This window comes from Streptomyces sp. NPDC005141, from assembly GCF_053599975.1.
In genome coordinates this window covers 57672-114490 of the sequence record NZ_JBSFYW010000024.1, presented here as the reverse complement: position 1 = coordinate 114490, position 56819 = coordinate 57672, and the positions used below count along the sequence as shown (strand labels likewise).

General features: G+C 71.2%; 51 protein-coding genes (2 of these 51 cut by a window edge). 22 read left to right on the top strand and 29 right to left on the bottom strand.

The genetic code is table 11. The features are described from left to right. A protein-coding gene (locus ACWD68_RS20700; protein ID WP_451807871.1) for a SpoIIE family protein phosphatase crosses the window boundary here: on the top strand, positions 1-2061 show its 3' portion. Its footprint begins 435 nt before the window's first position; only the last 2061 of its 2496 coding nucleotides appear in the window; its start codon lies beyond the left edge, outside the window; it ends in the stop codon at positions 2059-2061. Here ACWD68_RS20700 and ACWD68_RS20695 read toward each other — a convergent pair. The 3 genes from ACWD68_RS20695 to ACWD68_RS20685 all read right to left on the bottom strand — a co-directional run bounded on the left by ACWD68_RS20695 (position 1971) and on the right by ACWD68_RS20685 (position 4842). Then, the gene (locus tag ACWD68_RS20695) at positions 1971-3077 is read right to left on the bottom strand and encodes an AI-2E family transporter (RefSeq protein WP_451807870.1); all 1107 of its coding nucleotides are present in this window, start codon (positions 3075-3077) and stop codon (positions 1971-1973) included. The two genes, ACWD68_RS20700 and ACWD68_RS20695, sit on opposite strands and share 91 nt — an antisense overlap. A gap of 133 nt (positions 3078-3210) precedes the next feature. Next, positions 3211-4182, bottom strand: a complete 972-nt coding sequence (locus ACWD68_RS20690) for a pirin family protein (protein WP_451807869.1) — start codon at positions 4180-4182, stop codon at positions 3211-3213. A gap of 168 nt (positions 4183-4350) precedes the next feature. Beyond that, entirely contained in the window at positions 4351-4842 is a 492-nt protein-coding gene (locus ACWD68_RS20685; protein ID WP_266760725.1) for an SseB family protein, read from the bottom strand. Between the two features lie 143 nt (positions 4843-4985). Between ACWD68_RS20685 and ACWD68_RS20680 the strand changes: the two genes are divergently transcribed. The 4 genes from ACWD68_RS20680 (at position 4986) to ACWD68_RS20665 (ending at position 10377) form a co-directional block, all read left to right on the top strand. Then, positions 4986-6812 carry an acyl-CoA dehydrogenase gene (locus ACWD68_RS20680; RefSeq protein WP_451807868.1) on the top strand — a complete coding sequence of 609 codons (1827 nt, stop codon included), beginning with the start codon at positions 4986-4988 and terminating at the stop codon, positions 6810-6812. A gap of 150 nt (positions 6813-6962) precedes the next feature. Beyond that, entirely contained in the window at positions 6963-8258 is a 1296-nt protein-coding gene (locus ACWD68_RS20675; protein ID WP_451807867.1) for a M18 family aminopeptidase, read from the top strand. 133 nt (positions 8259-8391) lie between these two features. After that, complete coding sequence (locus tag ACWD68_RS20670) at positions 8392-10029, top strand: hypothetical protein (RefSeq protein WP_451807866.1); 1638 nt, start codon at positions 8392-8394, stop codon at positions 10027-10029. 102 nt (positions 10030-10131) lie between these two features. Further along, on the top strand, positions 10132-10377 hold the full coding sequence (locus tag ACWD68_RS20665) for a DUF6458 family protein (RefSeq protein ID WP_451807876.1): 246 nt from the start codon (positions 10132-10134) through the stop codon (positions 10375-10377). Between the two features lie 6 nt (positions 10378-10383). On the opposite strand, the gene ACWD68_RS20660 is transcribed toward ACWD68_RS20665, so the two are convergent. Further along, positions 10384-12189 carry an NHL domain-containing thioredoxin family protein gene (locus ACWD68_RS20660; RefSeq protein ID WP_451807865.1) on the bottom strand — a complete coding sequence of 602 codons (1806 nt, stop codon included), beginning with the start codon at positions 12187-12189 and terminating at the stop codon, positions 10384-10386. 279 nt (positions 12190-12468) lie between these two features. Beyond that, on the bottom strand, positions 12469-12879 hold the full coding sequence (locus ACWD68_RS20655) for a cupin domain-containing protein (protein WP_451807864.1): 411 nt from the start codon (positions 12877-12879) through the stop codon (positions 12469-12471). A gap of 249 nt (positions 12880-13128) precedes the next feature. Between ACWD68_RS20655 and ACWD68_RS20650 the strand changes: the two genes are divergently transcribed. Both ACWD68_RS20650 and ACWD68_RS20645 read left to right on the top strand, forming a co-directional pair. Continuing rightward, entirely contained in the window at positions 13129-14124 is a 996-nt protein-coding gene (locus tag ACWD68_RS20650; RefSeq protein ID WP_451807863.1) for a helix-turn-helix domain-containing protein, read from the top strand. After that, positions 14084-14578 (top strand): LURP-one-related/scramblase family protein, encoded by a 495-nt coding sequence (locus ACWD68_RS20645; RefSeq protein WP_451807862.1) that lies wholly within the window; start codon positions 14084-14086, stop codon positions 14576-14578. Before ACWD68_RS20650 ends, ACWD68_RS20645 begins: the two co-directional genes overlap by 41 nt. 119 nt (positions 14579-14697) lie before the next feature. Here ACWD68_RS20645 and ACWD68_RS20640 read toward each other — a convergent pair whose 3' ends face one another. Continuing rightward, positions 14698-15495 carry a carbon-nitrogen family hydrolase gene (locus tag ACWD68_RS20640; protein ID WP_451807861.1) on the bottom strand — a complete coding sequence of 266 codons (798 nt, stop codon included), beginning with the start codon at positions 15493-15495 and terminating at the stop codon, positions 14698-14700. Positions 15496-15649: 154 nt separating this feature from the next. Here ACWD68_RS20640 and ACWD68_RS20635 point away from each other — a divergent pair, with 154 nt between their 5' ends. Further along, entirely contained in the window at positions 15650-16474 is an 825-nt protein-coding gene (locus ACWD68_RS20635; protein WP_266760708.1) for a maleylpyruvate isomerase family mycothiol-dependent enzyme, read from the top strand. A gap of 155 nt (positions 16475-16629) precedes the next feature. Here ACWD68_RS20635 and ACWD68_RS20630 read toward each other — a convergent pair whose 3' ends face one another. Further along, positions 16630-17928: an MFS transporter gene (locus tag ACWD68_RS20630; protein WP_451807860.1), complete on the bottom strand. Its 1299-nt coding sequence runs from the start codon at positions 17926-17928 to the stop codon at positions 16630-16632. After that, on the bottom strand, positions 17925-18599 hold the full coding sequence (locus tag ACWD68_RS20625) for a GntR family transcriptional regulator (protein ID WP_451807859.1): 675 nt from the start codon (positions 18597-18599) through the stop codon (positions 17925-17927). The genes ACWD68_RS20630 and ACWD68_RS20625 overlap by 4 nt, the downstream gene beginning before the upstream one ends. A 202-nt stretch (positions 18600-18801) precedes the next feature. On the opposite strand from ACWD68_RS20625, the gene ACWD68_RS20620 reads away from it, so the two are divergent. Next, positions 18802-19698: a D-alanyl-D-alanine carboxypeptidase family protein gene (locus ACWD68_RS20620; RefSeq protein WP_451807858.1), complete on the top strand. Its 897-nt coding sequence runs from the start codon at positions 18802-18804 to the stop codon at positions 19696-19698. A gap of 92 nt (positions 19699-19790) precedes the next feature. Here ACWD68_RS20620 and ACWD68_RS20615 read toward each other — a convergent pair whose 3' ends face one another. Genes ACWD68_RS20615 through pdhA (ACWD68_RS20605) form a run of 3 tightly spaced genes read right to left on the bottom strand, consistent with a single transcriptional unit; the run spans position 19791 to position 23486 of the window. Beyond that, positions 19791-21266: a dihydrolipoamide acetyltransferase family protein gene (locus ACWD68_RS20615; protein ID WP_451807857.1), complete on the bottom strand. Its 1476-nt coding sequence runs from the start codon at positions 21264-21266 to the stop codon at positions 19791-19793. A gap of 10 nt (positions 21267-21276) precedes the next feature. Then, positions 21277-22257: an alpha-ketoacid dehydrogenase subunit beta gene (locus ACWD68_RS20610; protein WP_451807856.1), complete on the bottom strand. Its 981-nt coding sequence runs from the start codon at positions 22255-22257 to the stop codon at positions 21277-21279. 2 nt (positions 22258-22259) lie between these two features. Then, positions 22260-23486, bottom strand: coding sequence for a pyruvate dehydrogenase (acetyl-transferring) E1 component subunit alpha (pdhA, locus tag ACWD68_RS20605; RefSeq protein ID WP_451807855.1), 1227 nt, complete (start codon positions 23484-23486; stop codon positions 22260-22262). A gap of 413 nt (positions 23487-23899) precedes the next feature. On the opposite strand from pdhA (ACWD68_RS20605), the gene ACWD68_RS20600 reads away from it, so the two are divergent. Both ACWD68_RS20600 and ACWD68_RS20595 read left to right on the top strand, forming a co-directional pair. Continuing rightward, positions 23900-24565, top strand: a complete 666-nt coding sequence (locus ACWD68_RS20600; protein ID WP_451807854.1) for a response regulator — start codon at positions 23900-23902, stop codon at positions 24563-24565. 79 nt (positions 24566-24644) lie between these two features. Beyond that, entirely contained in the window at positions 24645-25097 is a 453-nt protein-coding gene (locus tag ACWD68_RS20595; RefSeq protein ID WP_451807853.1) for a pyridoxamine 5'-phosphate oxidase family protein, read from the top strand. A gap of 102 nt (positions 25098-25199) precedes the next feature. Here the strand turns inward: ACWD68_RS20595 and ACWD68_RS20590 are convergent, their stop codons facing one another. Beyond that, the gene (locus ACWD68_RS20590; protein WP_451807852.1) at positions 25200-26759 is read right to left on the bottom strand and encodes a protein kinase domain-containing protein; all 1560 of its coding nucleotides are present in this window, start codon (positions 26757-26759) and stop codon (positions 25200-25202) included. A gap of 304 nt (positions 26760-27063) precedes the next feature. Between ACWD68_RS20590 and ACWD68_RS20585 the strand changes: the two genes are divergently transcribed. Further along, the gene (locus ACWD68_RS20585) at positions 27064-28683 is read left to right on the top strand and encodes a protein kinase domain-containing protein (RefSeq protein ID WP_451807851.1); all 1620 of its coding nucleotides are present in this window, start codon (positions 27064-27066) and stop codon (positions 28681-28683) included. A 142-nt stretch (positions 28684-28825) separates the two neighbouring features. On the opposite strand, the gene ACWD68_RS20580 is transcribed toward ACWD68_RS20585, so the two are convergent. Beyond that, entirely contained in the window at positions 28826-29368 is a 543-nt protein-coding gene (locus ACWD68_RS20580) for a bacterial proteasome activator family protein (RefSeq protein ID WP_451807850.1), read from the bottom strand. Between the two features lie 228 nt (positions 29369-29596). On the opposite strand from ACWD68_RS20580, the gene ACWD68_RS20575 reads away from it, so the two are divergent. Further along, the gene (locus ACWD68_RS20575; protein WP_451807849.1) at positions 29597-30346 is read left to right on the top strand and encodes a hypothetical protein; all 750 of its coding nucleotides are present in this window, start codon (positions 29597-29599) and stop codon (positions 30344-30346) included. On the opposite strand, the gene ACWD68_RS20570 is transcribed toward ACWD68_RS20575, so the two are convergent. From ACWD68_RS20570 to pdhA (ACWD68_RS20540), 7 genes are all read right to left on the bottom strand, one after another. Next, complete coding sequence (locus tag ACWD68_RS20570; RefSeq protein WP_451807848.1) at positions 30343-31323, bottom strand: NAD(P)H-quinone oxidoreductase; 981 nt, start codon at positions 31321-31323, stop codon at positions 30343-30345. The two genes, ACWD68_RS20575 and ACWD68_RS20570, sit on opposite strands and share 4 nt — an antisense overlap. 30 nt (positions 31324-31353) lie before the next feature. Next, positions 31354-32460, bottom strand: a complete 1107-nt coding sequence (locus ACWD68_RS20565) for a potassium channel family protein (RefSeq protein WP_451807847.1) — start codon at positions 32458-32460, stop codon at positions 31354-31356. A 40-nt stretch (positions 32461-32500) separates the two neighbouring features. Further along, on the bottom strand, positions 32501-33949 hold the full coding sequence (locus ACWD68_RS20560) for a molybdopterin molybdotransferase MoeA (RefSeq protein WP_451807846.1): 1449 nt from the start codon (positions 33947-33949) through the stop codon (positions 32501-32503). Beyond that, the gene (locus ACWD68_RS20555; RefSeq protein WP_451807845.1) at positions 33946-35178 is read right to left on the bottom strand and encodes a DUF6457 domain-containing protein; all 1233 of its coding nucleotides are present in this window, start codon (positions 35176-35178) and stop codon (positions 33946-33948) included. Before ACWD68_RS20555 ends, ACWD68_RS20560 begins: the two co-directional genes overlap by 4 nt. Before the next feature lie 101 nt (positions 35179-35279). After that, positions 35280-36806, bottom strand: coding sequence for a dihydrolipoamide acetyltransferase family protein (locus tag ACWD68_RS20550; protein WP_451807844.1), 1527 nt, complete (start codon positions 36804-36806; stop codon positions 35280-35282). Beyond that, a complete protein-coding gene (locus ACWD68_RS20545) occupies positions 36806-37810 on the bottom strand; it encodes an alpha-ketoacid dehydrogenase subunit beta (protein ID WP_451807843.1) in 1005 nt (334 codons plus the stop codon). Before ACWD68_RS20545 ends, ACWD68_RS20550 begins: the two co-directional genes overlap by 1 nt. Further along, positions 37807-38976 carry a pyruvate dehydrogenase (acetyl-transferring) E1 component subunit alpha gene (gene pdhA / locus ACWD68_RS20540; protein ID WP_451807842.1) on the bottom strand — a complete coding sequence of 390 codons (1170 nt, stop codon included), beginning with the start codon at positions 38974-38976 and terminating at the stop codon, positions 37807-37809. Before pdhA (ACWD68_RS20540) ends, ACWD68_RS20545 begins: the two co-directional genes overlap by 4 nt. Before the next feature lie 189 nt (positions 38977-39165). Between pdhA (ACWD68_RS20540) and ACWD68_RS20535 the strand changes: the two genes are divergently transcribed. Then, positions 39166-39651, top strand: a complete 486-nt coding sequence (locus ACWD68_RS20535; protein ID WP_451807875.1) for an Lrp/AsnC family transcriptional regulator — start codon at positions 39166-39168, stop codon at positions 39649-39651. Between the two features lie 194 nt (positions 39652-39845). On the opposite strand, the gene ACWD68_RS20530 is transcribed toward ACWD68_RS20535, so the two are convergent. Together ACWD68_RS20530 and ACWD68_RS20525 are read right to left on the bottom strand one after the other, a co-directional pair. Beyond that, positions 39846-40436, bottom strand: a complete 591-nt coding sequence (locus tag ACWD68_RS20530) for a TetR/AcrR family transcriptional regulator (RefSeq protein WP_451807841.1) — start codon at positions 40434-40436, stop codon at positions 39846-39848. Then, positions 40433-41947, bottom strand: a complete 1515-nt coding sequence (locus ACWD68_RS20525; protein ID WP_451807840.1) for a 3-hydroxyacyl-CoA dehydrogenase — start codon at positions 41945-41947, stop codon at positions 40433-40435. The genes ACWD68_RS20530 and ACWD68_RS20525 overlap by 4 nt, the downstream gene beginning before the upstream one ends. Before the next feature lie 148 nt (positions 41948-42095). Between ACWD68_RS20525 and paaN the strand changes: the two genes are divergently transcribed. Beyond that, entirely contained in the window at positions 42096-43811 is a 1716-nt protein-coding gene (paaN, locus tag ACWD68_RS20520) for a phenylacetic acid degradation protein PaaN (protein WP_451807839.1), read from the top strand. Positions 43812-43832: 21 nt separating this feature from the next. Here paaN and ACWD68_RS20515 read toward each other — a convergent pair whose 3' ends face one another. From ACWD68_RS20515 to ACWD68_RS20505, 3 genes are read right to left on the bottom strand one after another with little or no spacing between them, the layout of a single operon-like run. Continuing rightward, on the bottom strand, positions 43833-44582 hold the full coding sequence (locus ACWD68_RS20515; RefSeq protein WP_451807838.1) for a TrmH family RNA methyltransferase: 750 nt from the start codon (positions 44580-44582) through the stop codon (positions 43833-43835). After that, positions 44579-45811 carry an HTTM domain-containing protein gene (locus tag ACWD68_RS20510; RefSeq protein WP_451807837.1) on the bottom strand — a complete coding sequence of 411 codons (1233 nt, stop codon included), beginning with the start codon at positions 45809-45811 and terminating at the stop codon, positions 44579-44581. The genes ACWD68_RS20515 and ACWD68_RS20510 overlap by 4 nt, the downstream gene beginning before the upstream one ends. After that, positions 45808-46761, bottom strand: a complete 954-nt coding sequence (locus ACWD68_RS20505) for a DUF5819 family protein (RefSeq protein WP_451807836.1) — start codon at positions 46759-46761, stop codon at positions 45808-45810. The genes ACWD68_RS20510 and ACWD68_RS20505 overlap by 4 nt, the downstream gene beginning before the upstream one ends. Before the next feature lie 262 nt (positions 46762-47023). Here ACWD68_RS20505 and paaA point away from each other — a divergent pair, with 262 nt between their 5' ends. From paaA to ACWD68_RS20475, 6 genes are all read left to right on the top strand, one after another. After that, positions 47024-48064: a 1,2-phenylacetyl-CoA epoxidase subunit PaaA gene (gene paaA / locus ACWD68_RS20500; RefSeq protein WP_451807835.1), complete on the top strand. Its 1041-nt coding sequence runs from the start codon at positions 47024-47026 to the stop codon at positions 48062-48064. After that, complete coding sequence (gene paaB / locus ACWD68_RS20495) at positions 48061-48348, top strand: 1,2-phenylacetyl-CoA epoxidase subunit PaaB (RefSeq protein WP_037735018.1); 288 nt, start codon at positions 48061-48063, stop codon at positions 48346-48348. Before paaA ends, paaB begins: the two co-directional genes overlap by 4 nt. Next, entirely contained in the window at positions 48345-49064 is a 720-nt protein-coding gene (gene paaC, locus ACWD68_RS20490) for a 1,2-phenylacetyl-CoA epoxidase subunit PaaC (protein WP_451807834.1), read from the top strand. The genes paaB and paaC overlap by 4 nt, the downstream gene beginning before the upstream one ends. Further along, positions 49058-49591, top strand: coding sequence for a 1,2-phenylacetyl-CoA epoxidase subunit PaaD (gene paaD, locus ACWD68_RS20485; protein ID WP_451807833.1), 534 nt, complete (start codon positions 49058-49060; stop codon positions 49589-49591). Before paaC ends, paaD begins: the two co-directional genes overlap by 7 nt. Next, entirely contained in the window at positions 49591-50655 is a 1065-nt protein-coding gene (paaE, locus tag ACWD68_RS20480; RefSeq protein ID WP_451807832.1) for a 1,2-phenylacetyl-CoA epoxidase subunit PaaE, read from the top strand. Before paaD ends, paaE begins: the two co-directional genes overlap by 1 nt. A gap of 359 nt (positions 50656-51014) precedes the next feature. After that, positions 51015-52148 carry an acyl-CoA dehydrogenase family protein gene (locus ACWD68_RS20475; RefSeq protein ID WP_451807831.1) on the top strand — a complete coding sequence of 378 codons (1134 nt, stop codon included), beginning with the start codon at positions 51015-51017 and terminating at the stop codon, positions 52146-52148. 60 nt (positions 52149-52208) lie between these two features. Here the strand turns inward: ACWD68_RS20475 and ACWD68_RS20470 are convergent, their stop codons facing one another. The 4 genes from ACWD68_RS20470 to ACWD68_RS20455 form a co-directional block, all read right to left on the bottom strand. Continuing rightward, on the bottom strand, positions 52209-52538 hold the full coding sequence (locus tag ACWD68_RS20470; protein WP_451807874.1) for a rhodanese-like domain-containing protein: 330 nt from the start codon (positions 52536-52538) through the stop codon (positions 52209-52211). A gap of 54 nt (positions 52539-52592) precedes the next feature. After that, positions 52593-53651, bottom strand: a complete 1059-nt coding sequence (locus ACWD68_RS20465) for a hypothetical protein (RefSeq protein ID WP_451807830.1) — start codon at positions 53649-53651, stop codon at positions 52593-52595. 231 nt (positions 53652-53882) lie between these two features. Further along, on the bottom strand, positions 53883-55466 hold the full coding sequence (locus ACWD68_RS20460) for a DUF2252 domain-containing protein (RefSeq protein ID WP_451807829.1): 1584 nt from the start codon (positions 55464-55466) through the stop codon (positions 53883-53885). Between the two features lie 217 nt (positions 55467-55683). Beyond that, on the bottom strand, positions 55684-56055 hold the full coding sequence (locus ACWD68_RS20455; RefSeq protein ID WP_451807828.1) for a winged helix-turn-helix transcriptional regulator: 372 nt from the start codon (positions 56053-56055) through the stop codon (positions 55684-55686). 265 nt (positions 56056-56320) lie between these two features. Between ACWD68_RS20455 and ACWD68_RS20450 the strand changes: the two genes are divergently transcribed. Further along, a protein-coding gene (locus ACWD68_RS20450; RefSeq protein WP_451807827.1) for an FMN-dependent NADH-azoreductase crosses the window boundary here: on the top strand, positions 56321-56819 show its 5' portion. It continues 155 nt past the right edge of the window; the window shows 499 of its 654 coding nt (coding positions 1-499); it begins with the start codon at positions 56321-56323; its stop codon lies off the right edge, out of view.

Below are 56819 nucleotides of genomic sequence, written 5' to 3'. Positions count from 1 at the left end.
TTCCTGCTGGACGCGGGGCGGGCGCTGGCCGAGGCACGGTCCACGGCGGAGGTACTGCGGGTGGCGGCGGGGCTGTCGATGCCCGGCTTCTCGCCGGACGGGCTGGCCGTCTTCGGCGCGGAGGGCGACCGGCTGACGATCATCGGCCATCACGGGCACCAGCCGGGCGACGAGGGGCCCTTCACGCACATGCCGCTGACCACGGACTATCCGGCCGCCGAGGTCGTCCGTACGGGCCGTGCGGTCTACCTCTCGTCCCCCGAGGACTACAGGGAGCGCTACCCGGCCTCCTGGCCGCTCGCGCGGCACTTCGGGCGGCAGTCCTGGGCGTTCCTGCCGCTCACCGTCGCCGGCAGCACCATGGGCGCGTGGATGGCGGCCTTCACGTATCCCGTCACCTTCACGCCCGACGAGCGCTCGGTCCTCACGACCGTCGCCCGCATGCTCGCGCAGGCCCTCTCGCGCGCCGGAGCGGCCGAGACCGCGCGAGAGCTGACCGACGGCCTCCAGCGCTCGATGATGCCGACGCTCGGCCCGCAGATGCCGGGCATGAGCGTCGCCGCACGCTACATCCCGACCGGCGGCGGCCTCCAGGTCGGCGGCGACTGGTACGACATGATCCCGCTGCCGGCCGGCCGCTTCGCGCTGGTCATCGGCGATGTACAGGGCCACGACGTCCGCGCCGCGGGCCTGATGGGCCAGCTCCGGATAGCCCTGCGCGCGTACGCCTCCGAGGGCCACCGCCCCGACGCGGTGCTGTCCCGGGCCTCGCGCTTCCTGTACGGGGTCACGGACTCGGTGACCTACGGATCGAGCGGCGGCGCCGACGAGGGCGAGGACCCGGCGGACCCCGGCGATGTGCGCTTCGCGACTTGTCTGTACGTCGAGGTCGACCCGGCGACCGGGACGCTCGACATCGCCCGCGCCGGGCATCCCGACCCCGCGATACGCATGGCGGACGGGACGGTGCTGATGCGGCCCACGGCGGGCGGGCTGCCGCTCGGCATCGACCCGGACGCCGACTACCCCACCACCCGGCTCGTCCTGGAGCCGGGCGAGACGATGCTGGTCTGCACGGACGGGCTCATCGAGACCGGCGGCCACGACCTCGACACCGGCTGGCGCCGCATCCGCCGCACGCTCGAGTCCCACGACGGCGACATGGAGGCCCTCGCCGACGCGCTCGTCCAGGCCGTGCACGGGCCCTCCTCCCACCACACCACCGGTCCGCTGGCCGACCGGCGCGAGGACGACATAGCGGTGCTGCTGCTGTCCCGGCTGGGCGGGACGGGCGGCTACGACGACACGGCCCCGACCGTTCGGCCGATGATGCGCCGCACGATGCTGACCGTGGCGCAGGCCGAGCCCGAGCGGATCGCGGAGGCCCGTCAGCAGCTGCGGGAGCTCCTGCACGACTGGGCCTCCGCCGACCAGCTCGACTCCGCGGTCCTGCTCGTCTCCGAGATGGTCACCAATGTCCTCGTGCACACCGACGCCGACGCGCTGCTCGTCGCCGAGGTGACGGGCGAGCCGGCCAAGCGGCGGATGCGGGTGGAGGTCACCGACGGCAGCGACGACCTGCCGCACCGGCGCCATCCCGGGGAGCTGGCGTCGTCCGGACGCGGACTGGTGCTCGTGGAACTGCTCGCGGACGCGTGGGGGGTGGACCCGCGGGGCGAGGGCAAGAGCATCTGGTTCGAGTTCTCCGAAACCTCGGACGCGGCTGCCGGGGAGCCCGGGACCGCGCAGGACTCCGCGGTGCTGGAGGCCTTCGCGGCGTTCGGGGAGGCGGCGGATCGCGGCGAACCGTCCGGCACGGGCCCCGCGGCGGGCTCCCCCCAGGCGGACGATCCCCTGCTCACCGGCGAATCCGGCATCGAGAACGGCTCCCGCGCCGCGCACGGCTCCGGTTCGGGCTCCGGCTCCGGCTCCGGCTCCGATGCCACGGACGGTTACGCGTCCTCGGAACGTCACGAGTCCTCGGAAGGCCCCGCCGCCCCCGGCACTCCGGGGAACCCCGGCGCCTCAGGACCTTCCGGGCCGTCCGGTCCCGGCGCGTAACGCGCACGGAGTTCGTGCAGCACGCCGAAGGCAGCCGCCGTCAGCGGTACGGCGAGCAGCATGCCGAGGACGCCCGCGACGGACGCGCCCGCCGTGATCGCCAGCAGCACCACCGCCGGATGCATCTGCACCTTCCGGCTCTGGATCATCGGCTGGAGGCCGTACCCCTCCAGGACCTGCACGGCCAGGACGACCCCGAGCACCCAGAGGGCGATGACGAACCCCCGGTCCGCGAGCGCGACCAGCACAGCGACCGCGCCGGAGATGAACGCGCCGAGATAGGGGATGTAGGCCCCCACGAAAACGAGAGCGCCGAGCCCCACCGCACCCGGGACGCGCAGGATCAGGAGCCCGACGGTGATGCACAGGGCGTCGATGAGCGCGATGATCGTCGTTCCGCGCATGAACCCCTCGACGGCCCCGAAGGCGCGCCGGGCCATGGCCTCGACGACGTCGGCGGTCCCCCGGGGCGCGAGCGACCGCAGGGTTCCGGCCACCCGGTGCGAGTCCCGCAGGAAGAAGAAGACGAGCAGCAGGGCGAGGAAGGCCATGGCGATGGTCTGGCCGACGACGCTGACGCCACTGACGACATTGGCCGCGGCCGTGCTGCCGAACTCGGTCAGCAGATCCTTGGAGTTGGCGGCGAGGTCGTCGAGCGATGTGCCGGCCGCGCCGAAGTGCTCGGCGACGGATTTCGCGGCCTGCCGGAGCGAGTCCACGATCTGCGCGCCGGTGTGGATGAGGGCGGCGACGACGATGTAGACGGCGCCGCCGACGACGACGGCCACCGCGACGCAGGTGAGGGCGGCGGCCAGCGACCGGTTGACCCGTACCCTCACCAACTGCCGGTACAGCGGCCCGAGCAGGGCGGTCCCGAGCAGCGCGAGCAGTACCGGTACCACCGCCGTGCGGAACTCCCCGCAGAGCAGGATGCCCACCCATCCCACTCCGGCGGCCAGCAGGATCACGACGCACCACGCCGCCAACCGCCGGGCACCCTCGGGGAGTAGCTGCACCCATCCAACTGACCATGCGTCAGCCGAACCGGCACCCCGCGAAGGCCGAACGGGGGAGAAGGCCTCGCGAAGGTGCCGGTCGTGCGGAGGGGGTGACCGAACTGCACCCCCTGGACCCCGGAAGGGGAAGGGCCTACAGCCCGCCCTCCGACATCCCGTGCACCGCCGGGATCGTCCCCAGGCGGCCCTTCTGGAAGTCCTCGAAGGCCTGCTGCAGCTCGTCGCGGGTGTTCATCACGAAGGGGCCGTAGTGGGCCATCGGCTCACGGATCGGCTGACCTCCGAGAAGGACGACCTCCAGGTCCGGGGTGTTGGAGTCCTGCTTCTCGTCCGCGCGGACGGTCAGCGAGGAGCCCGCGCCGAAGACGGCGGTCTGGCCGGTGTGGACCGGGCGGCGGTCCCCGCCCACGCTTCCGCGTCCGGCGAGGACGTACGCGAGTCCGTTGAAGTCCTCGCGCCACGGCAGGGTGATCTCGGCGCCGGGCCGCAGTGTGGCGTGGACCATGGTGATCGGTGTGTGCGTTATGCCGGGGCCCTGGTGGCCGTCGAGCTCACCGGCGATGACGCGCAGGAGCGCACCGCCGTCCGGGGTGCTGAGCAGCTGCACCGTGCCACCGCGGATGTCCTGGTATCGCGGGGCCATCATCTTGTCCTTGGCCGGCAGGTTCACCCACAGCTGGAGGCCGTGGAAGAGGCCGCCGGACATGACGAGCGACTCCGGCGGCGCCTCGATGTGCAGCAGGCCCGAGCCCGCCGTCATCCACTGCGTGTCACCGTTGGTGATCGTGCCGCCGCCACCGTTGGAGTCCTGGTGGTCGAAGACGCCGTCGATGATGTACGTCACGGTCTCGAAGCCGCGGTGGGGGTGCCAGGGGGTGCCCTTCGGCTCACCCGGCGCGTACTCCACCTCACCCATCTGGTCCATCATGATGAACGGGTCGAGGTGCTTGTAATTGATCCCGGCGAACGCGCGTCGGACCGGGAAACCCTCGCCCTCGAAGCCACTGGGCGCGGTCGTCACGGCCAGCACGGGACGCTCCACGGCGTCGGCCGGCGTAGCCACACGGGGCAGGGCCAGCGGGTTCTCGACAGTCACTGCGGGCATGTCGGTACCTCCTTGTGCTTCGAGTTTAGTTGAGGATTGAACTTTCTGCTACCCGTAACGACGGACGCCCGGAGGGCATTCCCTCCGGGCGTCACGCGTGGGTGAGGCGCCGCTGAGGCACCTCGGCCGCGCGGACGGCGGGGCATCGGCCGCGCCCGCGCCTGGCCGTCAGCCGTACATACGGCGCATCGCGAAGTCCACCATCTGCTCCACGGCCTTGGCGTCGAAGACCATCCGGTGCTCGCCCTCCATGTCGATCACGAAGCCGTAGCCGGTGGGCAGCAGGTCGATCACCTCGGCGCCGGTGATCACGAAGTACTTGGACTCCTTGCCGGCGTACCGGCGCAGTTCCTTGAGCGAGGTGAACATCGGGATGACAGGCTGCTGAGTGTTGTGCAGCGCCAGAAAACCGGGGTTGTCGCCGCGTGGGCAGTACACCTTCGACGTGGCGAAGACCTGCTGGAAGTCCTCGGCGGCCATGGACCCCGTGGTGAACGCGCGGACCGCGTCCGGAAGGGACGGCGGGGACGGCTCGGGGTACAGGGGCGGCTGCTGGCCGTATCCGCCGGGCATCTGCCCGCCCGGCATCTGCCCGGGCATCTGCTGCTGCGGCGGGACGTACCCCTGCTGGGCGCCTGCGTTCTGCTCGTAGCCGTACATGCGTCAAAGAGTAGTGGGCCACATATGGCCCACTCGGGGTTGCTTCTTATTACTGGCGGGTAGCATTATCGAAGCTACTTGTTGGTACGTGAACCAAGTGCGAGGAGTCATCGCCTCGCCGATCCCTTAACGGAGCCGTCGCCATGGGGCATTACAAGTCGAATCTCCGCGACATCGAGTTCAACCTCTTCGAGGTGCTCGGGCGCGACAAGCTGTACGGCACCGGCCCGTTCGCGGAGATGGACACGGACACCGCCAAGAGCATCCTCGAGGAACTGACCCGCCTCTCGGAGAACGAGCTGGCCGAGTCCTTCGTGGACGCCGACCGCAACCCGCCGGTCTTCGACCCGGAGACCAACACCGCGCCGGTCCCGGCTTCCTTCAAGAAGTCGTACAAGGCGTTCATGGACTCCGAGTACTGGCGTCTGGGCCTGCCCGAGGAGATCGGCGGCTCCACCTCGCCCCGCTCCCTGATCTGGGCGTACGCGGAGCTGATCCTCGGCGCGAACCCGGCGGTCTGGATGTACTCCTCCGGCCCCGCCTTCGCGGGCATCCTCTTCGAGGAGGGCACCGAGGTCCAGAAGCACATCGCGAAGATCGCCGTGGACAAGCAGTGGGGCTCCACCATGGTGCTCACCGAGCCGGACGCCGGCTCCGACGTGGGCGCGGGCCGCACCAAGGCGGTCCAGCAGGAGGACGGCTCCTGGCACATCGAGGGTGTGAAGCGCTTCATCACCTCGGGTGAGCACGACATGGAGGAGAACATCCTCCACTACGTCCTCGCCCGCCCCGAGGGCGCCGGCCCCGGCACCAAGGGCCTGTCCCTCTTCCTCGTCCCGAAGTACGAGTTCGACTTCGAGACCGGCGAGCTGGGCGAGCGCAACGGCGCGTACGCGACGAACGTCGAGCACAAGATGGGCCTCAAGGCCTCCAACACGTGCGAGATGACCTTCGGCGACCGCCACCCCGCCAAGGGCTGGCTGATCGGCGACAAGCACGACGGCATCCGCCAGATGTTCCGCATCATCGAGTTCGCCCGCATGATGGTCGGCACGAAGGCGATCTCCACGCTGTCGACGGGCTACCTGAACGCGCTGGAGTACGCCAAGGAGCGCGTCCAGGGCACCGACCTCGCGAACTTCATGGACAAGACCGCGCCCAAGGTCACCATCACGCACCACCCGGACGTGCGCCGCTCGCTGATGACGCAGAAGGCCTACGCCGAGGGCATGCGCGCCCTGGTGCTGCACACCGCCGCGATCCAGGACGAGATCCAGGTCAAGGAGGCCGCCGGCGAGGACGCCGCCGCCCTCGAGGCCCTGAACGACCTGCTCCTGCCGATCGTGAAGGGCTACGGCTCCGAGAGGGGCTACGAGCAGCTCGCCCAGTCGCTCCAGATCTTCGGCGGCTCCGGCTTCCTGCAGGAGTACCCGATCGAGCAGTACATCCGCGACGCCAAGATCGACACCCTGTACGAGGGCACCACCGCCATCCAGGGCCAGGACTTCTTCTTCCGGAAGATCGTCCGCAACCAGGGCGCCGCGCTGAACTCCCTCGCCGAGGACATCAAGAAGTTCCTGGCGATCGGCACCGGCGGCGAGGACCTGTCCGACGCCCGTGAGCAGCTCGCGAAGGCGGCCGTCGAGCTGGAGGCCATCGTCGGCCTGATGCTGACCGACCTCGCGGCCACCGAGCAGGACGTCAAGAACATCTACAAGGTGGGTCTCAACACCACCCGCCTCCTGATGGCCTCCGGTGACGTGGTCGTCGGCTACCTGCTGCTGCGCGGTGCCGCCGTCGCCGCCGAGAAGCTGGAGACGGCCGCCGCCCGGGACAAGGCGTTCTACACCGGCAAGATCGCGGCCGCGAAGTTCTTCGCCGCCAACGTGCTGCCGGGTGTCACGGGCGCCCGCAAGCTCGCCGAGGTCGTCGACCTGGACCTGATGGAGCTGGACGAGGCCGCCTTCTAGGTCCCCCGGGCCCAGCGAAGTCGGGCGGACACCCAACCGGAACCTGGCCATCCGGTCAGGTGCCCCAAGGTGTCCGCCCTTCACATCCCCCTTACGAAGGCCCGCTCCCAACCCCGGGAGCGGGCCCTCGTGCGTCGTTAAGGTGAACCCATGAGTGCACCCTCCCGCTTCGACCGCGGCCACACCGACGACCTCATGTCCTTCCTCGCGGCGAGCCCGACGCCGTACCACGCCGTGGCGACCGCCGCCGAGCGGCTGGAGAAGGCCGGATTCCGTCAGGTCGCCGAGACCGACGCATGGGAGGGGACCAGCGGCGGGAAGTACGTCCTGCGCGGTGGTGCGATCGTCGCCTGGTACGTACCGGAGGGCGCCGAGCCGCACACGCCGTTCCGGATCGTGGGCGCGCACACCGACTCCCCGAACCTGCGGGTCAAGCCGCTGCCGGACACCGGGGCGCACGGCTGGCGGCAGGTGGCCGTGGAGATCTACGGCGGTCCGCTGCTGAACTCCTGGCTCGACCGGGACCTGGGCCTGGCCGGACGCCTCTCGCTGCGGGACGGATCGACCCGCCTGGTCAACATCGACCGCGCCCTGCTGCGCGTGCCCCAGCTCGCCGTCCACCTGGACCGCTCCGTCAGCACCGACGGACTCAAGCTCGACAAGCAGCGTCACCTCCAGCCCATCTGGGGACTCGGTGATCCCCGCGAAGGCGATCTGATCACCTTCCTGGAGGAGGAGTCAGGGCTGCCCACGGGCGAGGTCACCGGCTGGGACCTGATGACCCACTCCATCGAGCGCCCCTCCTACCTGGGCCGCGACCAGGAGCTGCTCGCGGGGCCGCGGATGGACAACCTGCTGTCCGTGCACGCCGGCACGGCCGCGCTGGCCGCGGTCGCCGCGTCCGACGCCGGGCTCTCCTCCATCCCGGTCCTCGCCGCCTTCGACCACGAGGAGAACGGCTCGCAGAGCGACACCGGCGCCGACGGACCGCTGCTCGGCGGTGTGCTGGAACGATCCGTCTTCGCGCGCGGCGGCTCCTACGAGGACCGGGCGCGCGCCTTCGCCGGCACCATCTGTCTCTCCTCCGACACCGGCCACGCCGTGCACCCCAACTACGCCGAGCGGCACGACCCGACGCACCACCCGCGCGCCAACGGCGGCCCCATCCTCAAGGTGAACGTCAACAACCGCTATGCCACCGACGGTTCGGGCCGCGCGGTGTTCGCCGCCGCCTGCGAGAAGGCCGGCGTGCCCTTCCAGACCTTCGTCTCCAACAACTCCATGCCCTGCGGCACCACCATCGGCCCCATCACGGCGGCCCGGCACGGCATCAAGACGGTCGACATCGGCGTGGCCATCCTCTCGATGCACAGCGCCCGCGAACTCTGCGGCGCCGACGACCCGTTCCTGCTGACGAACGCGCTTGTCGGGTTTTTGGAGGGATAGCCCCCAGAAGTCCTCCCACCGCTACCCAACGGGACAGAAAACGCTTGTTTTGAACCTGTTCAAGACCGATCCGGTCGTCGTACGATACGGGCCGATCTTGAGTCTCGTGGGGGGACCATCTGTGAACAGGCATGTGAGAAGACAATCCCTGGTGCTCGGCTGCGCCTCGGTCGCGGCCGGGCTCCTGCTCGGGCCCGTCCCGGCGGCGCACGCCGCGGCGGCACCCGTGCTGTGGTCCGCCGGCAGCGGCGACCTCCCGTCGAGCGGACTCGTCGTGGTCAGCGCGGGGTCCGACAGCGCGATCACCTCGATCACCGCGCACCTGTACGCCCCCGGCGCCGCGGAAGGGGCCGCCGAGGCCGCCCGCGTCACCGACTTCACCCGGACCTCGGGAAGCGACCGCGACGGCATCTGGAAGACCGCCACACCCCTGCGCCTCGCCGACCTGGGCGGCTACCGCCTCGTGGTCGACCTGACCGACGCGGACGGGGACACGTCGACCACGCGGAGCGTCTACGACTACTCCTACAGCCTCACGGCGGCCCTGAGCGACTTCGAGGTCACGCCCGACCACCCCGACTACGCCCACCAGCGGGTGTCCGTCTCCGGCAAGTACACGATCACCGACCCCCGTACGGGTGACACGACGCCCGCCGACGGCCAGGTCGACGTCAGCACCGCCAACTCGGGCGAGACCAAGACCGCGGACACCGACGCCGAGGGGCGCTTCGCCACGACGTACACGCAGACGGAGGCCTACGGCAGCGTCAGCAGCTGGCTGCGGTTGTCGCCTTCGGTACCGATGTACCAGAACGGACCGAACGTCACGGTCTCACCCGTGCGGTCCGACACCCGTATCACCCTCGACAGCACCGACCTGAGCGTCAAGGAGGGCGTGCCGGTGAAGGTCTCCGGCCTCGCCGAAGTGCTCGTCGGCGGCGCCTGGAAGCCCCTCGCCGGTACGACGGTGACCGAGATGTGGTCGAGCGACATGGGCGCGGCCGCGAGCCGGCCGGTCACCGGCGCCGACGGCCGCTTCACCGGCGAGCTGAAGATGCCGCAGACGGGGAAGGTGGACGTCTCGGTCCAGAGCGGCACCTACCTCAACACGAGCCCGGAGCGGTATGTCACCGTCCACGTCGCCCGCAAGACGTCGATCAGCGACTTCACCGTCAGCCTGAACAAGTACGCCGAACTGACCGCCAGGGGGTACCTGCACACCGGGTCGAGCACCCCCGGCGACGCGGACAACCACGTACGGCTGCAGTACTCGGCCGACGGGAAGACCGGCTGGACGACGGTGAAGACGGTCACCCCGAGCCATGGCGACCCGGAGACGGGCAGCCTGTTCAAGGGCACGTTCGACGCACCCGCGAAGGGCTACTACCGGGCCTACTTCGCCGGAACCGCCAACTGGCAGGCGTCGTACGGCAAGGTGCTCCACGCCGAACGCACCAAGACCCGCATCACCGGCGCGAACGCGTCGCCCGAGCCCGTCACCAAGGGCCGGACCATCACCGTCAAGGGCACCCTGCAGCACTACACGTCGTCGGCGTGGAAGGCGTACTCCGGCCAGAAGGTGAAGATCCTCTTCCGCCCCAAGGGCTCCAGCACCTGGTACGACGAGGGCAACACCACCACCCGCACCAACGGCTCCTTCAGCAAGGGATTCACGGCGCAGAAGGACGGCACGTGGGTCGCCGTGCTGCTCTACCCGAACAGCACCCACCTGGTGAGCTCCGGACGCGAGGACTACGTCGACGTGAGGTGACGCAAGGCCGTGAGGGATCGCCTCCGCATGGCTCGCGGAGTCCCGGGTACCCGGAACGGGCCCGGAATGACTCCGAGTTGCTACTTCAAGGAGGCGACACCCATGGGCCTGGGCGGATGCATCATCCTGCTCGCCGCAGGGGCGATTCTCACGTTCGCGACCGACTGGGACATGCAGGGGGTCAACCTCCACGTCGTCGGCGTGATCCTCATGATCGCCGGACTGATCGGTGTGGCGACCTTCGGCAGCGTCGCCCGCCGCCGGCGGGTGGTCGTACCGCCGACGGCGACCGTCGTCGAGGAGGACCGGCACCAGCGGAACGGCTACTCCGACGGATACGGCGTCTGAGCCGGCTCAGTCGTCCATGCCCGCGAGGACCAGGGGCAGCCGGTCCGCACCGCCTTCGGTGAGGCGGACCGGCACCCCCCAGTCCTGCTGGTGGACATGGCAGGCCGGGTACCTGTTGGCGGGATCGTCGTCGCAGGACGCGGCCATCGCGGACACATGCAGCACCCCCTCCGTGACGGCCGGGTCCAGCTCGACGGTCCGCGCGAGATCCGTGCCCGCGCCCCCGCCGGCGAGAAGCAGCCCGGTCGGAGTCGCGGAGACGAGCAGCCGGGTCGATGGGCCGTACCGCGTGTCCAGCTTCTGCCCGGCCGGCGCCTGGAAGATGACGTCCAACCGGACGGCTCCCGGGGCGACTTCGGTGGCCTCGCGCCGAGTACGGTGGGCGACCGAATCCACGCGCACGGCCTCCTCGGGCAGCCGCAGCCGGGTCAGCCGGTGGCGGGCGGACTCCACCACCACGATGTCGTCCCCGACGAGCACGGCGTCGCTCGGCTCCCGCAGATCCGTGGCCAGCGTGGTCACTTCGCCCGTCGCCGGGTCGAACCGGCGCAGCGCGTGGTTGTACGTGTCGCTGACCGCGACCGACCCGTCCGGCAGCGCGGTGACACCCAACGGATGCTGGAGCAGCGCCTCTCCGGCGGGCCCGTCGCGGTGCCCGAAGTCGAACAGCCCGGTGCCGACGGCGGTGTGCACGCTCCCGTCCGGGTCGACCCAGCGCAGTGCGGAGGTCTCGGAGTCGGCCAGCCAGAGCCGGTCCTCGGTGGCGGCGAGCCCCGACGGCTGCGCGAACCAGGCCTCGGGTCCCGGCCCGTCGACCAGCCCCTCGTTCGTCGTGCCCGCGGCGACCGCGACCGTCTCCGTCGCCGGGTCGTACGCCCACAGCTGGTGCACACCGGCCATGGCGATCCACACCTTCCCGCCGAAGAGAGCCACGTCCCACGGCGAGGACAGATCGACCTCGCGCGCGGGTCCGGACGTCGGCGAACCCCGCCACCACTGGCGGCCGGTGCCCGCGAGGGTGCTCACCGCGCCGGTCGCGAGATCGACCCGGCGCAGGGCGTGGTTCACGGTGTCCGCGACGACGACCGTGTTCGCGTCGAGCAGGGCGAGCCCCTGGGGCTCACTGAACCCCGCCGCCTCGCCGGTGCCGTCCACCAGTCCCCGGACACCGGACCCGATGCGCCGTACGACCGTCTCGCCGTCCTCCGCCAGCTCCACCAGCTGATGCCGGGTCGTGTCGCTGACCAGCAGATCCCCGCTCGGCAGGGCGAGCGCCTTGCCCGGGAAGCGCAGCACGGTCGGCTCGGGCTCGGGCGCCACGTACGGGCCGTCGCCGCGCCGCAGGGTCCCCTTCGCCGCGTGCTCGGCCTCCAGCTCCTCCACCAGCCGCTCGATGGCGTGGGCATGCCCCTCACCAGCGTGCTGCGCGACGACGTACCCCTCGGGGTCGATCACCACGAGCGTCGGCCAGGCCCGTACGGCGTACTGCTTCCAGGTCGCGAGCTCCGCGTCGTCGAGCACCGGATGCTCCACCCCGTAGCGCTCCACCGCGTCGACGACCGCCTGGTGCTCCGCCTCATGCACGAACTTCGGCGAATGCACCCCGACGATCACCACGGTGTCCCGGTGCTTCTCCTCCAGCTCCCGCAGCTCGTCCAGGACGTGCAGGCAGTTGATGCAGCAGAAGGTCCAGAAATCCAGCACGACCAGGCGACCTCGGAGGTCCGCCAGGGTGAGGTTCTCCCCGCCGGTGTTGATCCAGCCGCCCTTGCCGACCAGCTCAGGGGCGCGGACACGCACACGTTTGCTCATCCGTCCAGGGTCGCACGGCCGCCGGAACCGGCTGCTGACCGTCGGTGCGGGTGAACGACGAACGCCCCCGGATGTCCCGAGGGCGTCGCCCGTGCCGTCCGCCGGTAATCGAGCACCGAGCCGAAGGCCAGGCCGGTCGTGGGGGCGGGACGTGCGAGCGTTCCCGCGGTGAAGCTGACCGCGGCGGTGCCGCCGGGAACACCGCCGGTGCCCTGGACCAGGTCGACCGCGGGGTGGCCGCCGTGCCCTGCGCGCTGCCGTAGCCGTCGCTGCCGGTCGTCAGCCCAGGGCGTGTCCGGTGGTCGCGTCCACGTGGGTCGGTACCTCGTCGTGGCGGTCGCCGACGGTGAGGGTGCCGGTGGGCTCGAAGAGGAGGATCGCGGCGCCGCCGGGGGCGTACGGCTTGTGCTCGGTTCCGCGCGGGACCGTGTAGACGGAGCCCTTGGGGAGGACGACGGTCCGCTCGCCGGCCGGTTCCCGGAGCGCGATGGTCAGCTCGCCCTCCAGGACCAGGAAGAACTCGTCCGTGTGATCGTGCACGTGCCAGACGTGCTCGCCCTCGACCTTCGCGACCCGCACGTCGTAGTCGTTGACGGCGGTGACGATCCGGGGGCTCCACAGGTCGGTGAAGGAGGCGAGGGCGGCGGAGAGGGAGACGGGTTCGCCGCGGCGGGCGGAGTCGCTGGTCATGCGCTCATCCTCGGCTCCGCGCGGAACGCCCGCGAGTGCTAGAAATCGCGTATGCCGCAAGGATCCTCGCACGCTCCGCCCGCTCGCGAACCTCGCACCGCCGTGCCCGCTCGGGAGCCCGGCGCCGTGCCCGCTCGCGAACCTCGCAGCGCCGTGCCCGCTCGGGAGCCCGGCACCGGGCCCGCTCGGGAGGCCCGCACCGCGCCCGGGCGGGGGGAACCGCCGCCGGTCCGGCCACATCGCGTCGCCGTGATCGTCGACGAGGGCACGAATCCCTTCGAAGTCGGTGTCGCGACGGAGCTGTTCGGGCTTCCGCGGCCCGAACTGGGACGAGCGGAGCCGCTGTACGAGCTGACCCTGTGCGCGCCCACGCCCGGCGTCCGGATGAACCACGGGTTCTTCACCCTGAGCGGAGTGCCCGGCCTCGACGCGGTGGACGACGCCGACACCGTCGTCGTCCCCGGCCGGCCCGACAACGTCGTACCGCGCCGGCCCGTCGTCCTGGACGCCATCCGGCGCGGCCACGCGCGAGGGGCCCGCGTGCTGAGCTTCTGCACCGGGACCTTCGCACTGGCCGAGGCGGGGCTGCTCGACGGGCGGCGGGCCACCACCCACTGGCGCTGGACGGACGCCTTCCGGGAGCTGCACCCGAAGGTGCTGCTGGATCCGGACGTGCTCTTCGTGGACGAGGGGGACGTGCTGACCGCGGCGGGCAGTGCCGCCGCCCTCGATCTCGGGCTGCACCTCGTACGGCGCGACCACGGCGCGGAGATCGCCAACGCGGTGTCCCGCCGGCTGGTCTTCGCCGCGCACCGCGACGGGGGCCAGCGCCAGTTCGTGGAACGGCCGCTGCCCGACGTGCCCGACGAGTCGCTGGCACCCCTGCTGGCCTGGGCGCAGGAGCGGCTCGGTGAGCCGCTGACGGTCGGCGGCCTGGCGGCGCGCGCCGCGGTCAGCCCGGCGACGCTGCACCGCCGCTTCCGCGCCCAGCTCGGCACCACGCCGCTGGCGTGGCTGACCGCGGAACGTGTCGCCCTGGCCTGCCGGCTCATCGAGCGCGGCGAGATCCGGCTCGACGTGGTGGCGGACCGCAGCGGACTCGGGACCGCCGCGAACCTGCGCGAGCGGGTGCGCCGGGCGACCGGACTCAGCCCGTCGGCCTACCGGCGGCGTTTCGGACCGCCCGCCGGGGAACCGGTGACGCATGAGATACCTCGTACGAGACCGGCTGCTCGGCTTCGGTGACGACTACTGGATCGAGGACGACCACGGCGACAAGGTCTTCCTCGTCGACGGCAAGGCCATGCGACTGCGGGACACCTTCGAGCTGAAGGACACCGGGGGGCGCGTCCTCATCGACATCCACCAGAAGATGCTCGCGTTGCGCGACACGATGATCATCGAGCGGGACGGCGACCCGCTCGCGACCATCAAGCGCAAGCGTCTGTCCCTGCTCCGCAACCACTACCGCGTCTCCCTGGTCGACGGCACCGAACTCGATGTCAGCGGCAAGGTCTTCGACCGCGAGTTCGCCGTCGACTACGACAACGAGCTCCTCGCCCGGATCTCCCGCCGCCGGCTCCACATCCGCGACACCTACGGAGTCGACGTCGTACGGGAGGACGCCGATCCGGCACTGCTGATCGCGGTGGCGGTGTGCGTGATCCATCTGGCGGAGAAGGAGCGGGGGGACGACTGAGAGAGGGACGGGACCGAAAGGGGACCGGCGGGTGCGGCCGGCGGCGGGAGCGCGTGCGGGTCCCCGCCCGGGAGGGTGCGAGGAGCGGGGACCGGGAGCGCGCGACGGGCGGGCGACGGTCAGCGGCGGGGAGTCTCCAGGCCCAGCAGCCGGTCCTTCAGGGCCGGGAACTGTTCCCTCGTCGCCGCGACCTTCGCCGGGTCGAAGTCCACCGTGAGGATCTCCTCGTCCGAGCCCGCCTCGGCGAGGACCTCCCCCCACGGGTCGACCACGATCGAGTGACCGGCCTGGGGAACTCCCGCGTGCGTACCGGCCGTTCCGCAGGCGAGGACGTACGCCTGGTTCTCCACGGCGCGTGCCTGCGCGAACAGGGTCCAGTGGGAGCGGCGCCGTTCGGGCCAGCCGGCCGGGACGACGAAGGTCTGCGCCCCCGCGTCGACGAGCCCGCGGAAGAGCTCGGGGAACCGCAGGTCGTAGCAGGTGGCCACGCCGAGGACGGTCTCCGGCAGCCGCACCGTCACCAGTTCCGTGCCCGCGCCCATCAGCACGGCCTCGCCCTTGTCGAAGCCGAAGCGGTGGATCTTCCGGTAGGCGGCGACGAGTTCACCGGCGGGGGAGTAGACGAGGGAGGTGTTGTAGAGGGGGGCCTCGGACGCGGCCCGCTCGGGAATCGAGCCCGCGTGCAGCCACACGCCCGCGTCGCTCGCCGCCTTGGCCATCGCCTCGTGGGTCGGGCCCTCGAGCGGTTCGGCCTGGGCTCCGAACTCCTCGTAGGCGAAAGCACCCGTGGTCCAGAGCTCGGGGAGCACCACGAGATCGACTCCGGCTTGATCCCGTACCAGATCCGCGACACGGCGTCTGCGGGCGGCGACCGATTCGTTGTCGTTTACGTCGATCTGGAGGAGCGAGGCGCGCACACTACCACCGTCCTGGCATTCGAGCCGTCGATACGGGCCTACGATCGTCACACGAAAGCACTGCCGGGGTGCCTCACAGCAGCGTAACTTAGCGTCCCAAGACACCCGCTGCCTGTGCACTGCCCGCGTCCAACCGCCCGAGGGGTCCCGTTCCGTGAGTCTGCATCCGAGTCTTCAGTCCTACGCCGACGCCTGGGCCCACTCGATCGAAGCGATATCCGAGCTGGTGCAGCCGCTTGTGGAGGGCGAGTGGAACCGGCGGACTCCGTGTCCCGGCTGGTCGGTCCGCGACATCGTCTCCCATGTCATCGGGCTGGACTGCGAGATGCTCGGCGACCCCCGGCCGATCCACACGCTCCCCCGCGACCTCTACCACGTGACGAACGAGCACCAGCGCTACATGGAGATGCAGGTCGACGTGCGCCGCCACCACACGGCGCCGGAGATGACCTCCGAGCTGGAGTACACGGTCATCCGTCGCAACAGGCAGCTGCGGAACGAGTCGCGGCAGCCCGACGCCAAGGTGCGCGGCCCCCTCGGCACCGAGGTGACCCTCGAGCAGGCGATGCGCAACCGTGCGTTCGACGTATGGGTGCACGAGCAGGACCTGCGGGTCACCCTGGGCCGGCCGGGGAACCTCGACTCCCCCGGTTCGCAGATCGTCCGGGACGACCTGCTGGCCGCCCTGCCGAAGGTCGTCGCCAAGGACGCCGGGGCGCCGGCGAACTCGGCGGTCGTCTTCGACGTGCACGGCCCCGTCGAGTTCCTTCGTACCGTGCGCATCGACGCGGACGGGCGCGGCTCGATAGACGGTGCGCCGTCCCTCGGTCCCGCCGCGAGCCTCTCCCTCGACTGGGAGACCTTCGTCCGGCTCGCCTGTGGCCGCGTCCACGCCGATGCCGTGTCCGACCGCATCAAGACCGAGGGCGACCCGGAGCTGACGGCGGCGATCCTGCGCAACTTCACCGTCACGCCGTAACGGGGCGGAGCGGAGCGGGACGGGCGGGGCGTTTCTCGCCCCGCCGTCCGCGCCCCCGCCGTCCGAGCTTCCTCCACCGTCCGCGCCTCTCCCGTCGCCCGCGTCGGCCCAGGTCGGGACGCGCAGGCGCGGAGGGCCGACATGGCCTGCGGCGGCTAAGCCGGCACGTGCACCGTCTCCACCCGGCTGGCCACCAGCCGCTCCCGCTCACGGCGGGCCGCCTGCTTCCGCAGCCGGAAGATCTGGCTCAGCCCGACCGCCTGGAGCACGAACACGGCGGAGAAGGCGACCCGGTAGTTGTCGTCGGTGGCGTCGAGCAGCACACCGATGGCCAGCAGCGTCGTCATCGAGGCGACGAAACCACCCATGTTGGTGATCCCGGACGCGGTTCCCTGACGCTCCGGCGGATTCGCCGGCCGTGCGAAGTCGAAGCCGAGCATCGAGGCCGGTCCGCAGGCCCCGAGCACGGTGCACAGCACGACCAGCACCCACATCGGCGCGTGCTCGCCGGGATACACCAGCACTCCGGCCCACACGACCGCCGTCGCCGCGACCGTGCCCAGCGCCAGCGGCAGCCGTGCCGTGTGGTGCCGGGCGACGATCTGCCCGTACACCAGTCCGACGACCATGTTGGACAGGACGACGAGCGTCAGCAGTTCACCGGCCGTGGCCCGCGAAAGCCCCTGCGCCTGGACGAGGAACGGCAGCCCCCACAGCAGCAGGAACACCATCGCCGGGAACTGCGTGGTGAAGTGCACCCACAGCCCGAGCCGGGTGCCGGGTTCCCGCCAGGACGCGGAGATCTGCCGCCGGACGTACGCGGCGCCCCGGTGCGGGAACGGCTCCGGTTCGTGTCCCTCGGGGTGGTCCTTCAGGAACAGCAGCAGGAGGACGAGGACGACCACACCGGCGGCCGCGCTTCCGGCGAACGCCATGGTCCAGCCCACTCCGTGCAGCAGCCGTGCGATCACGAGCGTCGAGACGAGGTTGCCCGCCATGCCGACCAGACCGGCGAGTTGCGCGACGAGCGGCCCGCGCCGGGCGGGGAACCAGCGTGTGCCGAGCCGCAGCACACTGATGAACGTCATCGCGTCACCGCAGCCCAGCAGGCCGCGCGAGGTGAGCGCCATGCCGTACGACGAGGAGAACGCGAAGCCCAGTTGCCCCGCCGTGAACAGCACCACGCCGATGGTCAGCACCCTCTTGGTGCCGAGCCGGTCGACCAGCAGCCCGACCGGTATCTGCATGCCCGCGTAGACGAGGAGTTGGAGGATGGAGAACGTGGACAGGGCGGAGGCGCCGACGTGGAAACGGTCCGCCGCGTCGAGCCCGGCCACCCCCAATGACGTACGGAAGATGACCGCGACGAAGTAGACGGAGACGCCGATGCCCCAGACGGCGATCGCGCGCCGGCCGCCGGGCGGGTCGCCGGGCAGTGTGACCGAGGAGCTCATCGGACCTCGCCCCGTGCCAGGTTGGAGAACCAGCTGACGTGTCCGTGGATGAGATCGACGACCGCGTCGGCGTCGCCGGAGCGCAGCGCCTGGAGGATCTGCTCGTGCTCGACGAGCGTCTTGGTGATCCGGTCGGGGTGCGCGTGCATCACGGCGACCCCCATCCTCAACTGCCGGTCGCGGAGCTGGTCGTAGAGCCGGGAGAGGATCTCGTTGCCGCCGCTGCGGACGATCTCGGCGTGGAAGCAGCGGTCGGTGACGGCGGCGGCGGCCAGATCTCCGGCGGCGGCCTGCTCCTTCTGCCGGGCCAGCAGTTCTTCGAGGCGGGCTATGAGCTGCGGCGAGGCCGGTACGGCCTTGCGCGCGGCGTGTTCCTCGACGAGCTGGCGGGTCTCGACCACGTCCGCGATCTCCTGTGCGGAGACCGGCAGGACGAGCGCGCCCTTCTTCGGGTAGAGCCTGATGAGTCCTTCGGCCTCGAGGCGGAGCAGCGCCTCACGGACCGGGGTGCGCGACACCCCCACCGCGTCGGCGAGTTCGCCCTCGGTGAGGAGGGTCCCGCCTTCGTAACGGCGTTCCAGGACACCCTGCTTGACGTGTGCGTAGACGCGGTCGGCGGCGGGCGGCTGCTTCACGGGAGGTCGCACCGGCGCGGGCGGGGCTGAGGGCATGCGCACATCATAGATACAACACGTACCCATGCCCTGAGTCATTTCAGCATGCGGACCCCACCCTCCCCTCGATGTAACCCACGTCACATAAATTCCACCCCTTCGCCGTACATCCCTTTGCGCGCCCCGCGAGTCCGTACGTGAGACGGCACTCCCATGTGTCGTTCTCCCAGGGGCATTTCGCGCATACGGAGCGTTCATTTTGATTACCGGCATTAAGGGCACGCGTTTCCGCAGGGCCGCCGCTGTGACCCTCACGACCGGCGCCGTGCTGGCCGCCGGAGGCTTCGGCGCCGCGCCCGCGGGCGCGGTTGCCACGCCCACCATCGCCGCCAAGGGCGGCTATGTGATGAACAACGGGACCGGCACGTCCCTCTACACCAAGAAGGCGGACACCCGGCTTTCCACCGGCTCCACCACGAAGATCATGACCGCCAAGGTCGTGCTCGCACAGCCGAACCTGAACCTGGACGCCAAGGTCACCATCCAGAAGGCGTACAGCGACTACATCGTCGCCAACACCGCTTCCTCGGCCCACCTGATCGTCGGCGACAAGGTGACCGTCCGTCAGCTTCTCTACGGGCTGATGCTGCCGTCCGGCTGCGACGCCGCGTACGCGCTCGCCGACAAGTTCGGCTCGGGCACGACGCGCGCCGCCCGCGTGAAGTCGTTCATCGGCAAGATGAATTCCGCCGCGACGAGCCTGCACCTGACGAACACGCACTTCGACTCGTTCGACGGCATCGGCAGTGGCTCGAACTACTCGACGCCGCGCGACCTGACGAAGATCGCCAGCAGCGCGATGAAGAGCTCCACGTTCAAGACGGTCGTCAAGACCAAGTCGTACACGGCGAAGACCGTGACGAAGGTGGGCACCACGCGCACCATGGCGGCCTGGACCAACACGAACGGGCTGCTCAGCAGCTACAGCGGCACCATCGGCGTGAAGACCGGCTCCGGCCCCGAGGCGAAGTACTGCCTCGTCTTCGCCGCCACCCGCAACGGCAAGACGATCATCGGGACGGTCCTCGCCTCGACGTCCATCCCGGCCCGTGAGTCGGACGCCAAGAAGCTGCTGAACTACGGCTTCGCCAGGTAAGGCGCACAGACGGGAAAAGGGGCCTGCCGCGCATCGCGCGGCAGGCCCCTTTCGCGTTCCGGGCCGGACTCAGATCTCTCCGGCCGACCGGCTCACGCCCAGGTGATCAGCCGCTTGGGCTGCTCCAGGACGGCGGCGGTGTCGGCGAGCACCTTCGAGCCGAGTTCGCCGTCGACCAGGCGGTGGTCGAAGGAGAGCGCCAGCGTGGTGACCTGACGGGGCTTGACCTTGCCCTTGTGGACCCAGGGCTGGAGCTTGATCGCACCGACCGCGAGGATCGCGGACTCGCCGGGGTTGAGGATCGGCGTGCCGGTGTCGACGCCGAAGACGCCGACGTTGGTGATCGTCACCGTGCCGCCCTGCATCGCGGCCGGCGAGGTCTTGCCCTCGCGGGCCGTGGCCACCAGTTCGCCCAGCGACTCGGCCAGCTGCGGCAGGGTCTTGGTGTGGGCGTCCTTGATGTTCGGCACGATCAGGCCGCGCGGGGTGGCGGCGGCGATGCCCAGGTTCACATAGTGCTTCTGGACGATCTCCTGGTTGGCCTCGTCCCAGGACGCGTTGACGGCGGGGTTGCGCTTGATCGCGACCAGCAGGGCCTTGGCGATGAGCAGCAGCGGATTGACCCGCAGCCCCTGCATGTCCTTGTCCTGCTTGAGCTCCTCGACCAGACGCATGGTGCGCGTCACGTCGAGGGTCACGAACTCGGTGACGTGCGGGGCGGTGAACGCCGAGCCGACCATGGCGGTGGCGATCGCCTTGCGGACGCCCTTGACCGGGATCCGGGTCTCGCGCGCGCCGTCGTACGACACTGCCGGGGCCGGAGCCTGCGGCTGCTGGACGAGAGCCGGGGCCTGCGGGGCCTCGGCCGGGGCCGCGAGGGGAGCGGGTGCCTGTGCCGGGGCCGCCGCCGCGTGCACGTCCTCCCGCGTGATGATGCCGTCCGGGCCCGACGGGGTGACCGTCGCCAGGTCGACCCCGAGGTCCTTGGCGAGCTTGCGGACCGGGGGCTTGGCGAGGGGCCGCTGCTGGACGGCGTGCCCGTGGCCGTTGAGCTCGCCCTGGATCGCGGTGGCCGCGTAGAGCGTCTCGCTCTGCTGGGCCGGGACCTCGGCGCCCTTGCGGGGGCGGCGCTTGGTGGAGGACTCCGCCACGCCGTACCCGACGAGGACCGGCTTGCGGCCCTCGGGCTTGGCCTCCTCCGCGGGGGCCGCCTCCGCCACGGGAGCGGCGGACGCGGCGGGAACCGCGGGGACGGCGGGTGCCTGCTCGGCGGCCGGGGCCGCCTGCGCGGGCGCCGCGCCACCCAGCACGTCCACCGCGATGATCACCTGGCCGACGTCCACCGTCGTGCCCTCGGGGAAGTGGAGCTCGGCCACCACACCGTCGAACGGGATCGGCAGTTCGACCGCGGCCTTGGCGGTCTCGACCTCGCAGACGACCTGGCCGTCGGTGACGGTGTCACCGGGCTGGACGTACCACTTGAGGATCTCCGCCTCGGTGAGTCCCTCGCCCACATCGGGCATCTTGAACTCGCGGAGTCCCGACGCGTTCTCAGTCATCGTCGTCACGACTCTCTCCTCAGTACGCCAGCGAGCGGTCGACGGCGTCGAGCACCCGGTCCAGGCCCGGAAGGTACTCCTCCTCCAGGCGGGCCGGCGGGTACGGGGCGTGATAGCCGCCGACCCGCAGGACAGGCGCTTCCAGGTGGTAGAAGCACCGCTCGGTGATACGGGCCGCGATCTCCGCGCCCGTCCCGAGGAACACCGGGGCCTCGTGCACCACGACCAGGCGGCGGGTCTTCTCGACCGAGACCTGGATGGAGTCGAAGTCGATGGGGGACATCGAGCGCAGGTCCAGGACCTCGATCGACTTGCCCTCCTCCTGGGCGGCCGCGGCGGCCTCCAGGCAGACCTTCACCATCGGGCCGTACGCGACCAGGGTGAGGTCGCTTCCCTCGCGCGCCACCCGTGCCTTGTGCAGCGGGCCGGGGATGGCGTCCGTGTTGACCTCGGCCTTGTCCCAGTAGCGGCGCTTGGGCTCGAAGAAGATCACCGGGTCGTCGCTCTGGATGGCCTGCTGCATCATCCAGTAGGCGTCGCCGGCGTTCGACGGGGAGACCACCTTCAGGCCCGCCACGTGCGCGAAGAGCGCCTCGGGTGACTCCGAGTGGTGCTCGACGGCACCGATGCCGCCGCCGTACGGGATGCGGATGACGACGGGGAGCTTGATCTTGCCCAGGGCCCGCGCGTGCATCTTCGCGAGCTGGGTGACGATCTGGTCGTACGCCGGGAAGACGAATCCGTCGAACTGGATCTCCACGACCGGGCGGTAGCCGCGCAGGGCCAGGCCGATCGCGGTGCCGACGATGCCGGACTCGGCGAGCGGGGTGTCGATGACCCGCTCCTCGCCGAAGTCCTTCTGGAGACCGTCGGTGACCCGGAAGACACCGCCGAGCTTGCCGACGTCCTCGCCCATGATGAGGACCTTGGGGTCGGCGTCGAGGGCCGTGCGCAGCGATTCGTTGATCGCCTTGGCCAGCGCCATCTTTTCCGTCGCCATGGCTACTTGCCCTCCCCTGCGTCCGCGAACGACGCCTGGTAGGCGGCGAACTGGGCGCGCTCCTCGTCGACGAGCGCGTGCCCGTCCGCGTACACGTTCTCGAAGATGGCCATGTGGTCCGGGTCCGGCATGGCCCGTACGGCTTCGCGTACTCGCTTGCCCAACGCTTCGCTCTCGGTCTCGAGTTCCGCGAAGAATGCCTCGTCCGCGTGGTTCGACGTCTCGAGGTACGCGCGCAGGCGCAGGATCGGGTCCTTCGCCTCCCATGCCTCGCGCTCCTCGTCGGCCCGGTACTTGGTCGGGTCGTCGGAGGTGGTGTGCGCGCCCATGCGGTAGGTGTACGCCTCGACGAGGGTGGGGCCTTCACCCGAACGGGCCCGCTCCAGCGCCCAGCGGGTCACCGCGAGGCTGGCGAGCACGTCGTTGCCGTCCACGCGCACGCCGGGGAAGCCGAAGCCCTGCGCGCGCTGGTACAGCGGCACGCGCATCTGGCGCTCGGTCGGCTCGGAGATCGCCCACTGGTTGTTCTGGCAGAAGAACACCACGGGAGCGTTGTAGACCGCCCCGAAGTTGAAGGCCTCCAGGACGTCGCCCTGGCTGGAGGCGCCGTCCCCGAAGTACGCGATCACGGCAGAGTCGGCACCGTCCTTGGCGATGCCCATGGCATAGCCGGTGGCGTGCAGGGTCTGCGAGCCGATGACGATCGTGTACAGGTGGAAGTTGTTGCTGTTCGGGTCCCAGCCGCCGTTGTTCACACCCCGGAACATGCCGAGCAGGTTGGTCGGGTCGACACCGCGGCACCACGCGACGCCGTGCTCGCGGTAGGTCGGGAAGACGTAGTCGTCGTCGCGGGTGGCGCGGCCGGAACCGATCTGCGCGGCCTCCTGGCCGAGCATCGAGGCCCACAGGCCCAGCTCGCCCTGGCGCTGCAGGGAGGTGGCCTCCGCGTCGAAGCGGCGGCTCAGGACCATGTCCCGGTACAGGCCGCGCAGCTCCTCGGGGGTGATGTCGGCGACGTACGGGTCGTACGTGGCGTCCTTGACCCGCTTGCCTTCCGGGGTCAGCAGCTGAATGAGCTCCGGCTCGGCGCCCGTCGCCCCGGGCGACTTCCTGGCGGGCGCGGTGCGCTTGCTCGCGGCGCTCTTGGTACCGGTCGTACTGGCGCTCGCCGCGCTCTTCGTACCGGCGCTGCGTCGCGGCTTGCGCGCGGCAGTGCTCTCCACGGTCACGTGTGCTCCTCCGTCGGTCCGGCCCCCGGGGTTGCCGGAAGGCTGGGGTCCCCCTCGCTCACTGTTTGAGCTCGGGGGAGCGGCTCGCCTGTTCCGGCACCCGTGCACGGGGTGGGTGCCACTCGGCCGGGAACAGGCGTGACAGGTGCCCCGGCGAGCGCCCTGCAACAGTCACGTTACCCAGTGCTTCACATTTCTGTGAAACCCCTCCTGACCTGCGATTTTGATAGGAGATCCAAGTACTTCGAAAGTTGGATTTCCTACTAGATCGAGCAGGTCGGGAACAGTCGCTGGTCACAGCACTGGTAACAGCCTTGCAGGGGGCCGGAACACCGGCACGTTATCCCGGGCACCCCGGGCACGGGAAGAGTTCACTTGGGGCAATGCCCATGATCGTGTGTGACACTGACAGCGTGCGTGAAAACGGGAAAATCACCGTATTCCTCCTCGATGACCACGAAGTCGTCCGCCGCGGAGTCCACGAACTTCTCTCGTTCGAGGACGACATCGAAGTGGTCGGCGAGGCGGGCACGGCGGCCGACGCACTGGTCCGGATCCCGGCCACCCGCCCGGACGTGGCCGTCCTGGACGTGCGCCTCCCGGACGGCAGCGGGGTGGAGGTCTGCCGCGAGATCCGCTCCGCGGACGACACCATCAAGTGCTTGATGCTGACCTCGTACGCCGACGACGAGGCCCTCTTCGACGCGATCATGGCGGGCGCGTCGGGCTATGTCCTCAAGGACATCCGCGGCACCGAGTTGCTCGCGGCCGTACGGGACGTGGCGGCCGGAAAGTCCCTGCTCGACCCGGTGGCCACCGCCCGCGTCCTGGAGCGGCTCCGGGACGGGGGCGGCGCCAAGAGCGACGACAGGCTCGCCCGCCTCACCGATCAGGAACGCAAGATCCTCGACCTGATCGGCGAGGGGCTCACCAATCGGGTCATCGGAGAGCGATTGCACCTCGCCGAGAAAACGATCAAGAATTACGTGTCGAGCCTGCTGTCCAAACTGGGAATGCAGCGCCGGTCGCAGGCGGCGGCCTATGTGGCCCGTATCCAGGCGGAACAGCAGCGCCACTGAACGAATCGGGACTTTTGACCCCTCTTCGAGGGGCGGGTGCCTCTTTTTCCTCTCCGGCCGGTGCCGGAGATTGGGCGGTATGCCCATCGACGAACGCTCGACGACCGAGCGGCCCGCCGAAGAAGAACTTGCCGTGGAACTCATCGGCCGCGCCGACTACGGCCGGGTGGCCACCAGCATGCGCGCGCTGCCCTTCCTCGGCCTCGCCCGCCACATCGTGGTGGAGGGCCGCATCCTGCTGCGCATGCCCCGCGGCTGCGGATACCACCGCGCGTGCGCCGGCAGCGTCGTCGCGTACGGCACCGACAACCTGGGTTCCGCGCGGCAGGGCGAGAGCCTGTGGACCGCGCAGGTCGTGGGCCAGTGCGAGCCCGTCGAGCCGACCGCCGCCGAACTGGAGCTCTTCGGTCCCGCGCCGCGGTTCGTGGACGGCAAGCCGTTCGAGCCGGTCTATCTCGGCATCGCCCCCCAGTTCTCCAGCGTTCACTCGACGGACGGCGGTCCGGGACTCGGGCTCCAGCCCACCCGGTGACACACGGGACACCCAACGCCACGCGCGCGTGAAGCCCGTGGTGGGCCGCACGCGCGCGTGGGGGGTGTGCCGGGCCGGATCCGTTCGGATGCCGGCGGAACGTCAGTCCTCGCCGCCGGCGTCCGGGGTGCCCGTGCCCACCGGGTCGCTCGGCGTCGGCTCCTCCGTCGGAGGGGGCGACTCGTCCGTCGGGTCCGCCGTGGTGGGCGCCGTCTTCGTCGGCTTGTCGCTCGGCTCGTACGACGGCGGCTGGCTGGTGGCGCTCCGGGACGGCTCGTACGACGGGGGGTAGTCCGAGTTGTCGCCGGTGTTGGTCGAGTCGTCCGAGGTGTCTTGCGTGGACTGGTCCGTCGAGTCGTCGCTGGGCGCCTTGCTGGAGTCGTCGCCCTTGTCGGAGTGCGTGCTGGCCGGCGACTGCGTGGTGCCGGTCCCCGTGCCCCCGTCGCCGCCGGTGTTGTTGAGCGCCAGCGCGACACCCGCCGCGATCGCGATCACGGCGAAGACCGCGAGGAGCCACAGCTTGCCGCGGCCGCCGCCCCTGTTGCCGTGCCCCTCGAAGCCGCCGTCGTCACCGCCGCCCCGATAGGGCGGGATGAGCGGCGCCGGGATCTGCGTCGTTCCGGAGTCACCGGGGTGAGGCAGCGCCGTCGTGCCGGCGAATCCGGACGCCGGGGTGTGCAGCCCCTCGTGCAGGGTGACCGGGCCGGTGTTCCAGGTGCCGGTGTGGCTGCCGTGGTCGTACAGCATCTGCAACGCGTACTGGACGAGGCCGCGCATCTCCTCCGCGGTCTGGAACCGGTCGTCCGGGTCCTTCGCGAGGGCGCGCATGACGAGCCCGTCGAGCTCCGGCGGCGCCCCGTCCGAGACCTCGGACGGGGGCACCGGGATGTCCTGGACGTGCTGGTAGACCACCGACAGCGGAGTCTCGCCGGTGAACGGGGGCCGCAGCGCGAGAAGTTCGTAGAGCAGACAGCCGGTCGCGTACAGGTCGGAGCGGTGGTCGACGGCCTTGCCGAGCGCCTGCTCCGGGGAGAGGTACTGCGGCGTGCCCATGACCATGCCGGTCTGGGTCATCGTCGACTGCGCGCCGTGCAGGGCGCGCGCGATGCCGAAGTCCATCACCTTGACGGCGCCGGTCTCCGTGATGATCACGTTCGCCGGCTTGATGTCGCGGTGCACGATGCCGTGCTGGTGCGAGTAGGCGAGCGCCTCCAGGACACCGGAGACGATGATCAGCGCCTGCTCGGGCCCGGGGGCCTCGGCGTTGATCAGCAGATCGCGGATCGTGTGACCCTCGACGATCTCCATCACGATGTACGGGACGACGCCGTGGCCGACCACGTCCTCGCCGGAGTCGTACACGGCGACGACCGCGTGGTGGTTGAGCCCCGCGACCGACTGTGCCTCGCGCGTGAAGCGGGCCTTGGACACGGGGTCCTCGGCCAGGTCGGAACGGAGCAGCTTGACCGCCACGGTCCGCCCCAGGCGCACGTCCTCGGCGGCGAACACCTCGGCCATGCCGCCCCGGCCGAGTCTGCGGGTCAGCCGATACCGGCCGTCGCCGACCAGTCCGCCGTTACCCCACATCTCCGGCGCATCTGACATACCGCCGCCAGTCGCCTCGGGGTCGGACGGGCCCTGAGCGCGCTGCTGCTGTGCCATCAGTCCTCGCCGTCGTTTCTGCCCGCGGTCTGCGCGGTGGTTGTTACGGTCTCCGTCGGGCCACGCTACAGGCTCCGCGCAGGGCGCCGGTCCGGGATGAACGTGAGATGGACCGGCCATCAAACCGTCACCGGTCCGTGCGTGCAAATTCCGTGTACCGGTCGTACGCCACCTGTAACGCTTCCGCGACGCTTCTTTCGCAGACGGTCACGGATCGGGCACCGAGCTTGACGTGTCAGTGCCCTCGGGCAGACTTGGCCCGGAATAAGCCAATCGATCACCAAGGCCGCGGGGGACGCAGAAGATGAGCCAGGACGGCGCACAGGGCCGGTACGCGGGGCGTGCGGTCGCCGGCGGCCGCTACCAGCTGCGCGATCTGCTCGGCGAGGGCGGCATGGCCTCGGTGCATCTCGCCTACGACTCGGTGCTCGACCGGCAGGTCGCGATCAAGACGCTGCACACCGAACTCGGCCGCGAGCAGGCCTTCCGCGAGCGCTTCCGCCGCGAGGCCCAGTCGGTCGCCAAGCTCACCCACACGAACATCGTCTCGGTGTTCGACACCGGCGAGGACGACCTCGACGGCATGACGACGCCGTACATCGTCATGGAGTACATCGAGGGCAAGCCGCTCGGCTCGGTCCTCGACGCGGACATCCAGCAGTACGGCGCGATGCCCGCCGACAAGGCCCTGAAGATCACCGCGGACGTGCTCGCGGCCCTGGAGATCAGCCACGAGATGGGTCTGGTCCACCGGGACATCAAGCCGGGCAACGTGATGATGACGAAGCGCAACGTCGTCAAGGTCATGGACTTCGGCATCGCCCGCGCCATGCAGTCCGGCGTCACCTCCATGACGCAGACCGGCATGGTCGTCGGCACCCCGCAGTACCTCTCCCCGGAGCAGGCTCTCGGCCGGGGCGTCGACGCCAGGTCCGACCTGTACTCGGTCGGCATCATGCTGTTCCAGCTGGTCACCGGGCGGCTGCCGTTCGAGGCGGACTCCCCGCTCGCCATCGCCTACGCGCATGTCCAGGAGGAGCCCGTCGCATCCTCCTCGGTCAACCGATCGCTGCCCCCGGCGGTGGACGCGCTCATCGCCCGCGCGCTGAAGAAGAACCCGAACGAGCGTTTCCCGAGCGCCGAGATCATGCGGGACGAGTGCCTGCGGGTCGCCCAGTCGTTCCAGGCGGCCGCGCCGAGCATCGTGCCGGGCGCCCAGACGCCGAGCGGCTCGGGCGTCGGCTCCGCCGTCTTCCCGCCGGTCGACCAGGGCACTCCGGCACCCGGCCCCGTGCAGACGCCGTACCAGCCGGGCCCGTACGGCGCGCCGACCCCCGCCCCCGCGTACGGCTATCCGCCGCAGAACGGCTACCAGACTCCGCCGCAGACCTCCGCGTACTCCCCGCAGCACGGCACGTCGACCCCGCCGCCCTACAACCTCACGCCCCAGTCCACCACGCCCGTGTCGGGCGGCTCCGGCGGCAAGAGCAACAAGGGGGTCGTCATCGGCGCGATCGTCGTCGCGCTCATCGCGATCGGCGGCCTGGTCACGGCGCTCAGCATGAGCGGCGGAGGCGACGACGACAACAAGGGCGGCGGCGACGCCAGCAAGTCGCCCACCGTCGTGGAGGGGCACAAGGGCCCGGACACGTCGAAGACGATCGACACCGACAAGTGCACGGACCCGACGGAGTCGTACGACGACCCGGACAAGATCCAGGTCCCGGACTTCCACTACAAGAACCTCACCTCGGTGAAGTCCTGCTTCCAGGCCGCCGGTTGGCAGATGAAGGTCACGCCCGTGGACGAGAACACGTACGGCGAGGACACGATCATGGACCAGTTCCCCTCGGCGGGAACGGACGTCGACCCGAAGAACATGCCCGAGATCGAGCTCAAGGTGTCCTCGGGCGACCCCTCCTGAAGCGTCCCTGAGCATCATCGGCACGGTCCGGGCACGCTCGGCAGCGGATTCGGGAACGGGCCCGGCACTTCGGTGCCGGGCCCGTTTCGGTCGGGGTGACCTTGAGTCGCTGGGTGACGGGGTGGCTCGGTGACCTGCGTGGTTACAGGTACGGTCCGCCGGAACGGCCTCCCGTACGGGGGTCCTCGTCGCCCTCCAGGCCGCCGACGCCCGGCGGAAGGGCGCGGCGCATCTGTTCCAGCTGTGCCCTGGCCGCCATCTGCTGGGCGAACAGAGTCGTCTGGATCCCGTGGAAGAGTCCCTCGAGCCAGCCCACCAGCTGTGCCTGCGCGATACGCAGTTCCGCGTCGCTGGGGGTCCCCTCGTCCGTGAAGGGCAAGGAGAGGCGCTCCAGCTCCTCCACGAGCTCGGGGGCCAGACCGTCCTCGAGCTCCTTCACGGAACTCGCGTGGATCTCCTTGAGCCGGACCCGGCTGGCCTCGTCCAGAGGTGCGGCGCGCACCTCCTCCAGCAGCTGCTTGATCATGCTGCCGATGCGCATCACCTTGGCGGGCTGTTCCACCATCTCCGTCACCGGGACCTCGCGGGAGTCCTCGTTCCCGGTGCCACCGAGAGCCATTCCGTCCTGGCCGACAACCAGGATCTGTGGGTTCTCCGGCGACCGTTCGTTCCTCGGCATCTCCATGCCGCCATTCTCTCGCACCCCTGCACTCCATCACGGTGGTGCCCCCCGTACACGGTGATCCACCAGGTACGACGGCACACTTCGCGATCCGAGGGTGATTCGACGGCCTCCGAGGTCCGCGGACGGAGTCACTTTCTGTCGAGATGCCGGGATCACGACGTCATGTGAGGCTTGTTCCGTCGATCACGGCACCCGTCTTGGCGAACGCACCGGGAGGGGGTCACCGGCGTGACTCCATGGCTCCGCACACTGCCCACGGCCGGGCTGCTGGCGGCCGCCCTGCTGGCCGGCGCCGGCCAGCTCGCGTACGCCGCCCCCGCGCGCTCCGGGGCCGCCTCGTACGCCGCCGCGCCGGCTCCGTCCGTCCGAAGCACCGCCGTCGCCCCAGCTCCCTCCGCCCGAAGCACCGCCGTCGCCCCAGCTCCCTCCGCCCGAAGCACCGCCGTCGCCCCAGCGCCCTCCGCCCGAAGCACCGCCGTCGCCCCAGCGCCCTCCGCCCGAAGCACCGCCGTCGCCCCGGCTCCCTCCGCCCGAAGCACCGCCGTCGCCCCAGCTCCGTCCGCCCGAAGCACCGCCGTCGCCCCAGCGCCCTCCGCCCGAGGCACCGCCGTCGCGGAGGGGGACGGACCCGCCGCCACCGATCCGACGAGGCCCACCGCGACGGCGGACCCCTCCCGTGCGGGCAGCTTCGCGGGCGAGGGGCGCTCGCGGCCCGGCCGCGCGGAGCCGGACCTCCAGGACATGCCGGACGCCGCGGACCCCCAGGACACGGATCCCGGCGCCGACGCCGGACTCACGGAGGCGAGCGTGGCCCCCGAGCCCTCGCAGGACGACGCGGTCCCCGTCCAGCAGAGCGTCGTGGGCCCCGGCTCCCCGCCCGAGCCCGTCCTGGAGATCCTGCCGTTGGGCAGTGGCCTGATCCTCATAGGCCTCGGCCTGGGGCTGGCCTTCGTGGCCCTGCGGGTACGGCGCGGCTAGTGAGCGACCAGCAGCACCTTTCCGATGTGGCCGCTCGCCTCCAGCACCCGGTGCGCCTCCGCCGCCTCGCTCATCGGCAGCTTGCGGTCGACGACCGGACGTACGCGACCGGAACCGATCAGCGGCCACACATGCTCGCGCACGGCCGCCACGATCGCCACCTTCTCGCTGAGCGGCCGGGCACGCAGCGAGGTCGCGCTGACGGCGGCGCGCTTGTTCAGGAGGGTGGCGATGTTCAGCTCCGCCTTGATGCCGCCCTGCATCCCGATGATGGCGAGCCGCCCGTTGACGGCGAGGGCGCGCACGTTCCGGTCGAGGTACTTGGCCCCCATGTTGTCGAGGATGACGTCGGCACCCGCCCCGCCGGTGGCCCGCTCGATCTCCTCGACGAAGTCCTGCTCGCGGTAGTTGATCAGAATGTCCGCGCCCAGCTCCGCGCAGAAGTCGAGCTTCTCCTTGGTGCCCGCCGTGACCGCGACCTTCGCGCCGACGGCCTTCGCCAGCTGGATCGCCATGGTGCCGATGCCGCTGGAGCCGCCGTGCACGAGCAGGGTCTCGCCGGGGCGCAGGTGGGCGACCATGAAGACGTTCGACCAGACGGTGCAGGTCACCTCGGGCAGCGCCGCCGCCTGCTCGACGTCCAAGCCGGCGGGCACGGGCAGCAGCTGCCCGGCCGGAACGGCGACCTTCTGGGCGTATCCGCCGCCCGAGAGCAGCGCGCACACCTCGTCGCCGACCGCCCAGTCGAGGACACCGGTGCCGACCTCGACGATGCGGCCCGAGCATTCGAGTCCGGGATAGGGGGACGCGCCGGGCGGTGGGTTGTACATGCCCTGGCGCTGCAGCAGATCGGCACGGTTGACTGCGCCGGCCACCACCTCGACCAGTACTTCGCCCTCGGCCGGCACGGGATCGGGGACCTCGTCCCACACCAGCGCCTCGGGCCCACCAGGTTCAGGAATCGTGATCGCGTACATGGGAGCGACGCTACTCCTGGGAGGCAGCCCCTAGTCCTGCGGCAGGGGCCGGATGCCCGGTGTCACCTGAGTGCTCCGAGTGACCCGCGCGATCGTGATCAGCCGGTCCATCAGCTGCAGGGTGCCGACCTCCGGATCGTCGTACCCGAGCACGCGATGACCCCGTACGACGCTGACCACCAGGTCGTCGGTCTCGCGGACGCCCTTGCCCACCTCGGCCTTTATGACCGGCCGTTCGACGATGTCGAGCCCGCTGCCCTGATGGATCAGGTCCTCCATCACCATGCCCGCGGCGGGGCTGAGCACGGAGAGCCCGAGCAGCCTGCCGGCCGCGCTGGCGCTGGTGATGACCGCGTCGGCACCGGACTGCTTGAGCAGCGGCGCGTTCTCCTCCTCGCGCACGGCGGCGACGATCTTCGCGCCGCGGTTGAGCTGCCGGGCCGTCAGGGCGACCAGGACCGCGGTGTCGTCCCGCTGGGTGGCGATGATGATCTGTCGCGCCTTGTGGACCTCGGCGCGCAGCAGCACATCGCTGCGCGTGGCGTCGCCGATCACGCCCGCGTACCCGTCGGCCGTCGCCGCGTCCACCACCCTGGGGCTCGGGTCGACGACGACGACCTGCTCCTTCTTCAGCCCGGTGGCGCAGACGGTCTCGACGGCCGACCGTCCCTTCGTTCCGAAGCCGACAACGACGGTGTGATCCCTCAAGGCCGCCCTCCAGCGGTTCAGGCGCCATTCCTCACGGGTGCGTTCCGTGAGGACCTCCAGCGTGGTGCCGACCAGGATGATCAGGAAGAGCACTCGCAGCGGCGTGATGATCAGGATGTTGATGAGCCGGGCGATATCGCTGGTCGGGGTGATGTCGCCGTATCCGGTGGTGGAGAGGGTGACCGTCGCGTAGTAGAAGGCGTCGAGCAGGTCGACGCTCCCGTCCGAGTTGTCGGTGTAGCCGTCTCGGTCGAACCAGACGATGAGCGCGGTGGCGACCAGCACCAGCAGCGCCATCACCAGCCGCTTGGCGACCTGCCGGAGCGGACGTTCCACGACCTTCCGCGGCAGTTTCACCTGGTGGGTCATCAGATGCTCGTCCGCTTGGCGGGCGATCGCATCTTGGCCCGGAAGTTTCACGTGAAACACACCCCGTTCGGATTCATGCCGCTCCCGCCCTCGGCCCGGCTCAGATGAAGCACGCGTCGATCCCCGCGGTGGCCCACGGCAGATCGATGAGTTCCAGCTCCTGGCCGGCTCGCGCACCACCCGGTGGTACGACCGCGAGCGCGTCGGCGGCGGCGATGCCCCGCAGCATCGCCGGACCGTTGTAGTGCAGCGGCGCGGCCCGGTCGCCGCGCAGCGAGACGGGGACGAGCCGGGTGTCGTACGGGTGCCCCTGCACGGCTTCCTTGAGAGGCAGCGTGTACGACTCCGGGGCCGCGCGTCCGGCCAGGGTGCGCAGCAGCGGCTCAGCGAGCGTGAGCAGCCCGGAGACGGCGGCCAGGGGGTTGCCGGGCAGGCCGACGAGATGCTGGTTCTCCTGGGTACGGGCCAGCAGCATCGGATGTCCCGGCCGCACCTTGACGCCGTCCACCAGCAGTTCGGCGCCGATACGGCGCAGCGTGGGGTGGACATGGTCGACGGGGCCCGCCGCGGTGCCGCCGGTGGTGACGATCAGGTCGGCCCGGGAGCCGGTGATCGCCTTGTGCAGCGCCTTGGCGTCGTCGCCGAGCCGACGCACCGCGACGACCTCGACGCCGAGGGCCCGCAGCCACGGCGGCAGCATGGGCCCGAGCGCGTCCCGGATCAGCCCCTCCTGGGGCAGCCCCGCGGTGAGCAACTCGTCGCCGAGCACGAGAACTTCGGCGCGCGGGCGGGGAACGACGGCGAGCGTGTCGTACCCGGCGGCCGCCGCGAGACCCAGCACGGCCGGGGTGACCAACGCTCCGAGCGGCAACAGCTGGTCGCCGCTGCGGCACTCCTGGCCGCGCGGGCGGATGTCCTGCCCGTGTGCGACCACGCGGGTCCCCCGTGACCGGGCGGAGCCGGGCGCCTGCGCGTCGCTCGCGTGCAGACGTCCCTTGGTGTCGAGGCGGCCGTGCTCGCTGCGCAGGACGGCGGTCGCGTCCCGCGGGACGAGTGCCCCGGTGGCGATCCGGACCGCCTCGCCGTCCATGAGCCGCTCCGGCGCCGCCTGCCCGGCGAGTACGCCTTGCTCCCGTACCTCCCAGGGCCCGGGTCCGGCGACCGCCCAGCCGTCCATCGCGGAGGTGTCGAAGGAGGGAAGGTCCGTGAGCGCTGTCAGGGGGGCGGCGAGGACGAGGCCGAGAGAGGCGTCGAGGGGGACCGGGACGGGGGTGCGGCGGGGCACGGAGCGGGCGGCCCGCTCCGCCACGGCCCGGGCCTCGGACCACGGGGTGGCCCGGTGATGGGCGTGCCCGCCCTTGCCGCTGTCCTGCGCGTTGGGCGCGGGGACCGCCGCCGCGTCGGTTCCCGGGGGACCCGGGGCGGCGCTGTCCGCTCGGCCGGGCTCGCCGGGTGCGCGGACACCGGCCTTCTTGACCAGGGCGAGCGCCTCCTCCACGTCGAAGTCGTCGGCGTCCTGGCTGTCCCGGGTGGAGCGGGCGGCGGTCATCCGGCGTCCGGTCCGGTGTCGGCGGCGGGCGCCGCGCCGTCGGCGGTGTCCGGTTTCGCATCCGGGGTGTCCTCGTCGGCCCAGCGGAGCGCGAGCGCCACGGCCTTGCGGGCGGCCTCGGCGACCGCTTCCGGTCCTCCACCGGCCCGCGCCGCCGCGTATCCGACGAGGAACGTCGTCAGCGGCGCGGCGGGCCTGGCCACCCCATGTGCGGCGTCACGGGCCAGGTCGAGCAGAACGCCGATGTCGACGTCCAGGTCGATGCCCAGCTCGTCCTTGACTGCGGAAATCCATTCATCCAACACGTGCCCATGCTCCCTGATGCGTGCTCGAGCGGCGGCGATGTCGTCCCAGGTGTCGCAGTCGAAGGACGCGACGGGGTCGGAGATACGAGTGAGGTCGAGGGCGGCCACGAGCCGTCGCAGCGGCAGCCCGCCGAGTCCGCCGTGCGCGGCGGCGAGCACGGTCAGCTCCCGGCGCAGCGCGTCCGCGCGGTAGACGGCCACGAGGGGCTGATCACGCCCGTCGGGGTCGGTGAGGAGCACGCAGTCGGGGCGGCCGCGATGTCCGCCCCTCGCGCCGGGAGCCCCGGCGGGTTCGGTCCGGACGCGCCCGCCGCTCTCCGGCACGGTCGCGGAGTCGGTCGGGGCACCGTCGTGGCCGGGCCCGGAGCCTGGGTGGTCGCCCGCGGGGACCGGGTGGTCGTTCCCGGAGGCGGGGTGGTCGTTCCCGGGGATGGGGTGGTCGTTCCCGGAGGCGGGGTGGTCGTTCCCGGGGATGGGGTGGTCGTTCCCGGAGGCGGGCGGGGTCCGGTGCGTGCCGTCGTCCCGAAGGGTGTCCAGCAGGCGCCGTACCGTCCCCTCCTCCAGGAACGGCAGGTCCGCCGAGAGCACGACGACGTACGGCGCCGTGGTGTGCCGCAGTCCGGCGTCCAGCGCGGCGAGCGGCCCCCCGCCCGGCGGGTCCTCGCGGGCCCACTCCACGGGGCGCGCGGTGGCCCTGGGTTCGGCCACGACCACCGTGCGGGTCGCACCGGTGCACGCGGCCAGCACCCGGTCCAGCAGCGCCCGGCCGCCCACCCGGACGCCGGGCTTGTCCGCACCGCCGAGCCGCCGGGCCACACCGCCCGCGAGCACGACGGCGTCGTACACGGCATCGGCACCGGGGGTGCCCGGCGGGCCGGAGGCGCCCGATCGCCCGGTCGCCCCCTCGGACTCGTACGCGGTCATCCCCCGAGTATGGGCGTCCGAAGGATCATTGCCACCCCCGGGCACAGCATGTGGACGGGGGTGATCGGACCGCCGGGGCTACGGTGATCGGACCGCCGGGGCTACAGGGTGCGCAGCAGCACCGCCGGCTGTTCCACGCAGTCCGCCACATAGCGCAGGAAACCGCCCGCCGTGCCGCCGTCGCACACCCGGTGGTCGAAGGTCAGCGAGAGCTGGACGACCTGACGCACCGCCAACTCGCCCTGGTGCACCCAGGGCTTGGGGATGATGCGGCCGACACCGAGCATGGCCGCCTCGGGGTGGTTGATGATCGGTGTGGAGCCGTCGACGCCGAACACGCCGTAGTTGTTCAGCGTGAAGGTGCCGCCCGTGAGGTCCGCGGGCGTGAGCTTCCCGGTCCGGGCCGTCTCGGTCAGCCGGCCGAACTCCGCGCTCAGCCCCTCGGCGTCCCGCGTGTGCGCGTCCCGCACGACGGGGACGACGAGCCCCCGTTCGGTCTGGGCCGCGAAACCCAGGTGCACCTGGTCGAGCCGGACGATCTCGCGGGCTTCCATGTCGACCGTCGAGTTGAGCTCGGGGAAGCGGGCCAGCGCGGCGGTACAGATCCGGGCCAGCAGGGCGAGCAGGGAGATCTTCGGGCCGCCGGCCGCGTTCATCGCCCTGCGCGCCTGCATGAGTTCCGTCGCGTCGGCGTCCACCCAGCAGGTCGCGTCGGGGATCTCGCGCCGGCTGCGCGAGAGCTTGTCGGCGACGGCACCGCGGACACCCCGGAGGGGGACACGGACACCCTGCGGGGTGGCGCCCCGGGAGACATCGGCCGCACCGGGCACGACCGAGGTGATGTCCACGTTCGAGGACACCGAAGCGGTCGCGCTGTCGTACGGGGGCGCCGCGAAGGCCGCGTCGGAGCCGAGCCCGAGCGCCGGGGCGTGGAGCCGGCCGCTCGCCGCCGCACGCAGCGCGTACTCGACGTCGGCCCGCAGGATGAGCCCCTCGGGGCCGGAGCCCTCCAACTCCCGCAGATCCACGCCGTTCTGGCGGGCGAGCCGTCGCACCAGGGGCGAGATGACCGGCACGGGGCCGTCACCCCGCGTCGCGCCGACGCCGTTCCGGGCGGCCTCCGCCGGGCCCGCCGCCTGCGACGGCGCGGCGGCGACGGGCTCGGGGCGGCCCGGCTCGCGCCGGCCGGCCGAGGTGCCCGTGCCCGCCGGGGACGCGGCCCCCGTCGGCGCACCGGCCGCGCGTCGGCCACCGGCGGCGGTGCCGTCGGAGGGCCGTACCCTCCGGCGCCGCGCCGGGGGCGCTCCCGTGCCGTAACCCACCAGCACGTTCCCGGAGCCCTCGTCCTCCTTGTCGTCCATGCCGTCGTCGCCGGTGTCCGGCGCGCCCACGGCGACGGTCAGCAGCGGTGCCCCCACGGGCAGTTCCGTGCCTTCCTCGCCGAAGCGGGCGGTGACCACGCCGCCGTAGGGGCAGGGGACCTCCACCATCGCCTTGGCCGTCTCGACCTCGACGACGAGCTGGTCGACGGCGACGACATCGCCGACCTCCACCAGCCAGCGGACGATCTCCGCCTCGGTGAGGCCCTCCCCGAGGTCGGGGAGCTTGAACTCCAGCACCTGTGCCATCAGCTGTCCGCCTCCCACTGCAGACGCCCCACGGCGTCCAGGATCCGGTCGACACCGGGCAGGTGGTGCCGCTCCAGCATCGGCGGCGGGTACGGGATGTCGAATCCCGCGACGCGCAGCACCGGCGCCTCCAGGTGGTGGAAGCAGCGCTCCATGACGCGGGCCGCGATCTCCCCGCCCGGGCCGCCGAACCCGCCCGACTCGTGCACGACGACCGCTCGTCCGGTCCGCCGCACCGACGCAGAGACCGTCTCGTCGTCGAACGGCACCAGAGAGCGCAGATCGACTACTTCGAGGTCCCAGCCCTCGGCCCGCGCCGCCTCGGCGGCTTCGAGGCAGACGGGTACGGACGGCCCGTAGGTGATGAGTGTGGCGCTCCGGCCCTGGCGCCGCACCACCGCGCGGCCTATCGGCTCAACGGCCGGCGGCTCGTCCGGGTTCCACGCATCCTTCGACCAGTAGAGCCTCTTGGGCTCCAGGAAGACGACCGGGTCGTCGGAGGCGATGGCCTCGCGCAGCAGTCCGTAGGCGTCGGAGACGGTCGCGGGCATGACGACATGGAGACCCGGGGTCGCCATGTAGTACGCCTCGGAGGAGTCGCTGTGGTGCTCGACTCCGCCGATGCCGCCGCCGTAGGGGACGCGGATCGTGATGGGCAGCGGCATGGCGCCCCGCGTGCGGTTCCGCATCTTCGCCACGTGCGAGATCAGCTGCTCGAACGCCGGGTAGGCGAACGCGTCGAACTGCATCTCCACGACCGGCCGCAGGCCGTACATGGCCATGCCGACCGCCGCGCCGAGGATGCCCGCCTCGGCGAGCGGGGTGTCCGTGCAGCGGTCCTCGCCGAACTCCTTGGCGAGCCCGTCGGTGACCCGGAAGACGCCGCCGAGGGTGCCGACGTCCTCGCCCATGACGTGGACGGCCGGGTCGGCGGCCATGGCGTCGCGCAGGGCGCGTCCGAGCGCCTGCGCCATGGTGGCCGGTTTGAGGGCAACGGTCGTCATCGCCCGGCTCCTTCCGGGCCGTGCGGGCCCGCTCCGTGCGAGCCGTCCGCCTCGGCGTCCAGCTCCGCTCTCAGCTGGCTCTCCTGCTCAAGCAGTTGAGTTGTGGGTTGGGCATACACATGGGCGAACAGATCCATGGGATCGAGCACCGGGTCCATGTTCATGCGCTCGCGCAGATCCGCGGCCATCGTCTCGGCGTCGTCGCGTACCGCCTGCAGGGCGGCCTCGTCGAGCAGCCCGCGCTCGGTCAGCTCGCGCTCCAGAAGCACGATGGGGTCGTGCCCGCGCCAGGTCTCGACCTCGGAGTCACCGCGGTAGCGGGTGGCGTCGTCGGCGTTGGTGTGGGCGTCGATGCGGTACGTCACGGCCTCGACGAGGGTGGGGCCGCCGCCCGCGCGCGCGTGGGCGATGGCCTCGCTCAGGACCTGGTGCACGGCCGCCGCGTCGTTGCCGTCGACCAGGCGGCCCGGCATCCCGTAGCCGACGGCCTTGTGGGCCAGCGACGGGGCGGCGGTCTGCTTGGCGAGCGGGACGGAGATGGCGAATCCGTTGTTCTGCACGAGGAAGACGACGGGCGCCTGCCACACGGCGGCGAAGTTCAGCGCTTCGTGGAAGTCGCCCTCGCTGGTGCCGCCGTCGCCGACCAGGGCGAGCGCGACCACGTCGTCGCCCTTGAGGCGGGCGGCGTGCGCGAGGCCCACGGCGTGCGGGAGCTGGGTCGCCAGCGGGGTGCACAGGGGCGCGATCCGGTGCTCGTGCGGGTCGTAGCCGGTGTGCCAGTCGCCGCGCAGGAGGGTGAGAGCCTGGACGGGGTCGAGGCCGCGGGCGACGGCGGCCAGGGTGTCGCGGTAGCTGGGGAAGAGCCAGTCGCGGTCCTCCAGCACGAGCGCGGCGGCGACCTCGCAGGCCTCCTGTCCGGTGCTGGACGGGTACACGGCGAGACGGCCCTGCTTGGTGAGCGCGGTGGCCTGGACGTTGTACCGGCGGCCACGGACCAGTTCCGTGTGCAGACGGCGCAGCAGGACCGGATCGACCGTGGCGGCCGCGTCGGTGCCGAGGACGCGGTGGGGCAGCGCGTCGGGCAGCAACGGCGCGGGGTCGGTGCGGGGCTGCCAGGCGGGCGGCGGCGTGGGCCGGTAGGCCCCTCGCTGCTCCATGACCGTCATGACGGCACCTCCTCGTGGGAGCGGCTTCAGGCGCGTCACGGGTGTGATGCGCCTCACCTACCGATTGTTCGGTCGTCGGCACATTTTGGCTACAGGCACCACCAGGCTGTGGACAAACGGTTCTGCAGAGCCTGAGATAGACGCAGTACGTCCATGGTAGGGAGGCGGGGGGACATGGCACCTGAACAAATGGCCGAGCCGCCGGAGGCCGGCCCCGTCGCGCCGCCCGCCCGTCCGCTCGACGCGATCGACCAGGACATCCTGCACATGCTCCAGGCGGACGGCCGGGCCTCCATCCGCTCCGTGGCCGAACGGGTCCATGTGTCGCGGGCCAACGCCTACGCACGGATCAACCGCCTCATCGAGGACGGCGTGATCCGCGGCTTCGGGGCGCGCGTCGACCACGAACGTGCCGGTCAGGGCACGTCGGCGTACATCACTCTCAAGATCGTGCAGAACTCCTGGCGCACGGTGCGGGAGCAGCTGAGGGTGCTCCCCGGGGCCTCGCACATCGCTCTGGTGGGCGGCGATTTCGACGTACTTCTCCTGGTGCACACGCCGGACAACCGGGCGCTGCGCGAGCTGGTGCTCACCCGTCTCCAGGCCATCCCGGAGGTGCTCAGCAGCCGGACGCTGCTGGTCTTCGAGGAGGAGGACCTGGAGCCGGAGGGCTGACCCCGCAGCCAGGGCCGAAGGGCTGACGCCGCCGGATCGCCTGGGACTCCAGGCTCCCTGAGCTCCCGCCGGAGCATGAACCCTGCTGGAGTCCCGGCACCTTCACGGCTGCCCCCGGAGCCTGAACCCTGCCGGACGCCTCCCGGGACCTCCCGAGTCCGCCGGAGCCCGAACCTGCCGGCCTCCTGACACCCTCACGACTCCTGGCGGAGCCCTCCGAAGACCAGCACCACCACGGCGTCGGCCACTTCCCGCGCGCCCATGCCCCGCGCGTCGGGCCGGTACCACTCCACGAGCGAGTTGATCATCCCGAAGACCAGCCGGGTCGCGAGCCGGACCTCCACGTCGCCGCGTACGTCCCCGTCGGCGGCCGCGGCCTTCAGGAGCTCGGCGACCCTGTGGTCGAAGTCGCGGCGCCGCTCCAGCGCCCACCGCTCGGTGCTCGTGTTGCCGCGCACCCGCAGCAGCAGCGTCACATAGGGCAGCTCGGAGGTGAGCACCTCGACCATGCGCCGTACGACGTACTCCAGGCGCTCCACGGCACGCCCCACGCACGCGTGCTCCTCGTCGAGGATCCCGAAGAGGCCGTCCAGCGCCCGGCTCACCGCGCGCCGCAGCAGCTCCTCCTTGCCCGCGACATGGTGGTAGATCGACGACTTGGAGATGCCGGCCGCCTTGGAGAGGTGCTCCATGGAGGTGCCGTCGTAGCCGCGTTCGTTGAAGACCTGGACCGCGACCGAGAGCAGTGTCTCGGGGGTGTACGTGTCCCGCTTGGCGGTGGTCACGCGGTGCCCTCCCGCTTCTGGTCGGCGTAGGCGTGGCGGTACAGCGCGAGCGACGGCGCGTAGCGCCCGGAGGGGTCGCGTACGTGCAGTTCGTCCAGGACGTCGTACGACCAGTTCGTGCCGAGCCTGCGGCTCCACTCGAAGGGACCCAGGGGGTAGTTGACGCCGAGGCGCATCGCGGTGTCGATGTCCTCCTCGGTGGCCACGCCCTTGGCGACGGCGTCGTGCGCGAGATCGACGATCCGGGCCACCGTGCGGGCGACGATCATGCCGGGGCAGTCGCCGATGACGCTGACGTCCTTGCCCAGTGCCTGGAAGAGGCCGATGGCCTCGGAGAGCGTCTCGGGAGCGGTGTCCTGGGACGCCGACAGAGCGATCCGGGTGGCCTTGCGGTAGTCGAGCGCGAGGTCGAAGTAGACGACGTCACGGAACTCGACCGAGGTCTGGCCGTCGGCGAGGACCAGCTGGCCGCCGCTGGGCAGGACCAGGCGGGTGCCGTGGTCCTCCTCGTCCTCGCGGACCCCTATGCCCGCCTCGCGGATCAGTTCGAGGACCTCGGCGGCGGGGCCGAGGTCGCCCTCCACGACGACGTACGCCGGTGCCTGCGCCTTCTCCGCTGTGTGCGGCTCGGCCCGCTCGGCGTCCTCCCCGTGGTCGTACCAGCCGTGTCCCGCCTTGCGGCCGAGCCGGCCCGACTCGACGAGCCGACGCTGGGCGAGCGAGGGCGTGAAGCGCACGTCCTGGAAGAAGGACTGCCACACGGAGTGCGTGACGGACTCGTTGACGTCCTGGCCGATCAGGTCGGTGAGCTCGAAGGCGCCCATCCGGAAGCCGCCGGACTCGCGCAGGACCGCGTCGATGGTGGCGGGGTCGGCGGCCTGGGACTCGTGGACCGCGAAGGCCTCGGCGTAGAAGGGCCGCGCGATGCGGTTGACGATGAAACCGGGGGTGTCCGCGCAGGCGACGGGAGTCTTGCCCCAGGCGCGGGCCGTCTCGTACGCGCGCGTGGCCGACGTGACGTCGGTCGCGAACCCGGAGACGACCTCCACGAGGGGCAGCAACGGTGCCGGGTTGAAGAAGTGCAGCCCGACGAGGCGCCCCGGGTTGCGCAGAGCGCCGCCGATGGCCGTGACGGACAGCGAGGAGGTGTTGGTGGCGAGCAGGCAGTCTTCCCCGACGATGTCTTCGAGGGCGCTGAAAAGCTGCTGTTTCGCGTCGAGTTGTTCGAGTACCGCCTCGACGACGAGTACGCAGTCGGCGAGGTCGGCCAGGCTCGCTGCCGGGTGGAGCCGGGCGCGTGCGGCGTCCCGGTCGGTGCCGCTGAGCCGGTCCTTCGCGACGAGCCGGTCGAGTCGGGCGCCGATCGCCTCGGCCGCCGCCTCGGCACGCCCGGGAGCCGCGTCGTAGAGCCGCACGGGGTGGCCCGCCACCAGCGCGACCTGGGCGATGCCCTGGCCCATGGTGCCGGTACCGACGACTGCCACGGGGCTGCTGAGGTCGAGTGCTGTCATGTGCGCGATCCTCCCGCACGGCGATTTCCACAGATGCGGCGGACCCCCTTGTCCCGACCGATCGTTCGGTTACTCTAACCCTGACTGTCCATTCCTGCCCAGCTCGCGAGCTCGACGAGGAGCTCTTGAGACGAGGAGTTGGTCCTTGATGGCCGCCGAACTCACCGCGCACCAGTTGATCGCCCAGCACCGGCCCACCCTCGATCAGGCGCTGGAAGCGATCCGCACACGCGCGTACTGGTCCCCGCATCCCGAGCATCCCAAGGCGTACGGCGAGCACGGAAGCCTGGGCATGGCCGAGGGCAAGGCCGCCTTCGACGCCCTCCTGGGCACCCGCCTCGACCTGGGCCAGCCCGGCACGGACGACTGGGCCGGCGGCGAGGTGTCGCCGTACGGCATCGAGCTGGGCGTCACGTACCCGCACGCGGACATCGACACCCTGCTGCCCGCCATGCGCGCGGGGCAGCGCGCCTGGCGCGACGCGGGAGCGGAGATCCGCGCCATGGTGTGCCTGGAGATCCTCAAGCGGATCAGCGACCGCACCCACGAATTCGCGCACGCGGTCATGCACACCAGCGGCCAGGCCTTCATGATGGCGTTCCAGGCGGGCGGCCCGCACGCACAGGACCGCGGCCTGGAAGCGGTGGCGTACGCGTACGTGGAGCAGGTCCGCACTCCCGACACCGCGGAGTGGACCAAGCCCCAGGGCAAGCGCGACCCGCTCGCGCTCACCAAGCAGTTCACGCCCGTCCCGCGCGGCATCGCGCTGATGATCGGCTGCAACACCTTCCCGACGTGGAACGGCTATCCGGGCCTGTTCGCCTCCCTGGCCACCGGCAACGCGGTCCTGGTGAAGCCCCACCCGCGCGCGGTGCTGCCGCTCGCGCTCACCGTGCAGGTCGCGCGCGAGGTGCTCACCGAAGCGGGCTTCGATCCGAACCTGGTGGCGCTGGCCGCCGAGCGACCGGGTGAGGGCATCGCCAAGACGCTGGCCACCCGCCCCGAGATCCGGATCATCGACTACACCGGCTCCACGGCCTTCGGCGACTGGCTGGAGACCAACGCCCGCCAGGCACAGGTCTACACGGAGAAGGCCGGCGTCAACACGGTGATCGTGGAGTCGACCGGCGACTACAAGGGGATGCTGTCCAACCTGGCGTTCTCCCTGTCGCTCTACAGCGGCCAGATGTGCACCACCCCGCAGAACCTGCTGATCCCCCGCGACGGCATCCGTACGGACGAGGGCCACAAGTCGTACGACGAGGTCGTCGCCGACCTCTCGAAGTCGGTCGGCGGACTCCTCGGCGACGACGCCCGCGCGAACGCGCTGCTCGGCGCCATCGTGAACCCGGACGTGAAGGCCCGCCTGGAGGCCGCCGCCGGACTCGGCGAAGTGGCGCTGCCCTCACGGCAGATCGACAACCCCGAGTTCCCGGGCGCCGTCGTGCGCTCGCCGGTGATCGTGAAGCTCGACGGCGCCCGCAAGTACTGGGAGAACGCCGAGGGCGCCGCCGACGAGGCCGCGTACATGAGCGAGTGCTTCGGACCGGTCTCCTTCGCCGTCGCGGTCGACTCGGCCGAGGACGCCGTGGAGCTGCTGCGGCGCACGATCAGGGACAAGGGCGCGATGACCGTCGGCGCGTACACCACCGACGAGACGGTCGAGCGCGAGATCCAGGAAGCCTGTCTGGAGGAGTGCGCCCAGCTCTCCCTGAACCTCACGGGCGGGGTCTACGTCAACCAGACGGCCGCGTTCTCGGACTTCCACGGCTCGGGCGGCAACGGAGCCGCCAACGCGGCGCTGTGCGACGGAGCCTTCGTGGCGAACCGCTTCCGGGTGATCGAGGTGCGCCGCGAGGCGTGAGCCCTGACGCCCCTCGGGCGTCTACGCCGGTGCGCCCCCGCCGGCGCTCCAGTGGAACAGCGTCATGGCCACACTGGTCGCGAGGTTGTAGCTGGAGACCTGGGGGCGCATCGACAGTGACACCAAGTGGTCGGCCCGGGCCCGCAGTTCGGCGGACAGTCCGCTGCGTTCCGAGCCGAAGGCGAGCAGGGCGTCGTCGGGGATCTTCGACCCGCGGATGTCCTCACCCTCCGGGTCGAGCGCGAACACCGGGCCCGTCGGCAGTTCGTCCACCGTCAGACGCTCCACGGCGGTCGCGAAGTGCAGGCCGGCCCCACCGCGTACGACCGTGGGGTGCCAGGGGTCGAGGGTGCCCGTCGTGACCACCCCGGTCGCGCCGAAGCCCGCCGCGAGCCGGATCACGGCGCCGGCGTTGCCCAGGTTGCGCGGATTGTCGAGGACCACGACAGGCGTGGTGCGGGGCGTGCGGGCCAGCGCCTCCAGGTGGGCGGCGCGCGAGGGCCGTACGGCGAGAGCGGCGACCGAGGTGGGGTGCGGACGCGGCACGAGGGCCGTGTACGTCGCCTCCGGGACCTCGGTCAGAAGCTCGTCGAGAACGGCGCGTACGTCGGGGGCGAGCTCGTCGGCCAGTGCCAGGGCCGCCTGCCGGTCGGTGGTGACGGCGACCGGGACGCGCGCTCCGAAGCGCACCGCGTGCTTGAGGGCGTGGAAGCCGTCGAGCAGGACGGAGCCGTCGGCGAGCTGACGCCATGCGCGTACCGGGTCGTTCATGCGGGGAAGCCTACGTGCGTCTGCTCGGGCTCCTCCGGAACGCCCGGCTCGGGGGCCCGGGGCCCCGGCACCGTACGGCCGCCGCCGGAGAAGAGCCGGGCACGCACGCGTGCCACCTGTCCGCCGAGGAGCCGCAGGAAGGACGTCGGCAGGAACACGGCGTCCGCGGCGATCATCGCGAGCGAGAAGAACGGCAGCCCGAGGACCACGGCGATCACGGCGTGCTCGGTGATCATGGCCGCGAGCAGGACGTTCTTGACCCGCCGGTTGAGCAGGGTGAAGGGGAAGGCGACCTGCACGGCGACCGTCCCGTACGTCACCAGCATCACGATCGTGCCGTGCGCGGACAGCAGCTCGGACAGGGCCGGCCAGGGCGAGAAGGAGTCCAGGTGGAGCGGGTAGTAGACGGCGGTGCCGTCCTGCCAGCGCGAGCCCTGGATCTTGTACCAGCCGGCGGTCGCGTAGATCAGGCACGCCTCGGCCATGACGATCATCAGGGCCGCGTTGTGCACAAGGTTGGCGACGACATCCAGGAAGACGCGCGGCTGCGCCGTGCGCGCGACCCGGCCGACGGTCCACCACAGGGCGTGCACCGCCCACAGCCCCCAGAAGAAGGTGAACCAGCCGCCCAGGAAACCCCCTTCGATCCGGCCCGCACCCGTCGCCGCCGCCAGCAGGACGCCGAACACTCCCCACAGGGCGGGACCCCCTCGGCCGGGCCCGGTCCACTCGCCCCGCGCGTACGCCTCGTGTTCGAGGCGCTCCCGGCGCGCGTCGAGGGACCACACCCGGCCGCAGCGGGTGAACACCAGATAGATCGACATCAGGTGGAGGACGTTGTCCCCGCCGTCGCCTATGAAGACACTGCGGTTCTGCAGGGACAGCACGCCGATCATGAAGAGCACGGACATCGCGCGGGTCCGCCAGCCCACCAGCAGCAGGACGCTGGAGAGGACGGCGAGCGCGTAGACGATCTCGAACCACACCTGGCTGTCCGACCACATCAGGGCTGTGAAGGCGTGGTTGCTCGCGACGAGCTGCTGGGCGAGGTCCCAGCTCCACGGTCCGTCGGGCCCGTACATCTCCTGGCGGTGCGCGTACTCGCGCAACAGGAACAGCAGCCAGGTGGCGGCGAAGCCGATACGGATCACGGCGCTCTGGTACGGGCCGAGCGCGGACTCCGTGACACGGGCGATGCCGCGCGAGACCGTCGAGGCGATTCGGTTCATCGGGCGCTCGCCTCCGTCAGACCGTCCGCGCGATCGCTCTCGGGAACGGCCCACCAGGGCAGCTCACGGAGGACGGGCTGGTCGGACACCTTCTCCTGGCTCCACTGGGGAGGCGGAACGTTGGTGGTCTGCGAGCGGAGCTGGACGCGCTCGACGACGGCGCCCTCGCCGCCCGCGTGCTCGCGGTCGAGCCGCAGCACGGCGATGCGGCGCAGATAGCGCTCCGAGAGGTCGCCGCGCAGGCCCGTGGGGCGGTTCTCGCCGTCGTGCGTACCGATGTAGAAGTCCCAGGCGCGACGCAGTTCGTTCTGCTGGGTGTGGCTCGGCACCGGATTCCCGTCGATGGCGAGGCCGTCGAGCGCGGACAGGTCGTACCAGCCGGTCTCGCGACTGGTCCCGTCCTCGGCCCGGACCAGGGCGCGGACCTGGACCGTGATGTCCAGCTGCAACGGGTTGGGGGCGAAGAGCTTCCAGTTCTGCTCGAACTCGGGGTAGATCCACTCGTCGATCGCGTGGCCGTGCTGCTTGGTCACCGTGTTCGAGGGCGCGACATGCAGGAACACCATGCCGAGGTGCACACAGGAGACGACGGCCACGACGGCGAGGGCGAGGGCGGCGGCGATCTGATAGCCGAGGGAGAGGGCCGCCAGGCCCGCGGGCGCCACGGCCTCCGGACAAGCGACCACTTCGGGCTCGGTCCCATCGGTCTCCGCAGGAGCGAGCGCCTCGGACGCGGCCCCCTCGAACTCCGGGGGAGCCACCGACCCGGCCACCGACCCGGCCACCGGCTCGCCGGTCGTCGGCCTGTCGGTCACGGGCTCGTCGGTCGGCTGCCTGTCGGGAAGCGACGTGCCGCCGGTGGTCCCGCCGGGAGCGACTCCCTCGGCAGCGGCCCCCTCGGGCGCGACCGGACCAGGCGTCGACTTCGAGCCTTCGTCGTTCGCGTCCATCCCGCCCCGATTCACGATCCCGAATCCGACTGCCGGCCGCCGGGTTGCGGGCACCGTACCGCCACGTCGCACCGCACCACGACGTTCGCAAGCGAACCGTACTCAGACCCGCCCGCCCGGCACAGCCACATACGTCACAACGGCCACGCCAGAGGGCGCGAGGTTATCCACAGCGGTTGACACCATACGGCGCTCGACCGACCATTGATGCGAGCGGACCGAACGATCGGTCGGTCGGGAGTGAGAGGTCGAGGGGGACCGCATGGCGACAGCATCAGCGCACCACACGGCCCGCACACAGGCGGACGAAGCCGCCGACGAAGCGGCGCGCGCAGCGGCATACGAAGCCGTCTTCGACGCCGCGGTGGCGGCCGACGAACGCATCGAGCCCCGTGACTGGATGCCCGACGCCTACCGCTCGACCCTGGTCCGCCAGATCGCGCAGCACGCCCACTCCGAGATCATCGGCATGCAGCCGGAGGCCAACTGGATCACGCGCGCGCCCTCGCTGCGCCGCAAGGCGATCCTGATGGCGAAGGTCCAGGACGAGGCCGGCCACGGGCTGTATCTGTACAGCGCGGCCGAGACGCTCGGCACCAGCCGCGAGGAGCTGCTGGACAAGCTGCACTCCGGCCGCCAGAAGTACTCGTCGATCTTCAACTACCCGACGCTGACCTGGGCGGACGTCGGTGCCATCGGCTGGCTCGTGGACGGTGCCGCGATCACCAACCAGGTCCCCCTGTGCCGATGCTCGTACGGCCCGTACGCGCGCGCGATGGTCCGCGTGTGCAAGGAGGAGTCCTTCCACCAGCGCCAGGGGTATGAACTGCTGCTGGCCCTGAGCCAGGGCACCCCCGAGCAGCACGCGATGGCGCAGGACGCGGTCGACCGCTGGTGGTGGCCCTCCCTGATGATGTTCGGCCCGCCCGACGACGAGTCCTCGCACTCCGCCCAGTCGATGGCGTGGAAGATCAAGCGCCATTCGAACGACGAGCTGCGCCAGCGCTTCGTCGACATCGCTGTCCCCCAGGCCGAGTCCCTCGGCCTGACCCTGCCCGACCCCGACCTGGTGTGGAACGAGGAGCGGGGACACCACGACTTCGGCTCCATCGACTGGACGGAGTTCTGGGAGGTCCTCAAGGGCAACGGCCCGTGCAACGACCAGCGGATCACCCAGCGCCGGCGCGCCCACGAGGAGGGCGCGTGGGTACGGGAGGCGGCCGGGGCCTACGCCGACAAGCACACGAGCGGGACCGGCGGCTCCGCGAGCACGACCGGCGAGACAGGAGCGACCCGAGCATGACGAACACCGACTGGCCGCTGTGGGAGGTCTTCGTGCGCTCGCGCCGCGGACTCTCGCACACCCACGCCGGCAGCCTGCACGCGCCGGACGCCGAGCTGGCACTGCGCAACGCGCGCGATCTGTACACGCGCCGCGGCGAGGGCGTCTCGATCTGGGTCGTCCCCTCCACCGCCGTCACGGCCTCCTCGCCCGACGAGAAGGACCCGTTCTTCGAGCCGTCCGCCGACAAGCCGTACCGCCACCCGACGTTCTACGAGATCCCGGAAGGGGTGAAGCACCTGTGACCGTCACCGTGAACACCGCGGCGGCCCTGGCCCTCGGGGACGACGCCCTGGTGCTCTCGCACCGTCTGGGGGAGTGGGCGGGCCACGCGCCCGTCCTCGAAGAGGAAGTCGCCCTGGCCAACATCGCTTTGGACCTGCTCGGCCAGACCCGGGTCCTGCTGTCGATGGCCGGCGACGAGGACGAGTTGGCGTATCTGCGCGAGGAGCGCGCCTTCCGCAACCTCCAGCTCGTCGAGCAGCCGAACGGCGACTTCGCGCACACGATCGCGCGCCAGCTGTACTTCTCCACCTACCAGCGGCTTCTCTACACGCAACTGGCCGCCGGGGAGAGCGAGTTCGCTCCCCTCGCCGCGAAGGCCGTCAAAGAGGTCGCCTACCACCAGGACCACGCCGAGCAGTGGACGCTGCGCCTCGGCGACGGCACGGACGTCAGCCACGAGCGCATGAGCCGGGCGTGCGAGGCCCTGTGGCGCTTCACCGGTGAGATGTTCCAGCCGATCGAGGGCGTCGACATCGACTGGGAAGGGATGCGGGCCGCCTGGCTCGTGTCCGTGGGAGACATACTGCGCCGCGCCACGCTGTCGGTCCCCGAGGGGCCGCAGTCCGGGGCGTGGACGGCCGGCGCCGGACGCCAGGGGCTGCACACCGAGTCCTTCGGCCGGATGCTCGCCGAGATGCAGCATCTGCACCGCAGTCACCCGGGGGCGTCATGGTGACGGTGACCGCCCTCGAGGAAGAGCTGCGCAGACTGGCCGGCTCCGTTCTCGACCCCGAGCTGCCCGTTCTCACTCTGGACGAGCTCGGCGTGCTGCGCGCCGTGCATGTCCTCGGCACGGACTCCGTCGAGGTCGAGCTGACCCCCACCTACACCGGCTGCCCCGCCGTCGAGGCCATGTCCATGGACATCGAGCGGGTACTCCACGAGCACGGCATGCGCGAGGTGTCCGTGCGTACGGTGCTCAGTCCCGCCTGGTCGACGGACGACATCTCGGACGAAGGCCGCCGCAAGCTGCGGGAGTTCGGGATAGCACCGCCCCGCGGCGGGCGTCCCATGGGCCCCGTTCCGCTCGACCTGGGACCGACCAGGACGGCCACCGCCGAACCGGAACTGGAGCCTGTCCGCTGCCCGTCCTGCGGTTCGGCCGACACCGAGCTGCTCAGCCGCTTCTCGTCCACCGCGTGCAAGGCGCTGCGCCGCTGTCTGTCCTGCCGCGAACCGTTCGACCACTTCAAGGAGTTGTGATGGCCCGCTTCCACCCGCTCCCGGTGGCCGCGGTCGACCGGATCACCGACGACTCCGTGGCCCTGACCTTCGCGGTGCCCGCGGAGCTGCGCGAGGACTACCGGCACGCCGCCGGCCAGCATCTGGCACTGCGCCGCACGGTCGACGGCACCGAGATACGCCGTACGTACTCCATCTGCTCCCTGGCACCCGCGCCCGACGGCGAGGGACCGCGCACGCTGCGGGTCGGTGTACGCCTGGTCGACGGCGGCGCGTTCTCGACGTACGCGCTCAAGGAGATCGCCGTCGGGGACGAGGTGGAGGTGATGACTCCGGCGGGACGTTTCACGCTGGAGCCGTCGGCCGGCCTGTACGCGGCGGTGGTGGGCGGCAGCGGCATCACCCCGGTGCTGTCGATCGTCTCGACGCTGCTGGCGCGGGAGCCGGAGGCGAGGTTCTGCCTGATCCGCAGCGACCGTACGTCGGCCTCGACGATGTTCCTGGAGGAGGTCGCCGACCTCAAGGACCGCTATCCGCAACGGTTCCAGCTGGTGACGGTCCTGTCCCGGGAGGAGCAGCAGGCCGGGCTGCCGTCCGGGCGGCTCGACCAGGAGCGCCTTTCCGGGCTGCTTCCGGCGCTGCTGCCCGTGGACCGGGTGGCGGGATGGTTCCTGTGCGGGCCGATGGGGCTCGTACAGGGAGCCGAGAGGGCGCTGCGCGGGCTCGGGGTGTCCCGGACGCGGATCCACGAGGAGATCTTCCACGTGGACGCCGGCACCACGGCCGCTTCCGCCGTTCCGGCCCCCGCGCACAGCACGGTGACCGCACGGCTCGACGGACGCGGCGGCACCTGGCCCGTCCAGGACGGCGAGTCGCTGCTGGACGCGGTGCTGCGCAACCGTCCGGACGCGCCGTACGCCTGCAAGGGCGGCGTGTGCGGCACCTGCCGGGCGTTCCTGGTCTCGGGCGAGGTGCGGATGGACCGCAACTTCGCGCTGGAGCCGGAGGAGACGGAGGCCGGGTACGTACTGGCCTGCCAGTCGCATCCGGCCACGGAGAAGGTGGAGCTGGACTTCGACCGCTGAGCCCGATGAGCGGGACTCAGGCCCACTTGCTCCGGGCGGCAGGACTTCGGCTCACTTGGTCCGGAGGGCGGGACTCTGCCCACTTGGTCCAGGGGGCGGGGCTTCTGCCCACTTGGCGTGGCGGGGAGGCTCTCGACCGCCGGGCCCGGTGGCGGTGGTGCGGGTTCCCATCAGCTCACCGCTGCCGGCAGGTGGCCGGCAGCCCGCCCCGGCACGCGGGTGATCGACAGCCCGGCCCCGCCTGCGGTGACCGATCGCTGGGCGTTCCCTTCTCGTAGAACCTGTTCTATCTTGACGCACCGTCAGATCAGGCGTCCTGTCTGGTCGGTGGTCCGGCGCGTGTGCGGGAGGACGGGATCGTGGACTTCACCTTCACCGAGGAGCAGCAGGCGGCGGTCGAGGCGGCGAAGGCGGTGTTCGCCGGGGTCTCCCCGGACGCGGTGCCCAGTCCCGCGCTCACCGCGGGCGCCGTCGCCGAGGACTTCGACCGGGCCCTGTGGGCGAGGCTCGCCGACACGGACCTGCTGAGCCTGCTGCTCGACGAGGAGGCCGGCGGGGCGGGCCTCGACGCGGTCGCGCTGTGCCTGGTACTGCGGGAGTCGGCGAAGGTGCTGGCGCGGGTGCCGTTGCTGGAGAGCAGCGCGGCGGCGGCCGCCGTGCGGCGATTCGGCGGCGAAGAGCTGAGGGCGCAGCTGCCGGCGCGGGCCGGCCGGGGCGAGCTCGTGCTGACCGTCGCCGCCAACGGCAGGACCGGTCACGACCCCGCCGAACTCGCTGTGACCGCGCGGCAGGACGGTGCCGCGTGGGTGCTCGACGGTGTGCAGACGGCGGTCCCCTGGGCCCACAACGCCGACTTCATCGTCGTACCGGCGCACACGGACGCCCACAGGACCGTCCTCGCCCTGGTTCCCCGCGACCACGAAGGGGCCGTGCTCGCCGAGCAGATCTCCACGACCGGTGAGCGGCTCGGTGAGCTGCGGCTGGAGTCCGCACGGATCGCCCCCCGCCATGTCATCGACGCGGAGGGGGCGTGGGAGTGGCTCCGCGAGCTGCTGGCCACCGGCACGTGTGCGTTGGCGCTCGGGCTCGGGGAGGCGGTGCTCCGGATGACGAGCGAGTACACGAGCAAGCGGGAGCAGTTCGGGTTCCCGGTCGCCACGTTCCAGGCGGTCGCCGTGCAGGCCGCCGACCGCTACATCGACCTGCGCGCGATGGAGGCGACGCTCTGGCAGGCCGCCTGGCGGATCGGCACGGGAGCCGGGGGTGCGCTTCCCGCCTGCGGTGACGTGGCCGTCGCCAAGATCTGGGCCTCCGAAGGGGTGCGCCGGGTCGTGCAGACCGCGCAGCATCTGCACGGAGGATTCGGCGCCGACACCGAGTACGCACTGCACCGGTACCACGCCTGGGCCAAGCACCTGGAACTGTCCCTCGGCCCGGCGGCGGCACACGAGGAGGCTCTGGGCGATCTGCTGGCGGCGCACTCACTGGGGTGAAGGAGCCCGATCGACCGCACGTGACGGGGCTCCGGCGGCCGGACCGCACCCGGGGGCCCGCTACAGGACGAAGCCGGCCTCACCCTTGTCGTTCACGACGGGGCGGCCCATGGCCTCCCAGGTGTGCATGCCGCCTTCGACGTTCACGGCGTCGATGCCCTGCTGGACCAGGTATTGCGTGACCTGGGCCGAGCGGCCACCGGAGCGGCAGATGACGTTGACCCGGCCGTCCTGCGGGGCCGCCTCGGTCAGCTCGCCGTAGCGGGCGACGAATTCGCTCATGGGGATGTGCAGCGCCCCCTGGGCATGACCTGCCTCCCACTCGTCGTCCTCCCGGACGTCCAGCACGAAGTCGTCGACCGCGAGATTGCCGACCTCGACCGTGGGCACACCAGCTCCGAAACTCATGCCTCCGACGCTACCCGACCGCGTAGGCGAGGAAGCTCAGGGAGCCTGGGCGTTCAGCTCCGCCAGCTCGGTCTCGCGCTCGCCGACCTGCGTCAGCAGCTGTTCGGCGATCTCCTCCAGGAGGCGGTCCGGGTCCTCCGGAGCCAGATTGAGCATGGCACCGATGGCGCTCTGCTCCAGTTCGCGGGCGGCGAGGGTGAGCATCTCCTTGCGCTGGGCGAGCCATTCGAGGCGGGCGTAGAGCTCCTCGCTGCGGCTCGGCTTCCACTCCTCGGGCGCGGGGCCGGCGGCCCACTCCTCGGCCAGCTCCCGCAGCAACGGTTCGTCGCCCCGGGCGTACGCGGCGTTCACGCGGGCGATGAACTCGTCGCGCCGCTTACGCTCGCCCTCGTCCTGCGCCAGGTCGGGGTGGGCTTTGCGGACCAGCTCGCGGAACAGCTTGCGGGCCTCCTCGCTGGGGCGCACCCGCTGCGGGGGCCGCACGGGCTGGTCCGTGAGCATCGCCACCGCCTCGGGGAACAGGCCCTCCGAGTCCATCCAGCCGTGGAACAGCTCTTCGACACCGGGCATGGGCATGACCCGAGCTCGCGCCTCGTGCGCCTTGCGTATGTCCTCCGCGTCGCCGGAGCGCGCGGCACGTGCCTCGGCGATCTCGGCGTCCAGCTCGTCGAGACGGGAGTACATGGGACCGAGCTTCTGGTGGTGAAGCCGGGAGAAGTTCTCGACCTCGACCCGGAAGGTCTCGACGGCGATCTCGAACTCGATCAACGCCTGCTCGGCAGCCCGCACGGCCCGCTCGAGCCGCGCCTCGGGCCGGGCAGCCTCGGCCTGAGCCTCGCCCTGCCCCTCGGACCGGGCCTCGCTCTGTCCCTCGGCCTGAGCCTCGCCGTCGGCCTCGGTGTGGACCTCGGTGTGGACCTCGCTCGCAGCGAGATTTTCGGCACCGGAGGTGACCTCCGCGCCCTCCGTGTCCGTGATGCCGCCGTCGTCGCCGAGGGAGGCTTGGGGCGTCTCGCCCTCCGGGGCACCGGAGGGTTCCCGGCCCCCCTCGGTGGTGGGCTCGGACTGACTCTGATCGGCTTCCGGGGTCGTCACCCGACCAGCGTAGGCCACACTCCCCCGCGGCTCACTGCCTTCCCCACCTCTACAGCCACCTGACCGGCCACAACGACCTCATTGACCCCAACCGCCCCGACCACCCGGAACAGCCCGGGAGGAGACGACCGGAACGAGCGGCCGGAGAGACCACCGGGACGAGGAGCCGGAGGAGGCCACCGGGCCCGATGGACCGCCCCTGCCGGAGGGGCGGCCCGGGTACTCCCCCTGTCACACCCCCGCTTCAGAAGCGATCCGCCCGCTGCGGACCGCCGCCACCAGGGCCGCGTGGTCCGCTTCCGTGCGGTCCGCGTAGGCGACGGCGAAGGTGGCGATGGCCTCGTCCAGCTCCTCCCTCTTGCCGCAGTAGCCGGAGATGAGGCGCGGGTCGGCGCTGTGGCTGTGGGCACGGGCCAGAAGCGCGCCGGTCATACGGCCGTAGTCGTCGATGTGGTCGGCCGCCAGGGCGGCGGGGTCGACGCTGCCCTTGCGGTTGCGGAACTGGCGCACCTGGTACGGGAGACCGTCGACCGAGGTCCAGCCGAGGAGGATGTCGCTGACGACCTGCATGCGCTTCTGTCCGAGCACGACACGGCGGCCCTCGTGAGCCACCTCGGGCATCTGGTGGCCGGCGGTCGCGAGGTGCGGGAGCAGCGCCGAGGCGCGGGCCTCCTTGACCTGGAGGACGAGGGCTTCGCCGCGATGGTCCAGGAGCAGCACGACGTACGAGCGGGTGCCGACGCTGCCGGTGCCGACGACCCGGAAGGCGACGTCGTGCACCGCGTAGCGGGCGAGCAGGGGGAGACGGTCCTCGGAGAGCGTCGTCAGATAGTGCTCCAGGGACGCCGCCACCGCGGCCGCCTCCTCGTCGGGAACCCGGCGCAGCACGGGCGGCGCGTCCACGAACCGCCTGCCACCGCCCTCCACCGCCTCGGTCGACTTGGCGGCGAACCGCCCGCTGGTGTTGCCCCGCGCCTTCTCGGAGACGCGCTCCAGCGTGCCGAGCAGATCGTGGGCGTCGGTGTGCGAGACCAACTCCTCGTCGGCGATGGCGTTCCACGCGTCCACCACCGGCAGCTTGGCCAGCAGGCGCATGGTGCGGCGGTACGCGCCCACGGTGTCGTGCGCGGCGGCCCGACAGGTGTCCTCGTCCGCTCCGGCCTCCCGGCCCGCGAGCACGAGCGAGGTGACGAGGCGCTTGAGGTCCCACTCCCAGGGGCCGTACACCGTCTCGTCGAAGTCGTTCAGATCGATGACCAGGCCGCCGCGGGCGTCTCCGTACAGACCGAAGTTCGCCGCGTGCGCGTCACCGCAGATCTGGGCGCTGATGCCGGTCATGGGGGTGCGGGCGAGGTCGTACGCCATCAGGCCCGCGGAACCGCGCAGGAACGCGAAGGGCGTGGCCGCCATCCTGCCGACCCTTATCGGGGTGAGCTCGGCGAGCCTGCCCCGGTTGGACTCCTCGACCGCGGTCACGGCGTCCGGCCGGTCGGCGTCCACCATCAGCTCGGCGTGCGCTTCGCGCGGCACGCGCCCGCGCAGGGCCTTCCCCTGCTCCTTGGGAGAGCCCTTCACCGGCCAGGCGGCGAACCCCGGAACAGTGAACCCCCGGGCCCCGAACGCCTCAGCGGCCGACCCGCTCTCGGACGAAGACCGCGCCTCGGACTCCGCCCCGGACTCGGCCCCGCGCCGCCGACCGCCGATGTCCCGCAGTGCCTTCTCGGCCTGCTCCAGGGGACTGGCCTGCCCGGCCTGCCCGTTCGACGCCGCCCGGTGCTCCGCGCCCGCCGTACCCGCTGTACCGATCTCGGCCATCACGACCGCCTCCCCCGCACACGAACATCAACTCGTGCTGACCGTACAGCCGGTCGGGAAAACGCGTCAGACCCTGTGGACAACTGCACCGGCACTCGGAGAGAAAGCCGCACGCGCGGCCGCGGACGAGGCGCGAAGAGGCTCCACCGGCGACACCGTGGCACGGCCCGCGGTGCCGTGCCACGAACGCCTGAGCGGAGTTCGCGCACGCCCCGTGCTACTTCCGCAGCTGTCCCGGGCACGGTCCGCTCTCCGGCAGATACGTCTCCGCCCAGGAACCCAGCTCCTTGAGCGCGGGTTCCAGCGCCGCGCCCGCCTCTGTCAGGCGGTACGAAACCCGCAGCGGGGGACCCTCGTTGACCTCGCGCACGACCAGCCCGGCCACGCCGAGTTCGGTGAGTCGGTCCGAAAGCATCCGCTCGCTGATGCCGGGGATCGCTCTGCGCAGATCGGCGAAGTGGACGGGGTGCTGCATCAGAACCGCGACGACGAGACCCGTCCAGCGCTTTCCGAGCAGCGTGAAGACACGGGTCATGCCGTCGTCGACCTTCTGACACGGCCCCGCGTCGTGGATTCCCCGTTCTGACATGAGCCCAGGGTACTGCGTCCCCACAAGGGGATGAAAAAAAGTAAGCAACTGTGTTATCTCTAGTTAGGAACGAAAGAGAAGCCCTCGGCAGGGTGACTCCCCCTTCGACAGCCCTGCCCTGGATCCGTTTCAGCAGCCCCACCCGGGCTCACCCTCGCGAGCCCCGCGAGGACGGACTCCGCCCAAGAGCCCGTACGAGCTCCGCCCACGGCCCTCCCCGGGCCCGGCACCCCACCCGATACATCCTGTTCGTCTGGAGATCCCCATGGCCACCCTCCTTCACATCGACTCGTCCGTCTTCTCCGGCGGTGCCTCCACTTCCCGAACCGTGGCGGACGCCTTCCGCACGGCCTGGGAGGAGCAGCACCCCGACGGCACCGTCGTCTACCGCGACCTCGCCGAGCACCCTGTGCCGCACATCACCGCCGACGCCCACACCGCCGGTTTCGCCGCCCCGGACACGCACAGCCCCGAGCAGGCGGAGGCCTTCGCCGCGCGCGTGAAGCTCATCGAGGAACTGGAGAGTGCGGACGCGGTCCTGATCGGCGCCCCCATGTACAACTTCGCCATCCCCTCGACCCTCAAGGCGTGGCTGGACAACGTCGTCCTCATCGGACGCACCGCCATGACCGAGGACTCGAAGGTCAAGGGCACCCCGGTCACCGTCGTCGCGAGCCGCGGCGGCTCGTACGCGCCGGGCACGCCCCGCGCGGGGCAGGAGTACGTGCAGAACTACCTGGAGGCCGTACTGCGCGACATGCTCG

Coding starts and splice junctions, on each gene's coding strand:
- paaA (WP_451807835.1), top strand. CDS start 47,024: ATGGCGACAGCATCAGCGCACCACACGGCCCGCACACAGGCGGACGAA.
- ACWD68_RS20560 (WP_451807846.1), bottom strand. CDS start 33,949: ATGACCGCCGCCCGCTCCACCCGGGACAGCCAGGACGCCGACGACTTC.
- ACWD68_RS20590 (WP_451807852.1), bottom strand. CDS start 26,759: ATGGCACAGCAGCAGCGCGCTCAGGGCCCGTCCGACCCCGAGGCGACT.
- paaE (WP_451807832.1), top strand. CDS start 49,591: ATGGCCCGCTTCCACCCGCTCCCGGTGGCCGCGGTCGACCGGATCACC.
- paaN (WP_451807839.1), top strand. CDS start 42,096: ATGGCCGCCGAACTCACCGCGCACCAGTTGATCGCCCAGCACCGGCCC.
- ACWD68_RS20455 (WP_451807828.1), bottom strand. CDS start 56,055: ATGTCAGAACGGGGAATCCACGACGCGGGGCCGTGTCAGAAGGTCGAC.
- ACWD68_RS20570 (WP_451807848.1), bottom strand. CDS start 31,323: ATGTACGCGATCACGATTCCTGAACCTGGTGGGCCCGAGGCGCTGGTG.
- ACWD68_RS20580 (WP_451807850.1), bottom strand. CDS start 29,368: ATGGAGATGCCGAGGAACGAACGGTCGCCGGAGAACCCACAGATCCTG.
- ACWD68_RS20660 (WP_451807865.1), bottom strand. CDS start 12,189: ATGAGCAAACGTGTGCGTGTCCGCGCCCCTGAGCTGGTCGGCAAGGGC.
- ACWD68_RS20690 (WP_451807869.1), bottom strand. CDS start 4,182: ATGCCCGCAGTGACTGTCGAGAACCCGCTGGCCCTGCCCCGTGTGGCT.
- ACWD68_RS20555 (WP_451807845.1), bottom strand. CDS start 35,178: ATGACCGCGTACGAGTCCGAGGGGGCGACCGGGCGATCGGGCGCCTCC.
- ACWD68_RS20505 (WP_451807836.1), bottom strand. CDS start 46,761: ATGGACGCGAACGACGAAGGCTCGAAGTCGACGCCTGGTCCGGTCGCG.
- ACWD68_RS20545 (WP_451807843.1), bottom strand. CDS start 37,810: ATGACGACCGTTGCCCTCAAACCGGCCACCATGGCGCAGGCGCTCGGA.
- ACWD68_RS20680 (WP_451807868.1), top strand. CDS start 4,986: ATGGGGCATTACAAGTCGAATCTCCGCGACATCGAGTTCAACCTCTTC.
- ACWD68_RS20585 (WP_451807851.1), top strand. CDS start 27,064: ATGAGCCAGGACGGCGCACAGGGCCGGTACGCGGGGCGTGCGGTCGCC.
- ACWD68_RS20685 (WP_266760725.1), bottom strand. CDS start 4,842: ATGTACGGCTACGAGCAGAACGCAGGCGCCCAGCAGGGGTACGTCCCG.
- ACWD68_RS20655 (WP_451807864.1), bottom strand. CDS start 12,879: ATGACCAGCGACTCCGCCCGCCGCGGCGAACCCGTCTCCCTCTCCGCC.
- paaB (WP_037735018.1), top strand. CDS start 48,061: ATGACGAACACCGACTGGCCGCTGTGGGAGGTCTTCGTGCGCTCGCGC.
- ACWD68_RS20595 (WP_451807853.1), top strand. CDS start 24,645: ATGCCCATCGACGAACGCTCGACGACCGAGCGGCCCGCCGAAGAAGAA.
- ACWD68_RS20625 (WP_451807859.1), bottom strand. CDS start 18,599: ATGCCCTCAGCCCCGCCCGCGCCGGTGCGACCTCCCGTGAAGCAGCCG.
- ACWD68_RS20460 (WP_451807829.1), bottom strand. CDS start 55,466: ATGGCCGAGATCGGTACAGCGGGTACGGCGGGCGCGGAGCACCGGGCG.
- ACWD68_RS20645 (WP_451807862.1), top strand. CDS start 14,084: ATGAGATACCTCGTACGAGACCGGCTGCTCGGCTTCGGTGACGACTAC.
- ACWD68_RS20665 (WP_451807876.1), top strand. CDS start 10,132: ATGGGCCTGGGCGGATGCATCATCCTGCTCGCCGCAGGGGCGATTCTC.
- ACWD68_RS20510 (WP_451807837.1), bottom strand. CDS start 45,811: ATGAACCGAATCGCCTCGACGGTCTCGCGCGGCATCGCCCGTGTCACG.
- ACWD68_RS20515 (WP_451807838.1), bottom strand. CDS start 44,582: ATGAACGACCCGGTACGCGCATGGCGTCAGCTCGCCGACGGCTCCGTC.
- ACWD68_RS20535 (WP_451807875.1), top strand. CDS start 39,166: ATGGCCGAGCCGCCGGAGGCCGGCCCCGTCGCGCCGCCCGCCCGTCCG.
- ACWD68_RS20550 (WP_451807844.1), bottom strand. CDS start 36,806: ATGGCACAGGTGCTGGAGTTCAAGCTCCCCGACCTCGGGGAGGGCCTC.
- ACWD68_RS20630 (WP_451807860.1), bottom strand. CDS start 17,928: ATGAGCTCCTCGGTCACACTGCCCGGCGACCCGCCCGGCGGCCGGCGC.
- ACWD68_RS20525 (WP_451807840.1), bottom strand. CDS start 41,947: ATGACAGCACTCGACCTCAGCAGCCCCGTGGCAGTCGTCGGTACCGGC.
- ACWD68_RS20610 (WP_451807856.1), bottom strand. CDS start 22,257: ATGGCGACGGAAAAGATGGCGCTGGCCAAGGCGATCAACGAATCGCTG.
- paaD (WP_451807833.1), top strand. CDS start 49,058: ATGGTGACGGTGACCGCCCTCGAGGAAGAGCTGCGCAGACTGGCCGGC.
- pdhA (WP_451807842.1), bottom strand. CDS start 38,976: ATGACGGTCATGGAGCAGCGAGGGGCCTACCGGCCCACGCCGCCGCCC.
- ACWD68_RS20675 (WP_451807867.1), top strand. CDS start 6,963: ATGAGTGCACCCTCCCGCTTCGACCGCGGCCACACCGACGACCTCATG.